Consider the following 57,671-nt stretch of genomic DNA (forward strand, 5'->3'; position numbering starts at 1 on the left):
CAGTTTCCAATGACCTTCCACGGTTGAGCCGTGGGCTTTCACATCAGACTTAAGGAACCGCCTGCGCTCGCTTTACGCCCAATAAATCCGGACAACGCTTGCCACCTACGTATTACCGCGGCTGCTGGCACGTAGTTAGCCGTGGCTTTCTGGTCAGATACCGTCAAGGCTGGAGCAGTTACTCTCCAACTTGTTCTTCTCTGACAACAGAGTTTTACGATCCGAAAACCTTCTTCACTCACGCGGCGTTGCTCCGTCAGACTTTCGTCCATTGCGGAAGATTCCCTACTGCTGCCTCCCGTAGGAGTTTGGGCCGTGTCTCAGTCCCAATGTGGCCGATCACCCTCTCAGGTCGGCTACGTATCATCGTCTTGGTGAGCCATTACCTCACCAACTAACTAATACGCCGCGGGTCCATCCATAAGCGACAGCACAAAGGCCGTCTTTCCTTTCTCGATCATGCGATCAAAAAAACTATGCGGTATTAGCACCCGTTTCCGGATGTTATCCCCCTCTTATGGGCAGGTTACCCACGTGTTACTCACCCGTTCGCCACTATCTTCTCAGTGGAAGCAAGCTTCCATAGAGAAAACCGTTCGACTTGCATGTATTAGGCACGCCGCCAGCGTTCGTCCTGAGCCAGGATCAAACTCTCATGTAATGTGGGCTCTTGTACAGAAACCCTCATGAAAAGCTGAAAAGCTCTTAATTTCTTGCTGACTTTATGTTTGCGATACTACGTATCGCCTTCGTTTGCCTCGACCGAAGTCTAAGCTCCCTGCACATTTGGTTCGTTCATTCTTTGTTCAGTTTTCAAAGGCCAATCGCGCATCACTTGTTACGTGACAGCTTATTCATAATATCGCAACTTTCCGATTTCGTCAAGAACTTTTTTGAATTATTTATTCTTATTATTCTTGGTTCGAAATATCCCGAGCAGCAACTTTTATATAATATCATTCCGAAGTCAGCCTGTCAATATCTTTCTTGCATTTAATTGCTCGGCACTTCAGACAACTCATTTATACTATCACTCTTCTCCTGTCATTGTCAATTATTTTTTTTGAACTTTTTGGGACACCAGCTAACTCTGCAAATAAACCAGACTGTCCCGTTTCGGCTCAGTCCGGTTTTTCTTCATCCTTATTATCCAGAAAAAGATGCATCGCAGCCAGGATCTTCACCCCGGCAATTTCCTCAAAGTCATATACAAAAGGATGCCGGATGTCGTTGCAGACAGGATATCCGCTATCGGTTCCGAGTAATAGATTCCCATCACATCAAAATAGTTGGGTAAGATAAGCGCCAACGGAATCAGGATGATCACTTTGCGCAAAAGAGCAATGAAAAGTGATTTTTTCGCCTCCCCCACACCGACAAAAAACATTTGCGCGCTCATCTGCACTCCGAACAGCCACATTCCGCCCATGTAAATCGGCAGAACACGGGTGACTAAAGTCAACAAATCCGAATTTGTCGTAAAGATGCGTGCGAACAGACCCGGCACGAACAGCACCAATAAAAAGTAGGAGACTGTAAGTCCAACCGTTACCTTCATGGAATGGCGCACAGTTTCTCGCACACGCTTGTAATTCCCTGCTCCATAATTATAGCTGATGATTGGTTGAACACCTTGCGTAAAACCTTGTACAGGCACTGTCAGCAATTGCATGATGCTTTGCATGATTGTCATGGAACCAACATAAAGATCGCCGCCGTATTTCAGCAGTCCTGTATTGAAGACAATCACAATCGCACTTTCGGTCGCTTGCATGATGAATGGCGAAATTCCCAAGGAAACAATTCTCTTTATCAGCCCAATCTCTAGCCCCATATTCTTCTTGCGGATCCGGATAATCGAATGCTCGGACGTCAAGAATCGGAGGACGTAGATCGCACTCAGGGTTTGGGAAATGACTGTTGCAATCGCAGCGCCCTGAACTCCCATATCAAAACCGAAAATAAAAATCGGATCCAGGATAATATTGGCAATAGCTCCAATCAGTACTGAAAACATAGCGTTTTTTGTTTTTCCTTGACTGGTTATAAATAGATTCAGGCCTAATGCATATTGTACAAAAATTGTGCCCATTATATAGATGGAAGTATAGTCATTCGCATAATTGAAAGTAACATCACTGGCACCGAATAAATATAATAATGGCTCTTTGATCAAGGTAAAGACAATAGTCAAAACGACTGCCATGAGCGTGAGCATGGAAAAAGCATTTCCGAGGATTTTTTCGGCCTCATTTTTGTCGTTCTTGCCTAACGCAATGGCCGCCAAAGGAGCCCCGCCACCTCCGGCAAAACTGCTGAACGCAGAAATGATCAGCACAAGCGGTGCGCTGATTCCCAACCCAGTCAATGCAACAGCCCCTACATCGGGTATATGTCCGATGTACATCCTATCCACAATGTTGTAAAGAATATTGATGACTTGGGCAATAATGCTCGGTATGGCCAGTTCCATCATCAGTTTAGGGATTTTCTCCGTCCCCATGCGTGATCCTTTTAATTCTTGCACGATTACTCCTCCTTCTTCCGTTCCACATTCGCTACCATTTTTTCAAGCGTCGCTTCAAACTGCGTGAACTGTTCTTGATTGATTCCTTCTGTCATCGACGCGATAAACTGTTTCCGGATATTCCGTAATCGGTCCGCTATCGGCTTTGCCCGATCAGTCAATACAAGATGAATATAGCGACGGTCTCCCTCATCAACGTTTGTCTCCAAGTACCCTTTTGCGACAAGCGAATCGACCGATCTGGCAATCAAAGACTTTGATAGTCCCAGGAAATCTGCTATTTCTTTGGATGTGTCCATTTCGTTATTTGACAAAAAGGTGATCAGATCCAACTCGTTCGGAGAAAAATCCGAAGCGGACATCTCTACCTTCACTTCTGCCCGATACACTTTCGACAGCTTGGACAAGCTGATCAGCAGATTTTTCTTTTCTCTCATAAATCTTACGCCCCCATGTATTCAAACTAAAACTATTTTACCGCTAAATAGTTCACTTGTATACCATCCGTTTATGAGCTGCTTTTCATGGCAGAACAACCTTCCCATCAAAAAAAACACACGCAACAATACGAACTCGCAAAGAGCCCTATTGCTGTATGTGTTTTATTGATAGCTGACAGAGTTTCCGCAGATGATTCCGTCTCCTCTTTACAATCCGCAAGGTACAATTCCACTATTTCGGTCCTTTGCTGAAATCATGGTTTCTCCAAAGCGGATATCACTTCTTCAACGCTCAAAAGATACCCTTGCATTCCCAAAGCTTGCGCGATTTTCATGGCTTGGGGTTGATCCAGATAGGCTTGCTGCAGAAGGTCTTTTTTGCTGAAGACTTCCCTTGCACCGCCTTCGAGCAGCAATTGCCCTTGGCTGAAGACGACGACGCGTTCAAAAACTGCAGCCGCAAAATCCATGTCATGCAGAATGCACAGTACGGCTTTCCCTTCTGCCTGCAGGTTTTCGATCACTTTTTTGATGATTGCTTTCCCAGTAGCGTCCTGCCCCATCGTGGGTTCATCGAAAATGACGATGGGCGTGTCCATCGCTAAAATCGAAGCCAACGCCACCATCTTTCTTTGCGCCAGATTGAGGTCGTATGGATTCACTTTCTCGACATCCACCAATTCTACTTGAGCCAATGCCGCGCGTGAACTGGCTCTTGCCTCATCCAAAGAAAGTCCGATGTTCAACGGACCGACCATCACTTCATCCAAAACCGTATTCTTGAAAATCTGGTCATCGGGGTTCTGAAAAACCAGACCAATCTTCTTGGATATCTGGGCAACCGTCAAAGTTTTTAAGTCGATCCCGTCCAGCAGGATCCTGCCGGAATCGGGACGCAAAAGTCCCTTCAGCAGTTTTACGAAGGTGGTTTTTCCCGAGCCGTTCTGTCCGATGATGGCGGTTTTGCGGTCGTCCAGCACCAGATTAATGTCTTTTATGACGGGGGTTGTTTTGTCGTATGCAAAATGCAGCTTCTCTATTTCCAGTTTATTCATGAGGGACACCTTCTTCCGCAAGCAAGCCTTTCAGCTCATCCAATTCCACAGGATAATGCCCATTAGCCTTCCGCTTGTTCAAATGGCGGGCGATCGCGGTCACGGCGGGCGGCTGTACGCCCAGAGACGCCAAGTCCTCGCGCGAAAAAATAGCTTCGGGCGTATCATACGCGATCAACTTGGCATCGTCCAAAAGCAGGACCCTGTCTGCGTACTGCGCAATTTTTTCCATCTTTTGCTCGGCCATGATGATGGTGATGCCTTCTTTCGTAAGGTTTTCCACAACTTTGAAGACCTCATCCGACCCTTGCGGATCCAGTTGGGAAGTGGGTTCATCCAATATCAGCACTTTCGGCTTCATCGCGACCACACCGGCGATCGCAACCCGCTGCATTTGCCCGCCGGAAAGATCGAACGGGTTCTTGTCCTTCACTTTGCGGATATCCAGCAAGTCCAAACTTTCTTCGATCCGCTTGATGATTTCGTCGCGCGGCAGTCCCATGTTTTCCAGCCCGAATGCGATTTCTTCATATACTGTAAAACGCGAGCCGGTGATCTGGGAAAACGGGTTTTCGAACACCAATCCGGCTGCTGCAGTGACTTCGCTCACATCCGTCGTGCGCACATCCAAACCGGCTATCATCACCGATCCGCCGTAGGCCCCTTTGAAGAAGTGCGGCACCAAGCCGCTCAGCGCATAGCACAAAGTCGATTTGCCGGCGGTGTTTCTTCCGATCAGGCCGATGAATTCACCCTCCTCGACCGAAAAGCTGATGCCGTCCAACGCCAATTTGGTCGTATCGGGATAACGATATTTCAGATCCTTCACTTCTATGATACTCATCCCATCACCCTCCAAACGATCAAACCGGCCAGAATCACCAACAGCAAAATATTCAAAAAAGTACTGTAACGATAGGACTTCGCTTCATTCAGATAGGTTTTCGGAGTGTCCCTGTCGAAGCCGCGGACATCGAGCGCAATCGCTCTCTCCCTAGTATCGTTCAGGGCGTTCAGGATGACCGGTCCCAACAATGGGAAGAATGCCTTTACCCGAACAAACAGGCTGCCCTCAGTCTCCATCCCGCGCGACCGTTGTGCATCCTGAATTTTGCCGTAAGTGGCCCGAAGCTGCGGGATAATCTGCAGAACCGAAAGGATGACGTAGCCGATTTTCGGGGACATGCCTTTCTGCTGCAGCCGTTCAACCAGTTCCGTCGGTGAAGTCGTCAGCACCAACACTCCAAAGGCGCTGACCATATTGATGACGCGCATGGTCAGACGAAAGGCTATAATCAGGCCCTCTTTGTAGAATTTTATCGGGCCCAATTCATAAAGTAACGTTTCGTTGGCAGGATTGAAAAAACCTTGCACAATGACGATCGACAGAATCAATAAAAAACTGAGTGCAATCACCGGCAAAATATTACGGAATACCTTCCCTACCAACAAGATACCAAAACTGGTCAGCATGACTGCCGCAACTTGCCACAGATCATCCAATAAATAGGCCGCAGCGATGCTCACGACGACATAAAGCATCTTCGTCAACGGATCCAAATGATGGATCGGCGAGTTGCGCGGTACATACAAAGTCATTGCATCCATTCAAATCAGCCCCTATAATTCTTCTATCGCGCCATCCTTCAGGAAAGTGTTCGTGAGTTTCTTCGGCAAGCCCCTGAAGATAAAGTAACTGATGAGAACCGTCACTAGTTTATCCGGCACATCCACAACGATGCTGTCCAGGAAAGAAGCCAGCCATTGCGGTTGCCCATTCGAAATCAGCAACGCGTAGAGGGCATCTCCCCAGACATTACCGGTCTGTCCGCCCCAAAAGAGGATGTTCAAAGGCGTCGAGACTGTGGCGGCCACCAAGCCGATGATTAAACCTGCCAACAGCACGGTCTTGATGTCCTTGAACCAGCCTTTAGCGGCAAACAGACCCGCCATCAAACCGATGACTGCACTGGTGACTGCATACACTGTCGAAATCGGATCGGCCGTCACGCCGTAGATGACGTTATTGATGATCCCGGAAGCGGCACCGATTACCGGTCCCGCCAACATACCGGACAATACCGTTCCGATCGAGTCCAACCAAAGCGGCAGACGCAATACGCCCGCGATGTATTTGCCGAGATAATTGATCCCAATCGCGATCGGGATCAAAACGATGGAAGCCGTTGACAACTTGTAGCTCAGTTTGTTTTTTGTTTCTGGATTCATTTTATTCTCCTCCTTTTGCCTGATGCCATGCATGGAAAGCGGATAATGCCAGTTGGATTTGATTCTGTTCCCCTTGCTTGGTCGCCGCTTCTCCTGAAACGAATTGACGGACGCCTTCCGCCATCCCTTCTTCCGGACCGACAACGACATTCAGCAGCGATGCGGTCTTCAATCCCCTCAGCGCCCCAACAACAAACAACGTGGCTGTTTCCATATCCGACCCGATGATGCCGTTGCCGCTCCAATAAGCAGTAAGTTGCGCTTCACGGGCGGTGTAGAAACTGTCGTGGCTGCGGACAATCCCCAAACGATGAGGGATCCGCTCCGTTTCCGCAATTGCCCGCAGATCCATCAACAAATCCAGATCGGCAACGGCGGGATATGCGGAATCGACATAGGCCTTGCTGGCGCCATCATCCCTGACCGCTGCCGTCGCGATGATCACATCGCCCAGATGCACTGCTGGATGCAAAGACCCGCAGCTGCCGATGCGGATGATGCCTTCTATTCCGATCCTTGCCAACTCTTCGATGGCTATCGCTGTGGATGGTCCACCGATCCCGGAGGAAATGACCAATACCTTCATTCCTTGATAAGTCCCCAGAACACTCTTGTACTCACGGTTGAACGCCAAATCGACAGCGTCCTCCAACAGTAATTTCGCTCTTTCAACGCGGGCTGGATCACCCGGCAACAGCGCATATTTCACATCCAAATCGGCTGATAATTGGATATGTGCCTGCAGTGTTTGTTCCATTTCTCCACCGTCCTTTTCGCAACGTTCGACTCCGGAATAGCCCGACAAAACTTCAAGATACTGATACCCATTATGAGTTCAGTATAGCATAGAGCCCAACGTCTGGCACCGGATAACCCTTGATGGAAAGACGGTCTTCCCGGCGCACAAAAAGAAGCAGTCTCTTAGATTAACAGAGGCTGCTTCTTATGTTTTACCTTAGTTGTTGCCCTTACTGGACGAACAGCGCCGCAAGCGGGATCAACCCCACCATCACGACGCCCGATACGACCATCGCTAGGCTGCTCATGGCACCCTGCAGTTCGCTTGCTTTCAACGATTCAGCTGTCCCCATGGCGTGGGAAGCCGCACCCAAAGCCAACCCTTTCGCGATCGGTTCTTCGATTCTGAAGATTCTGAAAATCAGCCCGGAAACCACCGTTCCGAAAATGCCCGCGAAGATGACCCCTGCCACTATGATCCCTGCGACACCGCCGATCAGTTCGGTCGTATCCAACGCGATGGCCATCGTGATCGAGCGCGCCAAGGTGGACAGTGTCGTGATTTCGCTCATCATAAGAATCAGAGCCAAGCCGATGATCGTGACCAGACCGCTGATCATCCCCGCCAAACAACTGATCAAGACAACCCAGCTGTTCTCGCGCAAAATCTTGTACTGCCGATAGACCGGAACAGCCAGGCAAATCGTGGCCGGTGTCAGGAGATCGGACAACACTTGCGCACTTTTTTGAAAAACAGCAACTTCGACGTCCAGGACAAGAATCAAGCCCATCACCAGGATCGTCCCGATCAGCAAAGGATTCATGAAGGCATAGGGATATTTTTTATTCAGCTTCAAGCCGATCATGAAGGCCCCCAAGCTGATGAACAAGCCGAGATATTTTGTCGTCTCCAGCAGATGATCAATCATTTCCGTCAGCCTCCTTCGCTTTCTTCCTTCTTATCATCCCCTGAGCCAATAGGCCGGTCGTCGCCAAAATCATGATGGTGGAACCGATGTTGACGGCTACCCAGCTGAGGAAGTTTTCAGCGATCTGTCCGTAGGAAGTGATGAGCCCAGCACCGCTCACAACGAACAGCGCAGGCATGATGCCCAACAGCAGATTGGCGGCACTTTCAACTTGCTTGAGCTTCAACACTCCTGTCATCAGCAACAAGAACAGCAGCGACATGCCGTAGATGCTGGCCGGAATGGGCAGCGGAATGAAAATGGCCAGCAATTCGCTTATAGCTGAAATAGCGATGATAACGGCAAATTGTTTTAAATAGTGCATAATGATAGGATGGCTCCTTCCTTGTCCGAAGCGATACGGATTTTCTCATTACCCAGTATACCGGCTTCCGGTTCAAAACGATATATCCCGCAACCCAAAATTCTGCTTTCCGGATCGTTATAAACCTGTTACGCGATACATACGCAGACCGAATGATGTATAATAAGCCGTGCAGTAAATGAACAAGGACAGAAAGAAGGCGGAAATATATGAACTTAGAAGAATTGATTGAAAAAATTGAAGCGTTCAAAGCAAGTCATCCCGAAGGTACGTTTGAATTCCTTGTGCAACCGCAAAGGGATTTGGATGATCTGTTTGCCGAGCTACTGATACTGGATGTAGCAACAGATGCAGATGGCAACCCGGAAGCCCGCGCCGAGGAAGCTTTACTCACATTGGAAAACCCGTCAAATGATGAACTAGCTATGCTTGAAAGCATCGCCGAAGCTTTAAAAACATATCTATAATATGTCAAAAAAACTCCCCAAAGTGCCTGCAACAGTGCAGAGCTCTTCAGGGAGTTTTGTTTATTGTTTCAGGTTTCAATCGGAAACCGATCATTTACAGTGCCGATTCCAGCTTCCGCTTTACTGTTGGTTTCGCGCAGTTCATCCAACGGAGCGCTACGGTCTCCATTGTTGCGGCTAGCCGAATCAAACAAGGAGCTTACCGTCGCCAGGTTCGTTTTGTTTCCCAATTTCGCTTTAAAAAATAGCAACGTCAAAAGATACCCGATCAGACATGAAACGATTACCAGATAGAATATGTAGTCGAAATTCTGGAAAGTATCCAGCAACAGGCCTGAACTGCCCACACCCAAAACAGCACCTATTCCGTATGCTGTAAATACAACACCATAATTTTCGCTGTAGTGCTTCGGCCCGTACATGTTATTAGTGGCAGTCGGCGCTATTGCCAACCACCCCCCAACATTGAACCAAAATATGGAAAAAGCGATGAAAAATAAAACGATACTGCCATTTTTTGCCAGCAACATCAAAGATGCTGCCAGTATGATTTGAGCATAGGAAAAGAGCATCGCTTTCTTTGCCGACAGCCTGTCCGTCAGCCATCCGAACACGGGACGCCCGATACCATTGAACACTGCAAACAAAGATATAAACAGCACTACATCCTTTTGCGCCATCCCTATCAATTCAATGCCGATGTTGCTTGTCAACCCTATCATCATCAGTCCAATCATCGTTCCGATAATAAAATTGAAATACAGCCCCTTGAAGTTAGCGGATCTGACCATTTCGGCGCTATCCATATCATTCTCCTTCGACTCTGCCCCGAGGACTTTCTCCTCCCCGACGCAATCCGCTTCAGGATACTTGAATGGCATTGCCAACACGGGCAACAGCACTCCAAAGACGACTCCCAATATGAGGAATGTTTGCGTCACTCCGTATTGTTCGACCAACGCCCTAGCAATCGGCGCTGTAAGCAACGGCGAGAGTCCAAATCCGAGTAGCACCAGCCCAATCACGATACCCTTTTTTTCCGGGAACCATCTAGTCACTACCGTCAGCGGAGCCCCATAAGCAATCCCGACCCCCGCGCCACTGATCACACCATACGCAATAGTCAACGTCTGAATATTCGGGGCGAATGCCGATAAAATCCAGCCGACAGAAACCAAGAGGGTCCCTGTCAGTATGGTCTTGCGCGGACTCCAATCCTTAAAAAACCTCCCGGTCAAAAACATGAACAGCGAGTAAAACAATAGCGCCGTCATGTAGGGTAATCCACTTTGGGCAGTCCCGACATCATACAACACCTCCACCGGCAGACGGAAAACACTCCAGGAATACACCGTCCCAAGTGCCATCATAATCACCAGTCCCAAAATTACATACAGCCACCTTGCCTTTGACATCACTTGCTTTTCTACTCTCATTTTCTGTTGCATCTGCATCCCTGCCTTCTTTCCTTATAATTTCCGGATAAATTCCCTTACTGACATGCCGATCTGCAAAAAAAAACCAATAACAAGCCCCCTGCGGAGTACTTATTATTGGCTTACGCGTCGACTGGCTGTTTGCCTTTCGTTGCATCTTCCGTATTCACTTAATCAATTTTTCTATATCTTGGTCGACAACTATTGCGATGATTTTTTCGCCCGTCTTGGTGCTGACGTCGGAATAGGTACTTACGATATTCACATCAAGCACTGTTTTGATTGTCGTTTCGAGTTCTTTACGCGCATTCTCAAACAATGCGGTTCGAGCATTTTTTATCATCTGGATTCCACCTGGATTCTTGGCCAAGTTTTTCTCAGATATACTCAGGAAACCATTCAGTCTTATCAAGATCAAATCCTGAAAGATAACGGTCCGTATTTTCTCCGGTCCCCTACCCATTTGTTCAATTTCAAACTTACTGATCGCTTCGCTCAATTTCGATTCGATTTGTCCTTTTGTCATTGAACTTCCCGTGTATGCCATGCGCTTCAACCCCTAAATCATCTGAAAGTTGGGAAACGTTTCTTACAGCCAAAACTATAGCACACCGATATATTGTCGTCAACAAGTATCCCTTTGCCCTGAAAAGGGCAGGCACCGCAACTGATGGAGAAGATTTGAAAATCCAACTACAGCAAAAAACTCCCCTGATGGCCTATAGCGGCTACGGGGAGTTTTTTGGTCAATAAGGTTTCAATTGAAAGATAGGGCTATTCGGCTACTACCGCTGCCGGTACTGCGTCAATAGAAGAAAACGTCCCGATCGGCAGATGATCGTTCAAGAGTTCCGATTCAGGACTCAAAGCAACCTTCTGTTTCACGCCGGTTGTCCAGTAAAGTGCCATGGTCGCAACAGTTGCAACCAGACCGACCAAGTAAGTGGCCGTCTGCAGCCCCATCCGGAATCCGATCGGCTCGCTCAGGATATAGACGACACAGGCATAAAGCATGAATGTTGCAGGCAATAAGGTAACCAGGTAATTTTTATTTTTAAGATACAAGTAACGCGTCGACATCAGCAAAGCGATGACGGCTGTGACTTGGTTTGCCCAGTTGAAGTATCTCCAGATCAGGTTGAAATCCACTTTAGTAAGGAAGAACGAGATGACAAACAACGGGATCGTCATCATCAGGATCTTTTTCATTGAATCCTGTTTGATGCTCATGTAGTCAGCCAAGATTGTGCGCAGACTTCTGAAGGCGGAGAGGCCAGAAGAGATTGGCAAGACGATGACGCCGATGATGGCGACCGTACCGAAGACATTACCCAATAACATAGTGGAAACTTGGTTGACGACAGCTGATGGTGTTCCGGCATCGATCATTTGGCTCAATGTTTGACCATCGAACAAGGCCATGGACGCTCCAGCCCAGATCATAGCGATGACGCCCTCTGCGATCATCATGCCGTAGAAAAGGAAGCGGCCTTCCCGCTCGTTCGTCGACGTCCGGGAAACCATCGGCGCTTGGGTCGCATGGAAACCGGAAATGGCGCCACAGGAAATCGTAAAGAAGATTGCCGGGAAAATCGGTGTGCCTTTCGGATGGAAATTCTGCATAGCGCCCATCGTCAATTCAGGAATGTTATGTCCGCCCGTCAGCAAGCTGATGCCGATCGCAATCGTGCTGATGATCAGGACCGCCCCGAACCAAGGGTAAACTTTCCCCATCGCCTTGTCGATCGGCAAGATGGTTGAGATGAGATAGTAAGCGAAAATCAGCACGGTGATGATGCCGATTGTCATCCAATCAGGCGTAATGCTGGCGATCAGATTGGCGGGTGAAGTGACAAACACAGTGGCCACAAGCATCAAGAGCAGCATGGCGAAGATGTTGACGACATGTTTGACCGGTTTGCCCAAGTATTTGCTGGCCAACTCCGGCAAGTGCGCACCGTCGTTCCGCAAGGAAATCATCCCGATCATGTAGTCGTGGACGGCCCCTCCGAAGATACAGCCCACGACGATCCAAATATAGGCGACCGGACCGTAAAGCGCTCCCATAATCGGCCCGAAAATAGGACCCGTTCCAGCAATATTCAACAGTTCAATGATGGCATTTTTTGATTTGGACATCGGGACAAAGTCGTATCCGTCCTTTAGTGCTTCAGCGGGGGTCGTTCTTTCCGGATCGATGGAAAAGTTCTTTTCGATGTAGCGCCCATAAGTAAAGTAACCTAGAACCAGTAAGGCGATTCCTCCAAGTAAAGTAAGCATCTTTTTTCCTCCTTCAAAATAAATGTGCGGCCAACACGTTTTTTCTATGCCCTTACTTTACTGGAGAAAAAGAAACTTTTGGGTCATTTGCGCCCGAAACGACAAAACTGCAGGCTGAATTGCACGCCTGCAGTTTTGAAATTCATCTATTTTTGGATCAGATGCCTACTTTTCCCTTAAAATCCTTCATATAAGAACGGCTGACGGGTATCTTCAAGCCGTTGCTCATCGTCAGTTGGAATGTATGATTGAACCATGGTTGGATTTCCTTTATTTCCTTCAGATTGATTAGAAAGGCCCGGTGAACCCTCAGGAACGACTGTCCGCTGATCTTTTTCTGGAGCGCACTGAGCGGTTCCTGGATGATGTACTCCATATTTTTCGTGTAGATGGTCGTTTCGCCGTTCTCGATTCCGATCGCAATGATTTCCGGGACCTGCAGTATATAGATCCGCTCGTCCATCTGGATAGGCAGCACCTGCAATCCAGTATCCTTCTGCTTCGGTGTTTCCGGCTCTTCGATCTGTTGCTTGTGGTACTGTCCGTAGGCTTTTTTGACCGCTTGCTGGATCCGGTCCAGCTCAAAAGGCTTCAGGACATAATCGGTCGCATTCAACTCAAACGCTTTGACGGCATAGTCGTCATACGCCGTGGCAAAAATGATCATCGGCGGCTTCTTCAATTTGTTGATCTTAGCAGCCAGTGAGAGGCCACTCTCATTCGTCAGGTGAATATCCAAGAAAATCAGGTCCACCGGGTCCTCCAGCATCGTCCCGAGCGCTTCTTCGATCGAATCCGCTTGGGTGATGGCGCTCACGCCTTCGCATTTCCCCAGCAGGTAAGCCAATTCATCCCTTGCCAATGGTTCGTCATCCACAATCAATACCCGCATACTCATCCCTGCCTTTCTTGATAAGGTACCGTGCAATGCACGGTCGTTCCTGTTGGTGAAGATACAAAATGCAATTTGGCCGATTCGCCGAACAGACTAGTCAACCGTTTATTCAGATTATCCAATGCCGATCCTGTGCCTTCCAGCGACGGCACGGCTTCTTTGCCCAGTTTCTCCAAGCGCTTTGTATCGATGCCTTCGCCGTTGTCCCGGACAGAAATGAACACGCCATCGGGACTGCTTCTCACGTCGATCCACACCCGATTGTCGGTTTTCCGGCTGCCGAAAGCATGTTTGAATGCATTTTCCAGCAGAATCTGAATCAGGAACGGCGGCAGCAGCACTTCTTCCATGCCTTCCTCAACGGCAATGTCGACTTGGTAGCGATCAGGAAAACGGGCCTGCTCCAACGAGCGGTAGGCTTCCACTTGCGTCAGTTCCTTCATCAACGGAATCAGGTTGGTGCGGGCGCCTTGCAGATTGGCACGGAAAAAATTGCTGAGTTGGATCAGCAGCCTGCGCGCCTGTTCACTGTCGACCCGTATCAAGGCCGAAACGGTGTTGATGGCGTTGAAAAAGAAATGTGGATTCACTTGCGCCTGCAAGGACTTGATTTCGGCATCCTGCAACAGTTTGCTCTGGAGTTCGATTTCTCCCAATTCGATCTGGCTGGAGAAGATGTTGCCGAGTCCTTCCGCCAACTGCCTTTCGACAAAAGTCAGTTTGGCCGAATCCGTGAAATACAGCTTCAAAGTGCCGATCGTTTTCCCTTGCGCTTTCAGCGGGATGACGAGCGCCGCTTGCAAGGGACAGCCCGGATGGTTGCAGCCGATTTCGTCATGGGAATGGACTTCCCTGATTTCACCTGTCCGCAGCACTTCTTTTGATAATTCGGTCAATATTTCGTTCGAGGCGATGTGGTGATCGCTGGCCGCACCGACATAGGCCAAAATCCGTTCGGTATTCGTGATGCTGACAGCGGATACTTTCATCAATTGTTGGATGATTTTGGCCGCTTCCGTGCAAGAAGCTTCGTTCATGCCGGAGCGGAAATATGGCATCGTTCGGTTCGCCAATTGGAGCACATCATGCGTTTGCACCGCTTTCGTCTGTTCTACTTGGCGCAGCGTGGAGCCGATGATGGAAAGGAAAATACCGGTCCCCATGCTATTGACGAGGACCATCGGACACGCGATGAACGTCACCAGATCCCAGGCCGCCTGAGGATTCCGGCTCAACACCAGGATGCTGAGCATCTGGACGCCTTCCGTTATGGCGCCGATCATAAAACCTTCCTTTATCGTCGGATAGGCATTTTTCCGCATCGTTTTTGCGCCGTACAGACCGGATATGAGCCCGATCAAGATGGAAGAAATCACATAAATATAGGCCTCTTCCCCGCCTTGAAAAAAACGGATGATACCCGAGACGATGCCGACGGATGTGCCGACCAACGACCCGCCGATCAAGCCGGCAACGCCGATCGTGAGTACCCGTGTATTCGCCAGGGATGCCCCTTCGGAAAGCTTCGTCAGCACCTGGTCGGATATGATGCGGTCCTGGCTGATTTCAACGCCTGTGTAGTTCGAGATGACGGCGAAGATGCCGAATACGATAATCAGCGTCAATTTGGTGGTCAAGCGTTGGCGTTCTCCCAACTTGTCCCTGAAATAATGAATGTTCATTAATAGGTACGCCAAAATGATGATCAGTCCGACCCGCTCCAATATCAAAATGAATAAATTAAACATGGCCGCTCCTTTCCCGAAAATGATTATCTTCAGTTTACACCAGAAACATCTAATTTGTGCAGAAAAAAACGATAGCCCAAGCTTTGCACTTCAGGCTATCGTTCCTTTATCAAGCTATCAGAAGTTATCCGTGATCCGCTGGAATTGGTGATGCAGCTCATCCATCACCACGAAGCGGGCTTCGCGGATCATTTCCTTGCCTTCAACGAAAAGCAACAAGGCCGGAACGGTGAAGACGGTGAATTCACCCGCAACTTCCGGGATGTCATCGGCATTCGCCTGGATTGCTTTGATTGCGGGGAATTCCTCCAGCATCTCCTGCACTTGCGGCCGAACCGCATGGCAGACGCCACAGTTCGTCCGGGAAATATAAACGAACGCCAGCTTATTATCATCGATGAAGTGACGGATTTCTTCTATTGATGTTGCTTGTTGAAAATTATTTGGATAAAACACGATTAGACCTTCTTCCTGTTTATTTTTGCGGTAATTATAGCACACCAATCGTAACAAGTCCGTTTTGCGGATTCTGAAGCACTGATGGATGAATGTCCTGTTATTTGAACTTGCTCTATGAAAACGTTATACTGAAAACAAAAAAGGTGGTTTTTCAGATGATGTTCGAACTCAGGATTACGCTTTTGGATGTCGGCATACCGGTTTGGCGGGATATACAATTGGATGACGACACCACTTTCTCCGATCTGCATTTCATTCTCCAAAGTGCATTCAATTAGTCCGATCTCCACCCGCACACTTTCCGGTTTGCCCAGCCGCATAAGGATACATTGGCAGAAGCCGATCGTCTGCGGGACCACATCCAAGGAAAAGACGATAAAATCATTTACACGTACAACATGGAAGAGAACTGGGACCAAGAAATCGTCCTGCAAAAAGCCTTCGAGGCGAAGGATGACGTGCTCTATCCCCGTTGCGTGCGCGCCGAGAATCTGGCGCCTGAGGAAGACCATACCCGCCTGGACATCACGGACGGCACACTCGACCTCGCATACAAAGATTCCGGGGAAATCGCGAAAGCAATCAATGAAGAATTGGCCTATCTGAACGTCAGCGGCCTTGGCGAAGGCCTGCCGGGGCTCGATGAAGATGAATGGGTAGCTCTGGATGATGACGAAGATGAATGGGAAGACGACGGCGGTCATATTTGAAGGCATTGTTGCAAAAGGAAATATCTGCAAGTAATCAAAATCAACCGCGTGACCAGTCTCTATTTGTTGGATAATCCGTAATTATTCGACATAATCCTTCCCGAGGGCTGTCGGGTTGTCCGATAACTCGGAAGAATCCGACATAATCAACACCGGGGACTGCCTAGTTGTCGGATAACCCGGAAGAATCCGACAACTTCTGTGGAACATTCTCACGCAATGTCGGATAACTCCCGGTTATCAGACAAATCATTTCAATAAAAACACCTTCTCGCGTTCGAGAAGGTGTTTTTGTTTATTGAGCTGTTTCTGTGATTGCTTTCGTTGCTGTTTTTTTCTTGTAGACAAGATCCAGGATCAAACCTGCAACCGCAACCACGATAGCGACATAAAAAGCTTTAGTGAAGTCACCGTTGTTCGCAGCAGCGATTCCCGCTGTTACTTTAGGTGCAACAAAAGCGGCTGTCGAGTAACCGATGAACACGATACCGTAGTTGACGCCTTGGAATTTCGGTCCGAAGTTATCCATGACCGATCCGTTCTCGACATCGCCTTCGAATACAGCTTTGCTCAAAGAACCCAACGCCAAAACGACGGAAATGGACCTGCTGGAAAACAAAGTCGACCTCTACTTAGGCATGCTGCCGATCCATAATGAACAGCTTTCCTACACTATGCTTGCGGATGACAAATGGTGCGTCATCGTTCCGGACACGAGCCCGCTGTATCAGCCCGGCTTGAAGGAAATCGAAAAATTCCCTTATCCTTTGAACCTGTTGAAGAACGAAAAGTATGTGCTGACCACTTCCCAATCCGGGATCCGCAAACAGGCAAACGAATTCCTGAAGCATCTGGACATCAAAGCGGATGTCGTCATGGAATCGCAGAACATTTCAACCGCAGCAGCGCTTGCGAGAAAAGGGATGGGACTGACTTTTCTGCCGAAGAGTGCGCTAAATAACAGCGAATTGATGGACAGCTACAATATTTTTTATATCGAAACCAGCATCGTCCGCACCCGTTATTTCATCGCCTACAGCAAAGAAAAGACACTTTCCTCAGTCGACTTGGCCATGATCGATATGGCGAAAGATCTGATGAAAGCCTACAGCGATTCCATTTGAAAATTAGCATCTGCATAAAATAGGGGCTCCGCTTATTCCATTCGGAACCATATCATTTGGCCTTCGGCAGCAGAAGTTGTATCATCAAAGTGAGCAAAGATGCTCCTTAAACTTTGCGTACAAGAACGTACAACTTACCCATAGGAGGGATTATCATGGATAAACTACCAAAAGATAACCACGATTCTATCGATGCCACTTGGTTAATGGAAGAACCCTATCTGGATATCATTCCCGAAGATCCCCCTCAAGAAACCGAAATCCTTTACTGCCAATGCAAGAAGCCCTCGAGTGTTTATCAGGAAAGCAACGATCTTGGCCACTGGCTGAAGTGCGGAGACTGCAACCGCGTCATCGAAGGCTCGTTTGAAGCGGCAAAGCCTTATTAATCCAATCGTAAAAAAAACAAAAAGGAGCAAACAAGTGCACAGTGTCGCACTTTGTTTGTTCCTTTTTGCATCCTAATAAAAAAACACCAGAGTTTAGTCTGGTGTTCCAACGTTTGCTGGTTTCAATCCTTTGATATCCAAAAACTTTTGGCAGAGTTTATCCAATTCCTCTTCCATCACAGCACTCGTCTCAGTTGAATAGCTGAGCATTTTTGCAGGATTGGATACTAGATCCAGAACGGAATCGGGAACCACCTTATCACCTTCGACATGGACAGCAATCTGCGGGTAGTAGTTCGTTGTCCCGCAACAAGCTGAGACCAGATAGGCGATTTCATAATGTTCGTTGCCTTTGTCGCGGATACGGAAATAGCCATCGCCGATGAATTCCTTTTCCGGTCCAAAATTAGCCAATATCAGTTCCAAATCCTTCTTTTCCATTGAAAAAACCCCTTTTCTTCATGAATCAAACAGACGATCATTTGCTTAAAAAACGTGAATACAGGCTCGCACTTCAACACTTGCCCGCACTTTTTCCTTCAAGGATAGTATACCACTCCCGGACAGTTTTGGACATCCACTGAGGGCTTCTGTTAAGTCTATCTCAAATCGCTATGATAAAATATGTGTGTAAGCGCTACCGAAAAAAACAGAAACGGGGTTATCCAGATGACAGAAACAAAATTATCGAAACTGAGGATCACTGGTCAATCGCACAATGGCATCACCACTACGGTAAAAGTCCGCAATCTGCCCGAATTTTTTGTCGATGAATCGGAACGGATGGGCGGCGACAACAAAGGTCCGAATCCGCTGGAGTATCTTTTGGGTTCGCTGGCAGGCTGCACCTCGATCATCGCCTATTATGTTTCCGAACAACAAGGTTTCTCCTACAGAGGCCTGTCGTTCACCGTCGAAGGCACTTTTGACCCGCGCGGTTTTGCCGGAGAAGATGATATACGGACCTACTTCCAGGAAGTCACGCTCGTGAACCATATCGAGACCGATGAAACCGACGAAGCCATCGAGAAGCTGGCGACTGAAGTTGAAAGAAGGTGTCCCGTCTATAATCTCATGCTGGATGCGGGCGTCGACATGTCGACTCAATGGATCCGAACCAACTAAAAGAAATGCAAAAGCTCCCGTCAAAACATCGCTGTATAGCTGCAATGTTTTGACGGGAGCTTTTTAGGCTTGAATCACTTGAATTCCCTCAGCTTGTTTTCGCTCGGAACCATGTGGCTCGTATAATTTTCGATTTTGAATGTCAGCCGATCCATTGCCTGCTGCATGACATCGATCCGTTCCTGCAGTTCATGCTGTTGTTCGACCAAAAGATCCATCCTTGCCGGAACAGTCTCTTCACCGCTGCGGAAGAGTGCGAGATATTCGATCAAAGATTCGATCGATAAGCCCGCATTGCGCATCTGGCGACTGAAGGCGATCCACTTCAGATCTTCTTCATCAAATTCACGGACCCCGTTTTCGTTTCTTTTGATCGGCGGAATCAGACCGATCCGCTCATAGTAGCGGATCGTATCGGCCGATACACCCGTTTCCTCGCTGGCTTTCTTTATGTTTATCATCTTATCCATCCTTTCGGCATCAAAACTTATCCTGACAGTTAGCTTCAATTGTATCCTACACCTTGGAGTGGACTCCAAGTCAAATGGAATCTTCGGGCAACGGGGGACTAACCCTCTTCAATAAACCGCTACCCTTGCAACGCAAGCAACTGCAGGATTGTATGCGACACCGCGTCCTCATCATTCGACCTTCCCGTGGTGAATGCCGCAGTATCCTTGATGATTGGATAAGCGTTCCGCACAGCGAAGCTGTACCTGCCGCTCTTCATCATTTCGACATCATTCATCCCGTCACCGAACACCATCGTTTCTTCCGGGGTGACCTGCAGCAGCTCCTGCAGATGGGCTACCGTACTCCCTTTATGCACGTTCAAGTCGGTGATGTCCAGCCAAGCTTTCTCCGAAGCAACGATATGCGCGCGGTCACGAAAAGCAGCCAATTTTTCAGCAGTCCCGATGCACCGTTCTTGCATATCACGGACCGTGATTTTTATGAAATCATCCTCGATGGCTCCGAAATCCGCTACCGTGATCACTTTCTTGTAGGATCTCCTGACAGCCGCGGATTCTTCGGGCGACAGATCAGTTTTGATCATGGCGGCTTCCTTCGTGCAGGCGATCAGCGTATGCCCAAGCTGCATCTCCTCCAATTCGCGCAGGATGGCCAGGCCTGTCGTATTCTCCAACAACGATTCGTAGACGACTGTGCCGTTGCGTTTGATCCGGGAAGCACTGTCCCCGAGAATCCAAAAATCAGCAGCATCCTCACCGAATATTTCTTCGACACGCTCACTCTGCTTGCCCGTACAAGGCGCGAAAACGACTCCTTTTTCCTCCATCATCTGCTTGACCTGCTTGAAAAGTTCCCTGTTGAAATCCCCTTGGCTGTTCAAAAAAGTACCATCCATATCCGTCAAAATCAACTTGATCATCCGATGTCCTCCATTCCGATAAATTTCTCCCTCCATTATCGCATACTTTCCGGTCCACAACAGTCCGTATGCTGAAGCGCAGAAAATCTTCCGGATGGCGCCGTTTGTGCGATTCCCGTATAATGAAGCTTGAAATCATAATAGAGAAGGTGCAAACACATGATAACGGCCATCGGCATCACGACTGAAAATCAAATCAAAACAGACCTCGATCTGAATACGGCAGATTTCTCCGCCTACAAATGGACCTGGATCGACTTCGAAAATCCAACAACCGAGGAAGTGCAGCATCTCAAGGATACTTTCCACTTCCATCCGTTGGCGATTGAAGACTGCCTCCAGCTGTTGCAGCGTCCGAAGCTGGATTATTACGAAGGCTATACCTTCTACGTCACCCATCATGTCCATACGGAACAGAAAAAAATCGTCAAGGAAGAACTGGACTTTTTTGTCGCGGAAAATTTCATCGTGACTTTCCACTATGCCTCTTCAAAAGAGGTGCAGTACATCCGCGAGCGTCTGATTTCGCAGCAGAATCCTGAAAAGTGGGATCCCCACTACGTGTTCTATCAAGTGCTCGACAAAATCGTGGACAATTATTTCCCTTTGCTGCATGACGTTGAAGACGAACTGATTCGCATCGAGGACAGCACCCAAAACAGGCGCTCACCCGATCAGATGCCGCAGCTGATCGATATCCGCCACCTGTTGTTGAGTCTGATGCAGACCGTCAATCCGATGCGGGATCTGCTTTATCGGATGCTGAATTCTCAGCATCTCGAGGGCGTCCGCAAAAGACGTAGTTATTTTTCGGATATCCACGATGACCTGCTGAAGGTATCCGAGATGATTACCTCGAATCGCGAGGTGACGACGGATATGCGCGATAGCTATCTGTCGCTCAATTCCCATCAGACCAACAATGTAATGAAGATCCTCACCATCATCACCTCGATCTTCTCGCCGCTGACCTTGATCGCCGGAATCTATGGGATGAATTTCGAACACATGCCGGAGTTGACTTGGAGATACGGCTATTTTCTGGCTATCGGCCTGATGCTCCTGATTGGCATCTCTATGTATCGTTGGTTCAAGAAAAACGGCTGGTTCTGATTACCGGCCGTTTCTCTTGTAATAGGTGGCGACAGGATGCTTCAATTCCCCTGTTTCCAGATAAATGCGGAAATCATTCACCGCGAACAGATCGCCTGGCTCCAGCAAAATGAAATAGAGCCGGGTTGGATAACGTTTGCTTTTTGCCAAAATATGATTGTTTCCACCATAGGCATACCACCAAATTTCAAACAGCTCCTCCCTGACGGAAAGCTTATCCTCCAACAGTGTGAACTCATAGCAGCCTTTTCGTTCCAACAGATCAGCGACATCCAACTTTTTTCTCCAGATTCCTTTTTGCATCAACCTCATTTTCCTCACCCTATCCATCAGCCATCATTTTTGATTTACATGATATTTCTGCACCACGACTTGATTGCGTTTGTTCTTCCTACCATAAATTACGATTGCGTTCCCTTCGGTGACCTGATACAGGAAATCCAACGAATGCGCGCGAATCAGGCAATTCTGTTTCTCTTCCTTGTCCACCGTCAGCGTGAAGCGAATCAGTGGCGTCTCTTCCAGTTTGAGAATTTTGATCTTTTCCACTGAGCCTTTCAGGCAAATCCCATTTTCCATATCAGTCACATCCTTTAACACCATAATACGAACATGCGTTCTTTTTGTCAACTGTTTCCTTATCGGAAAAACCGCTCAAAGCATTCTTTTCCTTTTGGGAATAATAAGGGAACATGTTAAGATGTTTTAAACATAAGCGGATGCTAAAAACTGATGGTTCCAACCGGAAAACGCTTGCATCCGACGAAAGGAGGTTTCGCCATGCCCATCAAACTGATCGCCGTCGATATGGACGGAACATTCCTGGACAGCAGGAAAAAGTTCAACAAGGAACGCTTTGATGCCCTCTATAAACGCATGCTCGAAAAGGATATCCGTTTTGTCGTGGCCAGCGGGAACCAATACTACCAACTGCGTTCTTTTTTTCCTGAAATACAGGATAATATTGCTTTTGTAGCGGAAAATGGCGCTTTCGTCGTGGATTGCAACAAAGAACTGGCCATCGGTGAGATGACGCAAGAGACCATCGATAAAGTGCTCCGGACCTTCAAGGAACTGGACGCCTGTTCGCGATTGGTCGTTTGCGGCAAAAATAGTGCCTATGTCGACAGTTCTGTTTCCGAATACTTTTTCCAAAACACGCAACGCTTCTATCATCGCCTGAAGCGGGTGGATTCTTTTTCCGAAATAGATGACACCATCTTCAAATTTGCATCCGGTTTCGCTGAAGAAGAAGTCCCCGCCCTCTTGGAGCACTTCACACGCGAAATAGGCGATGTCGTCTCCCCGGTATCGACCGGCCAAGGCTCCATCGACCTCATCATTCCGGGCATGCATAAAGCTTCCGGTATCCAGTTACTTCAAAAGCTATGGGGCATCTCCGATGAGGAGACCGCCGCATTCGGAGACAGCGGGAATGACATCGAGATGTTGGAGCATGTGGCCTACAGTTTCGCGATGGCGAACGCGGCCGATGACGTCAAAAAGGCCGCCAAATTCTGTACCCTTTCGAACAACGAAGAAGGCGTGTTGGCTGCAATCGAACAACTGCTCGAAATGGAGTAAACGAAAAAGGAAGATGTCCCCGCCTCATATTGAAGCGGGATGCATCTTCCCTTTCTATTCTTATCAGGAAATCAAGCCTGTCAAAAAGGCCAATAATTCATACTTTTTCTCTTCCGGCATTTTTTTGATTTGAGCAGTCAGTTTCTTTTCCACAGGGCTCATTTCCGTATTGAAAAATTCCGCCAAGGTGACCCCAAGTACCTCACAGATATGGTTGAGCGTCTTCAAGGACAATTTAGTCGAATTGTGTTCGATGGCTGAAATGAAGGAAGGCGAAACGTCGATCTGCTCAGCCAACTCTTTCGCCGTTATTTTGTTCAGTTTGCGTAATTCCTGAATACGACTGCCTACTTCCATGCGTATCTGATCCTCTTTCCTTTGATTCAACATTTCTTTTTACATACTAGCACACCCCAGCTTAAAATTTAAAGCTTTTTAACTCTTTTTTAAACGTATCATTCAAAATATACACCTATGAATAAATTTTTATCCCCCTTTATTCTGTTATGTGTTAACATATATTTTTGTGAGCACGTTCAATAATTTTTTAAATCAAAATAGACACTATTTTTTCAAGAAGGAAGGTATTTATGCAACAATACAAGCAAGAATGGTTCGGCAATATCAGAGGGGATATCCTAGCCGGTATCGTCGTCTGTCTGGCGCTTTTCCCAGAAGTCATCGGCTTCATGATCGTCGCAGGGGTGCCACCGATTGTCGGAGTATACGCCACTTTTTTCATCACAGCCATCGCAGCCTTTTTCGGCTCCAGCAAAGGCATGATTTCAGCCGCTGCTGGGTCAGTTGCCTTGGTCCTGGCCCATCTGGTCGCTGAATACGGCATCCAGTACCTTTTTGCTGCTACGATTTTGGCAGGTATCCTGCAGGTCGCGCTTGGCTCATTAAAGGTAGGCACCTTGATGCGCTACATTCCGAAGCCTGTCATGACCGGTTTCGTAAACGGCTTGGGGATCATGATGTTCACTTCGCAATTGGATCATTTCCAAGGCAGCCTGCTTTTGCCGCTCCTGGGTCTGTTGGGAATCGCGATCATTTTCCTGTTTCCTAGAATTACGAAGAAAATCCCTGCGCCTATCGTTGCGATCTTGGTCATCACCGCGATTGTCCTGGGTTTTGGCTTGGATGTGAAAACGTTGGGAGATATGGGTTCCATCTCTACGGATTTGCCGCGCTTCGGCATCCCGGCTGTTCCGATGACAGTGGAAACTTTGCGGATCATTTTCCCAACTGCACTTTCGGTTGCTATCGTCGGATTGGTTGAGTCCTTGTTGACTGCACAATTGGTCGATGAAATCACTGAAGAGAAGAGCGACAAAAATCAGGAAACGTTGAGCCAAGGTCTCGGGAATGTCGTTTCCGGATTCTTCGGCGGTATCGCCGGTTGTGGCATGATCGGTCAAACAATCATCAACCTGAATTACGGCGGCCTTGGCCGTCTTGCGACTTTCCTGTCCGGATTCTTCATGTTGTTGTCCGTTGTTCTTTTAAACGGTTCTGTCGTGCAGATTCCGGTTGTCGCTTTGGCGGCGGTCATGGTCGTTGTCTCTATTGAAACCATCAATTGGGATTCGATCAAACTTTTGCGCACGAACCCTAAAAACGAAAGCTTCGCAATGATCCTGACTGTCGCCATCGTTATCGGAACGCACAACTTGGCTTACGGTGTCGTAGCCGGTACTTTGGTCAGCGCCGTCTTCGCAGCTTTCAAAATGTCCCATCTCCATGTTGCAACAGGGACTGCTGATGATGATCACCACTACAAAGTGGACGGCCACCTTTACTTCGCTTCCGCCGAAAAATTCCTGGACTTTTTCGCTGAAGAGATCGAACATGAGGAAGAAATCGTCATCGACATCAGCGCCATGACTCTATGGGATTCCACTGCTGTCGAAGCAATCGATAAGCTCATCACCCGCAACAACAAACGGGGTGTAAAAACGACGCTTACCGGTGCGAACACGCAAAGTTCCGCTCTTTTCAAACGGATTTCGATCCACACGGAAAAATAAGAAAACTCACAGGCGGCCTCTCGAGGCGGCCTTTTATCATCTTCTTCCTCCGGCGAGCGTGATCTTCGCCGGAGGACGGCTATCATTCCGAGTTGCGTTCTCCGATGAACCAAGCTTAATCGGAGGTGAGGCTGATTGTTACAGGTTGCCTCCGGCGAAGGGGTCACTCACAGGAGCTGCGTATACATTTCGGCGCTCTGTTCCAAAAAAGACAGGCTTTCCCACAAAAATGGGTAGCCTGTCTTTGTCGTATTTTCTGAACTAAAATCTATCTACACTTCCACCAGGTCAAATCGTGTAATGATGCCAAGCAGATTTTCCGTATTTTTGCCGCTGTGCGTCACCAGCAATGCATCGATTTTTTGGTTGTCGAATAGCGCTTCCGCCTCATAAATGCTCGCATCTTTTTTGACGAAGGCAAAATTATCCTTGTTATCGTCCAGTACAAGGATATCGCGTGCCAGCGTTCCGCCGATCGACACGGTTGCCTCATGCGCATGTTGGGACAGCCAGTGCGTGATGCCATTTTCTGTCAACAAGCCCATCACTTTTCCTTTTCCGTCTTTAATCGGGAATTGCGTCAAATCAGTGTTCCTGATCGTTTCGAGGACAGCGGATAGCGGGGTAGTTTCCTTGAAGAATTTCACATCATCCGATTTGATGTCGAAAGCCGTCTTCGGTTTCAACAGTTGTTCATGGATTGCTTTGATCATAGTCAGTGACTCCTCATTGACGAGCACCAGATCGCTTTGGTTTCCGTGGCTCAAGAAATTGCGCAGATCCCCTAGTATCTGGAAGTCATCCCGCTTCCTTTTCACAAAACTGTCGTAGCGCGCGGCGTTCTCCACCAACTCATAAAAGCTATAGTAGGATTTCCCGCGATTGGGCTTGTACGTCTTGTTGAAGAAACTCTCGATATCATTGAAATAACCCATAAATGCTTCGTTATTGCTATTCAATCGCCTTCACCCTCTCTCAAATTGATCTCGTTATGCTTCTATTCTAACAAGTCAAAGCGGGAAATACGAATCCAAAGCCTTTCATCCAAAGACGCTTGCTGCAACCGTTCTTCACATTGGCCTCCGAATTACTCCGAGCGTATAATGATATTATGATCGATAAGAAACGGAGGAAATGATATGACCACAGCGAATATCATGCTTTACGTAGAGGATGTAGAAGCGAATGCCGATTTTTGGAAACACTATCTCAATTTCAAGGAGGTTGAGCGTTATGACTTTGGGGATTCCATCAGCATCGTGCTGGCGGTGAGCTCTACGTGCAATCTGCAGCTTTTCAATATCGATTTCATCAGAAAGAATTCACCGGAAGTGGCCTCCAACAAACCTTCCTTATTGTTCGACATCTCCGATTTCGATGAGCTTTATGCGCGCTTCAAGGAGAACAACGAGACAGTCGGTGAGATCATCGAAATGGGCGGCGCCAGGACTTTCAACTTCCCTGACAGGGACGGGAACTACTTCGCCGTCCGGGAGGCGGCTGAATAAGCAGACCACGCGCTCCGAACAAAGTTTAGTCAAAGAACCACCGAATCCAAAGGCAAAACGCCTTGGATCCGGTGGTTCTTTCGTTCTGCATGACCCTCGTTTCACTCCGAAAGATAATTCAGCCGGATGCCATCCGGACCGATCCGCTCGAATTTATCCAGCCTGAACTTCCGGATACGCTGATCAACACTGTTCCCGAACTCGAATAAAGAAACGGAATCGGAAACGCCTTCGATAAGTGGAGCGATGATGAGGCTGATTTCATCGACCAAGCCTTCGCTCGCGAACGATCCGTTCACAAATCCTCCGCCGACCAGCATGAAAGTGTCGATGCCAAAATGGCTGTGCAGTTTGTCCAAGGCGACTGTCATCGACAATGGTTTGCTCTTCCCTGTAAAGATGTAGGAAACGCCCACTTTCCTGAGATGGGCCAGATACCGATCAGAGACCGCCTCGCTCAAAATCGTAACGATATGGTCGCCTCTTCTTTCCGGATACTCGTCACCGATCACATTCGTTTGCCAGCCGAGTTTCCCTTCCGGATCGACCGCAATCGCGTAAGTGCTGAAGGCAGCCGGATGAATGTAATCTTCCCTTGGGATGGCTTCATCCGAATAAATGGACAGGTCCACTTTGTTCCCGAAGGTAATGTGTTCCTCGAACGTGATCCGCCCGCAGATCCAATTGTCCGAACCGTAAGCTTGTAGCGTATCCTCATAGGCCTTTCCGTACGGCCCGAATTCGACCGCACTTAAATAGTGCCCCGCCGCGCGCCCGTCTATCGACATCGCCATGTGGCAAATCACTCTGTAAGGTCTGTTCATTTCTTTTTCCTCCATTCTGAATCTTAGTTGATGATTCCATCATAAACCCTTGAGGTTAGTTTAAGTCAAGAAGAAACTGTCAGGAAAATATGCTCAGATATCCTCGCGATTGAAGGAAAACTCAAAATCTATCCCCAGCTCCGGCGAGGCCCCGCTCGCCGGAGGACAACGGTAACTATCGGAACCTTCTCCGGGGAGTCCATCCTCACCGGAGAACAACTAAAAATGCAAGCCGAACTCCGGCGAAGCCTCCGTTCACCGGAGCTGAGAGCCGAAAAAACATTACCAAATATTTTATTCGGCTTATAAAAGTTCCCAATAAAAAGAGCCGACTCAACTTGAGGCGGCTCCCATACTTATTTGTGTTTATTCCCCGATCAACGCGATGATTTCCTCCAGCACCGCTTCTCCGTCCAGGATTTCATAATTTTCCTTCGAGATCAGCTTGTAGGGCACTGCCTTGTAAGTCAGGAAATCCTTCAGTCGCGCGATTTCGTATTTGGATTGCGGACCGATCATCAGGGCATCGATCGATTGGCTTTGGATCGCCTGCTCCGCGATGATCGCCGGCGCGGAGTAGACATGGATGTCCAGTCCCCTCTCATCCGCCGCGTTCTGCACATTCTTCACCAGCAAGCCGGTCGTGATGCCTGCCGTACAAATCAATAAGGCTGTCTTTTGTTCGGTCATCTGCTTCAACCCCTTATGCCGCTTTCTTTTTCTTGTTGTAGATATCCAGGACGACGGCCAGCAACAAAATCAAACCTTTGATCGCTTGTTGCCAGTCGACACCGACGCCGAGAATGGACATCCCGTTATTCAAGACACCCATGACCAAACCGCCGACGATCGTTCCCACGATGGTTCCGATCCCGCCTGAAGTGGACGCTCCACCGAAGTAGACGGCTGCCATCGCATCCAATTCCATGGAAGTACCCGCTTGCGGTGTGGCCGCATTCAGTCGCGCTGCCAAGATCAAACCGGCCAAAGCAGCCATCGCACCCATGTTCACGAACACCCAGAAAGTGATTTTTTTCGTTTTGATACCGGACAATTCTGCCGCTTTACGGTTTCCGCCGGTTGCGTAGATTTGGCGTCCCGCAACTGTCTTGTTCGTCAAGAACGCATAGGCTGCTACGATGACTCCCAGGATGACCAGAATGACAGGATAGCCTTGGTAAGATGCGAAGATATAAGTCACACCGATCATTACAACTGCCGTCATGACTGCTTTCAACATGAAAGCGTTCATGGATTCCACTTCGAAAAGATTATTTTTGCGTTTTTCGCGTGTGCGCCATTGTCCGAAAACAAGCGCTGCGGCGATGAGGACGCCCAAGATCATCGTCAATAGATGGATACTGCTATCAGTCAGATCAGGCAGATAGCCTGTAGAGATTTTTTGGAATATTTCCGGGAAAGGCGCCAATGATTGCCCGCCAAGAACGACCTGTGTCAGGCCACGGAACATCAACAGTCCTGCCAACGTCACGATGAAAGCCGGGATGCCGAAGTAGGCTACCCAGTAACCTTGCCAAGCGCCGATGATCGCTCCGATTGCGATGCAGATCGGTACCGCCAACCAAGGGCTGACGTTCCAATTCACCATCAAAATCCCGGAGATGGCACCCACGAAAGCCATAACGGAACCAACCGACAGATCGACATGGCCCAACAGAACCACCAATAGCATACCCGCTGCCAGCACCAGAATATGACTGTTCTGCAGCACGATGTTCGTGATGTTCAACGGCCGCCAGAAAATGCCATCCGTCATCAGTTGGAAGGCGATCAAGAGACCGATCAAAATGATTACCATACTGTATTTGCTGAAAATATCCAGCGCCTTTGTTTTTAGATCCAGTGTTTGCTTTTCTTTTTTTATGCCGTTCGTCGTTTCCATCTATAACACACCTTCTTCTTCCCTAGTCATTAGATTCATCAGCGATTCTTGGTTTGCGTCTTTGCGTAAAACCTCACCTGTGAATTTGCCGTCATTCATTGTGTAGATACGATCGCACATCCCCAAGATCTCAGGCAATTCGGACGAGATGATGCAGACGCATTTGCCGGCAGCCGCCATCTCTTCGATGATTGTGTAGATTTCGTATTTGGCGCCGACGTCGATTCCGCGTGTCGGTTCATCCAGGAACAGGACGTCCGGTTCCGTCATCAGCCATTTGGCCAGGACGACCTTCTGCTGGTTCCCCCCGCTGAGACTGCTGACTTTTTGGTAAATCGAGTTCGTCTTTGTCCGCATTTTTTTGCGGTATTCTTCAGCTATCTGGACTTCTTTCTCTTTGTCCAATACGCCCTGCTTGCTGATTTTCCCTAAGCTTGCGATTGTCGTGTTCTCACGGATATCCATCAAGAGATTCAAGCCCAGCGCTTTCCTGTCCTCGGATACATAAGCAAGCCCGTTTTCGATGGCTGCCGGCACATCCTTGACCGAAATCTCCTGCCCTTCCTTAAATACTTTCCCGGAAATGTTGCTGCCGTAGGAACGACCGAAAACACTCATCGCGAATTCGGTCCGGCCTGCTCCCATCAATCCGGCAATCCCGACGATTTCGCCCTTGCGGATCTTGAAATTGATCTTGTCGTTCATGACGCGGTGGGCATCAATCGGATGGTGGACCGTCCAATCCTTCACTTCAAAATAGACATCGCCGAGGTTCGGATGGCGTTCAGGATAACGGTTGGTCAAGTCTCTTCCGACCATGCCGCGGATGATGCGTTCCTCATTGATGGCTTCTTTTTCCAGCGTTTCGATCGTTTTACCGTCGCGCAGGATGGTGATGCGGTCGGCCACATTGACGATCTCGTTCAACTTATGGGAAATGATGATGGAAGTGATGCCTTGCCTTCTGAATTCCTTGATCAGCTCCAACAGATTAGCACTCTCTTCCTCATTCAGCGCGGCTGTCGGCTCATCCAAAATCAACAAGCGTACCGATTTCGAGAAAGCTTTCGCGATTTCTACCAATTGCTGCTGCCCGACCCCGATCTGGGAAACGAGCGTATTGGGATTCACTCTTAATCCGACTGTCTTCAGCAGATTAGTCGTTTTCTTTTCCGTCAGGTCCCAGTCAATAATGCCGTGCTTTGCCTGTTCATTGCCCAGGAAAATATTTTCACTTACGGACAGATACGGGCTGAGCGCCAACTCCTGATGGATGATGACGATACCTTCATTTTCACTGTCCTTCAGATTCTTGAATTTGCATGTCTCGCCGTTATAGACGATGTCCCCCTCATAGCTCCCATAAGGATACAGCCCACTCAATACATTCATAAGTGTGGATTTACCCGCACCATTTTCGCCGCATAGGGCATGAATTTCCCCGCGTTCGATTTTCAGATTCACATCGCTCAATGCCCGGATGCCAGAAAATTCTTTGACGATATTTCGCATCTCCAATATATAATCCGCCATGATACCCCTCCTCTATGAAAGAGACTTCCTTGGCGTCACAAAGGAAGTCTCCGTTATTCACATTTTTATAAGCCTAAATCTTCTTCAGAATAGTAGTCTGTATCGATCAGCTCTGCCTGGTAATTTTCTTTGTCCACTGAAACAGGATTAGCCAAGTAAGTCGGTACGACTTTCACGCCATTGTCATATGTTTCTGTATCGTTTACAGGCACTTCTTCCTCGTTGAAGATCGCTTCGATCATCTCGATTGTGTTTTGAGCCAAAATACGCGTATCCTTGAAGATCGTTTGTGTCTGTTCGCCAGCAATGATCGATTTTACGCCTGCTTGCGTTCCATCTTGGCCTGTGATGACCGGTAATGGTTTTTCAGCTGAACCGTAACCCACGCCTTTCAGAGAAGAAATGATTCCCAAGCTGATTGGATCATAAGGAGACAATACTGCATCCAAGGTTTTATCCGTGTAATTTGCGCTCAACAGGTTGTCCATCCGTGCTTGGGCAGTCGATCCGTCCCAACGCAAGGTTGCGATCTGGTTGAACTTTGTTTGTTCTGAAGGGATGACCAATTGGCCGCTTTCAATGTATTGTTGGAATACGGACATCACACCGTTGTAATTGATTAAGGCGTTGTTGTCATCAGGAGATCCGCCGAATAATTCGATGTTGTATGGGCCTTCACCTTCGGCCAAATTCAATGCATCTTCGATGTATGAAGCTTGCAGTACTCCCACACCAAAATTATCGAAAGTTGCATAATAATCCACGTGTTCGGAATTCATCAACAAACGGTCGTACGCGATAACTTCGATGCCTTCATCCGCTGCTTTTCCAAGCACGTCCGTCAAGGCGGATCCGTCAATGGAAGCGATCACCAAAACGTCCACACCTTTTGTGATCATATTCTCGATCTGCGCCACCTGGTTCTCGACTTTGTCCTCGCCGTATTGAAGGTCCGTCTTGTAGCCCAGTTTCTCCAACTCAGTGACCATATTGTTGCCGTCCGCAATCCATCTCTCGGCTGACTTAGTCGGCATCGCGATTCCCACATAGCCGGCATCCCCTGTTGATGCTTCGCCATCCCCGCATGCACCTAGCACTACTGCGGATAATAACGTTGCTGCTGTAAGAAAACTTTTCTTCCAATTGAATTTCATCCCGAATTCCTCCACTGCTGTTTTATTTGATATACACATTGTACCCCTATCGGATACCGCTTACATTCACTATCTTTTTCCGTTTCTTGATATTCTTACTCACTTGTATCCGTTCCCATATGGATTTTTTCCGATTTTCTTTGTTTTTTTTCGAAGGGCCGATAAACTGTGCTAAACTATTCGATGGCAGCGTTTTAATTTCGATATATATAGGAAGGAAGTTTCTCGCCATGAAGTACCTATTGCATTTGCTCCTCTTGCTCTTTGTTGTCGGCGGCTGCGCGAACAGCCCTGATGCGGAAGAAGAGCCGGGGAACATCGTCATCGGATTCTCGCAGTCCGGAACGGAAAGCAATTGGCGCAAGCGCCACACAGAATCAATAAGAGAAGAATTGGATAAAGAAGGCTACGAAGTGCTGTACCGGAACGGCTTCATGAACCAAGACCGCCAAATCCAGGACATGCGCACCTTTATTGCTTATAAAGTCGATATGATTGTCTTCACACCGATCGTGGAAGACGGTTGGGATGCTGTTCTCTTGGAAGCAAAAGCTGCAGGTATACCCGTTATCGTTGTCGACCGGCACATCCGCACAACAGAAGAGAATCTGTATTTGACTCATATCGGTTCCAGTTTTAAGTCTGAAGGAAACCGGGCGGGACTCTACATCACCAATCATTTCCAAAACAGCTCCCAGTCCTCCGTGAAGATTTTGGAAATGAAAGGGCTTGCGAATACTTCGCCGACCAATTTCCGCAGCGAAGGGTTCATGGAAGTGATCAGCCGCGATTCGCGGATATCCATCGCAGCCTCCTTGGAAGGTGACTTTATCCGTTCCAAGGCGAAGGATGTCTTCCGGAAATACATTGAGGAAAACGGCTGGGAAGGCATCGATGTCCTCTACAGTCATAATGATGAGATGACGCTGGGCATGTTGGAGATTATGGAAGAAAACGGCATCGTGCCGGGACAGGACATCATCATCGTCACGATCGACGCTCAAGCAGAGATGATCGAAAATCTGCGTGCCGGCAAGGTCAATTGCGTCGTCGAATGCAATCCGAATGCCGGCTGGTATGTCCGCAACACCATCAAGCGCTATTTGAACGGCAATACCATCCCGGATGAAATCTACATGCCCGAAACGGTCTTCTCCGATACTGGGAATCTCGACAGCATTCCGCCAAGGGAATATTAGGGAGGCAACGTGATGGAAAAAATAGCCAGCATCAAAGATATTTTCCAGCAGACCAATCGCCTGCTCTTCAACATCACCCTGATCCCCTTGCTTGTGATCAGCATCTTTTACACGCGCAATATCCTGATCTACCGCAGCGCGTTGGCGAACGTCGAGGAAGCGAATGCCGTTTCGACTACCGTCCAGGAAAATGTTTTGGAGGAACTATGGGATTTGGTCTTCGGCCTTATCCAAGTCACAGATTACGAGTCCGGCAATGAGCTGGAAAAGGTGCGGCTGTCCATCGAAGAAATCCAGGCCAACACCACCACCGCCAAGGAATCCGCCACACTGGATGTCGCTTTGCGGACCTTGGACACGCTCGACAATTACATTTCCGAGATGGAAAAAAATATCTCCAACGGTCGGCCTTTCGATGAAAATGAAGCCATCATGGTCCAAGTCGATGCCGTCACGGTCCTGCTTTATGATATCCTGCAGGACTTCGTGCGCGTCGAAATAGAACTTGCGGGTAAAACCAGCGATGATATGCTTGTGTCGCTCTATTACCTGATGCTCTTTGAGCTCATCATCATCCTCACAATCATCTTCTCTGCAAAAAAAAATAACCGCTTTTTGACGCAGCAGATCCAGGAGCCGTTGAACGATCTGATCGTCCTTTCCGAGGAGCTGTCGCAAGGCCATCTCGATTACCGGGCAAAAGAGCCGGAAGTCGCGGAGCTGCGCGTCGTAACAGAAAGCATGAATGCCATGGCGCGGAATCTGCATGTGCTGATCGAAGAAAACGCCGTGAAGCAATTCGATCTGGCCCAAAGCGAGCTACGTGTCCTACAGGCGCAGATTACGCCCCACTTCATCTACAACACGCTGGATGCCATCCTGTCACTGGCCGAGCAAGGCAACAGCGAGCAGGTGAAAACGATGACCTACGCCCTCTCCGATTTCCTGCGCATTTCCTTAAGCAAAGGCCAGGACTGGATCACAATCGAGAAAGAGATCCGCCATGTCGAAGATTATCTGACGATTCTGCAGATCCGCTACGGGGCCATGCTGACGTTCGCCATCGACATCCCCGAGGAGATCCTACAAACGGAAGTGCTGAAAATGATCCTGCAACCGTTGGTGGAAAATGCGGTCTACCACGGAACCAAGCATGTCCGCCGGGCCGGGAAAGTGACCGTCGCGGCCACCGTTGCGGAAGACACGATCCGGTTCCTCATAACAGATAACGGCATCGGCATGGAGGATGAGCGTCTGCTCGAGATCCAAGCTCGGCTTGCACAAGCTACTGTCGATGACTCCGGTGAAGGCGGCTATGGCCTTTACAATGTCCGCAAGCGGTTGTTGTTGTATTACGGCAATGCCGCTTCCCTCCAGATCGACAGTACCTACAGAAACGGCACGACTATCACAGTGACAGTACCGAAGATTACCTAAAAGGAGCGAACATGCATGTATAAAGTCTTTATAGTCGAGGATGAACACCTGATCCGGGACAGCCTGCGGAACCAACTGTTGTCCCTCGCCGAAACGCATCCACTGATTTTTTCGGGGGAAGCCTCCGACGGGGAAATGGCCTTGGCCTCGATCATGGATGTCAAACCAGATATCCTGCTGACCGATATCCGGATGCCCTTCATGGACGGCCTGAGTTTGGCCAAGGAGGTCCGGAAAATTTTCCCTTGGATCCGCATCATCTTCATCAGCGGATTCGATGACTTCGAATATGCGCGCACCGCCATCCAAGTGCAGGCGGATGCCTATCTTTTGAAGCCGATCAAAGACACCGAGCTGATCCAAACGCTGGAGGCTGTCATCACGGTATTGGAAAAACAAAAAGAGCCCCTCATGGACCGGGATCCGCAAGCGGATAATTTCGTTTTCGAGCTGAAAAAAAATCATTTCCTGAACGGTATCTTCCGCGGAGAATTGTCGGTTCCGGAAGTGCTGCAGGAATCCGCCGCCTTGCAACGTTCGATTGTCGGGAAAAAGACTTGTGTCATATTGGCCACCAATCATTACGACAAGAACTTCGACGATTATTTCCGATTCAGTAATTATCTGCACTTCCTTTTCGGAGCGGACGAAAGCATCATTTTCTCGAGCATCTCATCGCGCTTCATCAAGTTTCTGCTGATGGACAGCGACACGGACAGGTTGTTGGAAAAGAGTTACCAACTGGCTCAGACGCTCGTCCATGAACTGAAGGACGAAGAGGTGGAGGACCTGATCGTTTCTATCGGACCGATTGTTGAACGGCTCAGCGAAATCCCGCAAGCCTACCGCTACACGCAGAATATGCTCCAGACTTACGGGGTGCTGCGGACCGAACGGATCATCAGCTACGAGGACGACATCAAGGACGGCGAAGTTTCCCCGACGAATCCTTTCAAGCTCGATCTGGCCCAAAAAATCGCCCAGACCGAAGCGGATGAACTGGAGGAGCTGGTGCTGGAGCTTCAGGGAACACCCGGGGATACCGAAGAACGCAACCGCCTCTTCCGCTTTTTCGTGCTGACCGAGTTGGGCCATCTTGTCCAAAAAAAGAATCCCGGTTCGGAGCAACCTTTGCTTGAAAAAATGAATGACCTTGACCAGCTGGCGGCAGTGGCTGCCGATGCCGCGGAGTATACCCAAATCATCGAAAAGCTGTTGGCTTTTCTGATGGCGGCCCACATCAACCCCTCCATGATGAAGTATCAGAGCGTCATCCAAAAAGCCTTGGGATTCATCAAGGAGAACTTCACCGATCCGGATATCTCCCTGAATGTCGTGGCCGATGCCGTAAACCTGAGTCCTTCGCACTTCAGCACCATCTTTTCGCAATCTTTGGGGCAGACCTTCATCGACTTCCTGACCGAATGCCGCCTGCAGCATGCCAAGGAGTTGTTGGCCGGGACGGATGATAAGCTGTCCGCCATCGCGATGGACATCGGCTACAACGATCCCAATTATTTCAGCTACCTCTTCAAAAAGAGGGAAGGCCAGACACCCAAAGAATTCCGCCGGAGCCACACGAGAGCGTGATGAATCCCGTTTAGGGGGTTAGGGCGTGAAATTCCCCGCCAAATTGTCTTTGAAGGGAAATATCGTGTTGCCTTCGGACGTTTTACCCCGCCTAATAGGTTTTGGCGGGCTATCTCGTGTTTCCCTTGGACATTTTTGCCCGCCAAATGGTTTTTGGCGGGGTATCTCTGAGCGTAAATTAAATTTCCACATAAAGAGGCTGTATCAAATCCAGAAAATTCTGTTCTGGTTCTGATACAGCCTCTTTTCTTGTTGACGATACTCGCTATACCGTTCGCTCTTCCTTGGCAATTTGCGAAGGCGCAGTCCCGTAGTATTTCTTGAATAGTTTGCTGAAGTGGTACGCGTCCTGGTAACCGACAGCCTGTGCCACTTCTTTGATGGTCCATTCTTCCTGCTTAAGCAGTTCCTTCGCATGCTTCAGGCGCACGTGGATCAGGTAATGGATCGGACTCAATCCGGTAGCTTCCTTGAAGATTTTTGAAAGATGGGCCGGGCTGACGAAGAGTTGCTGCGCCAATTGTTCCAGTGTGATTTCTTCGGAATGGTGGTTTTCCAGATAATAGACAGCATGATTCACCAGATGCTGTTGACGCACGGCCGTCTGCGAAAGTGCCGAAGGGATCGTATTGTCGGATCCGTCCTCCAGACTGCGCAGCAACAACCCCAGCATCTCCAATATCAGCCCTTTGCCCATCAGCTGATATTCGCTCCGCTGCTCGTTGAACTCCTTCGTCACCCGCCAGGCCTTCTCCATGAAGGCATCCGCATAACAGCCAAGATCCAGCAATGCGCGTTTGTTCGGAAAATGATTACGGGGAAGTCCGTTCAGTGAGACGTTTGTCAATCCGATATGCAGTTGATGGGAAAATGTGCCCTCTTTTTGCCGCTCCGCATGTTTCACTCCCGGATTGAACAGCATGACGGTGCCGGTTCCCACGTCCTGCCGTTCCCCATCCACCAAGTAATCTGCTTCCCCTTCGAGCAGGATGCTGATTTCCAAAAAGTTGTGGCTGTGCGTTTTGGAATAGTTTCCGGCTTCGTTCAGCGGATCGAAAGCATAGAGAATTTCGGGATTGAATGTTTGTACGTGTGTGTAGGCCATCGCAAAAGTCCTTTCTGTTGAATACCCTTATATTGTACAGGAATCTGACGAAGAAAAGCCATTCTCATTCCTAAAAAAAACAGTAACCTGTTAACATACACTTTTTTGAGGAGGACTGTCTCATGAATCATTATCAATGGATTTGGCGCTACGCACGGGCATACAAATCCAAAAGCTTACTGGCTTTATTATTTATTTTCCTGAATGCCCTCCTGATCATCATCAATCCGCTCTTGGCGGGGGAACTGATCGACAAAGTCATCGATGGCGGGCAGGATAATTTATTGGTGCCGATTTTGGCATTGATGATCGGCATCACGCTCTTCCGGACGACCATCCGCTACAGCTACCAGATCCTGTTTGAGCGGATCGGCCAAAACACACTCTTTGTGCTGCGCCAGGATATGTACCGGAAACTGCAGGAGTTGGACTTCGACTTCTTCAACCATACCCGGGTCGGGGATATCATGGCCCGGATGACCGGGGATACCGATGCTATCCGTCACTTTGTTTCCTGGGTCACCTACAACATCCTGGAAAGCATCCTCTGGTTCGTGATGGCCGTCGCAGTCATGGGCACAATCCACCTTCCGCTGATGCTGGCTTTGGTGGCCGTCACGCCAATCATCTTCATCCTGACGCAAAAGATGTCCCAGAAAGCCTTCCCGCTGTTTTTCCAGATCAGGGAAAGCTTCTCCCGCCTGAATTCGATGGTGGAAGAAAACATAGGCGGCAACCGCATCGTCAAAGCGTTCGCGAGGGAAGACCATGAAATCGAAAAATTCACGAAGCACAACGAGGACTTCAAGCGCCGCAATCTGGATTCCGCTTCCGTATCCCGCACGTATCTTCCTTGGCTCGACGGCTTTGCCGGGACACTGAACGCGATAGCTTTGGTGCTCGGCGGCTTGTACGTCATCCGCGGGGAAATGTCGATGGGAGATCTGGTCGCCTTCAATGGCTTCCTATGGATGCTGAACATGCCAATGCGCATGAGCGGATGGCTCATCAACGATGTACAACGCTTCTCCGCCGCCTGCGTCAAAATCCGTGACATGTTGGACACAGAGGCGCGGATTCCGGTAACGGCTGTCCAAGAGCACCAGCGGATCAAGGGGACCGTCACATTCGACGATGTCTCTTTCGCCTTCTCCGATGACCCCGGAACGGATATCCTGTCGCACGTCTCCTTTACGGTAGGTCCCGGACAGACGTTGGGGATCTTGGGCGAAACAGGCTCAGGCAAGACAACGCTTGTTAATCTGGTGGGAAGATTCTACGATCCCACTTCGGGAACCGTCCTGATCGATGGCAAAAGTGCCAAAGACTACCCGGTCCGCCAATTGCGGGAGAACATCGCCATGGTCATGCAGGACGTTTTCCTGTTTTCCGATACGATCGAGGACAACATCGCTTTCGGCAATCCGCAGGTGGACCGTTCCTACATCCAACAAATGGCCCGGATCGCAGATGCGGATGGCTTCATCACAAGTATGCCCCAAGGATACGACACGATTGTCGGCGAACGCGGAGTCGGTTTGTCTGGGGGGCAAAAGCAGCGTATTTCTTTGGCACGGGCATTGGCGAAGGATCCGGCCATCCTTATTTTGGATGACACCACTTCCGCGGTCGACATGGAAACCGAATCGAAGATCCAACAGGAGTTGCTTGGATTGACGGAAAACAAAACGACCTTCATCATCGCCCACCGGATTTCGTCGGTGCGGGAGGCAGATCTGATCCTGATGATGGAAAAAGGCCAAGTCGTCGAACAAGGAACCCATGCGGAACTTTTGGCCAATCGAGGCAAATACTATGACGTTTACTGCAAACAACTCGGATTGACTGGAGGGGAAATCAATGGCACGCAATACGTATGATGTCGACGAAAGCTTAGAACAAGAATTCAATTGGGGACATTACCGGCGCTTGGCCGGCTATATCCGCCCCTACAAAAAACCAATTTCAAAAATATTGGCTGTCATCATTGTGGCGAACATCGCCGGCATGGCGGGACCTTATTTCACAAAAATTGCAATCGATGACCTGATACCGTCAGGAAATGTGCCCCAGCTGTTGGGTTTGGGTGGAATCTTCATCCTTTCCCTTGTGCTGATCGGCTGGTGCATGCGCTATCGGATCTATGCCATCACCGAAGTCGGCCAGGACATTCTGAAAGACATGCGCTACGATATTTTTGCACATCTGCAGCGCCTGCCGTTTGCTTACTTCGACAACCGGCCACACGGCAAGATTTTGATCCGCGTAGTCAATTACATCAATACGCTGAGCGACCTGCTGAGCAATGGGCTCATCAATCTGATTTCTGACCTTTTCAATGTAGTGATCACATTGGGCTTCATGCTTCTCATCGATGTGCGCTTGACGCTTTACAGCATGGCTCTTTTGCCGGTTCTCTTCGGACTGGTGCTGTTCATCAAAAAGCGCCAGCGGATAGCCTTTCAGATTTTGAGCAACAAACAGTCCAACCTCAACGCCTATATCCACGAAAGCATTTCGGGAATCAAAATCACCCAATCGTTTGCCCGCGAACAGGTCAATTATGACATCTTCAATGAAGTCAGCGAGGAATACCGGACGTCTTGGATGAAAGCCGTCAAAATCCAATTCCTGATGTGGCCCGGTGTACTGAATATTTCGGTACTGACGACCTGCCTGATCTATTTTGTGGGCATCCGTCAGATCGGTGTGTCCGTTTCGACCGGAACATTGATCGCCTTCATCGGCTACATCAACAATTTCTGGAATCCCGTCATCAATATCGGGAACTTCTATAATTCCTTGATCACTGCCACGGCCTATTTGGAGCGCATCTTCGAAACATTGGACGAGGTGCCTTCCATCCAGGATGCGCCGGACGCCTACGAGTTGCCGCCAGTCAAAGGCGCAGTCGACTTCGAAAATGTAACCTTCCGTTATGAGGAAGGCAAAGATATTTTGCACAAGGTCAACTTCCATATCGAACCGGGACAGAGCATCGCTTTAGTCGGTCCAACAGGTGCGGGCAAAACGACCGTCATCAATCTGCTGAGCCGGTTCTACGACATCAATGAAGGCAGCGTCAAAATCGATGGTCACGACGTCCGCGATGTCACCCTCGGCTCCTTGCGCAGCCAAATGGGCGTCATGCTGCAGGATACCTTCATCTTCTCCGGTACGATTCTGGAAAACATCCGCTACGGCAAGCTCGATGCAACCGAGGAGGAAGTGATCGCAGCCGCGAAAGTTGTACGCGCCCATGATTTCATTCAAAACCTGAAGGACGGCTACCACACCGTTGTTGAAGAGCGCGGCAGTACCCTATCGGCTGGCCAACGACAATTGCTCTCCTTTGCCAGGGCCCTGCTTGCCGATCCGAAGATCCTGATTCTCGACGAAGCTACCGCCAGCATCGATACCAGGACCGAAGAACTGCTGCAGGAAGGCCTCCAGAAACTGCTGAAAGACCGGACTTCCTTCATCATTGCCCACCGGCTGTCGACAATCAAAAACAGCTCCCGGATCTTCTACGTGGCAGGAGGCAATATCGCCGAAGCCGGCACCCATGAAGAGCTGATGGCCAAAAAAGGCCTGTATCACCATCTCTACCAATCCCAATACGACCTGCTGCAGGCCGTGTGAAGCTTTTCGAGCTGATGCAACGCATTATCCGTCGTAATTGTCCGATAATGCAGAAGAATCGGACAAACAGTGTGCGGGCTTGGATCGGATTGTCCGATTAATCCATAGAATCGGACATCCAACTTGCTTTGGCTAATCGCATTGTCCGATAACCCGATCATATCGGACATTCAACTTGTTTCAGCTGATCGCGATGTCCGATAACCCGATCGAATCGGACATCCAACTTGTTTCGGCTGATCGCGTTGTCCGATAACCCAATCATATCGGACATTCAACTTGTTTCAGCTGATCGCGATGTCCGATAATCCGATCATATCGGACAACCTCAGCGCAGCGCGCTCCCACTAGCATAGTTATTGCCGTATCGCTCGGCAACTTCTTCATTTACAAAAAAATACCGGAAAAAGATGCGCTACCGCGCCTAGGAGCAACTGCTCCAAGGCCGGGAACGCATCTTTTTGATTTTTTAACAGTCTTTCTTACGTCAGTCCGCTTTGTTTGCGACCAGCTCTTTGGCTGCTGCGGCAACTTCCAAAGCTTCCCATTTCCATTCCATCACTTCCGCAATGTCCTCGCCGTTCTCGCGGATGAAGCGGTGATGGAAATCAACCGTTTCCGTCATCCGTTGCGAGAAGGTTGCCGCTTCTTCGCCGTAGACGGCGTTTGCCGCATCCTGCGCCAGGTGGAAACGGTCCATCTCGGACAAGACGCGCATGTCGAATGGTGTCGTGATGTCCCCATTCTCGCGGTAGCCATGGATGTGCAGGTTATGGTTGTGGCGATCAAAGAAGATGTCACGGATCAAGCCTTCAAAACCGTGGAAAGCAAAGATGACTGGTTTGTCGGCCGTGAAATAGGCGTCGAAGGCTTCATCGCTCAAGCCGCGCGGATCCACATCCGGATGGCGCAGTTTCAACAGATCCACGATGTTGATGAAACGGATCTTCAATGTCGGGAACTGCTTGTGCAGAATCGTGACGGCCGCAAGTGCCTCCAGGTTCGGTTCCGTTCCCGCTGCTGCGATCACGACATCCGGTTCTTCGTCACCGCAAGTCGAAGCCCAGTCGATCACTTTCAGGCCATCCTTCACCAATACTTCTGCTTCTTCAGCAGAGTAGAATTGCGGACGCGGGTGTTTCGAAGATACGATCAGGTTGATCTGTTCTTCGGAAGCCATCGTTTCCGCCATCACGGCCATCAAGGAGTTCGCATCCGCCGGCAAGTATTCGCGGATGAATTCCGGTTTCTTCTCAGCCAAGTGCGTCAACAAACCCGGATCTTGGTGGGTGTAACCATTGTGGTCTTGTTGGAAAACGGTAGAAGTCGCGATCAAATTCAAGGACGGATAGTGCTTGCGCCATGTCTGTTCTTTGGCTTTGCGCAACCATTTGAAATGTTGGGTGATCATCGAATCGACCACGCGCAGGAAAGCCTCGTAACTTGCGAAGAAACCATGGCGACCGGTCAGGACATAGCCTTCCAGGAAACCTTCGGCCTGGTGTTCGGACAACTGCGAATCGATGACACGGCCGGACGGAGAAAGCCATTCATCATACGCAGGATCGATCGCTTCCATCCAGACGCGGTTCGTCACTTCGAAGACTTTGTTCAGGCGGTTCGATTTGGTTTCATCCGGTCCGAAGATGCGGAAGTTATCCGGATTGTCCACGATCAGATCGCGCGCGAAGTTACCGAATTCGATCATGTCCTGGGCAATGACTGCGCCCGGTACGGTCGTGTCGACGGCATACTGCTTCCAATCCGGAATATTGAGCGGTTTCGGATCGATACCGCCGTTCGTGACCGGATTCATAGCCATCCGTCGGTCGCCTTTCGGTGCCATTTCTTTCAGCTCAGCCACCAATTGGCCGTCGGCAGTGAACAGTTCTTCGGGACGGTAGGACTGCATCCAATCCACCAGCGCATCGATGTGTTGCATATGATGCGCATCTACCGGAATCGGCACTTGGTGAGCGCGGAAGCCGCCTTCAATCGGTTCACCGTCCCATGTTTGCGGACCCGTCCAGCCTTTCGGGGTGCGGAAAATGATGACCGGCCAAACCGGCATCTTCGCTTCGGCTGCGGAGCCTTTACGGGCTTCGGTTTGGATCGCTTTGATTTTTTCGACAGCCGTATCCAACACTTGCGCCATGATCGGATGCACCGCTTCCGGATCGGTCCCTTCCACGAACAACGGCTCCCAGCCCATGCCGTTAAAGTACTGCGTCAATTCTTCGTTCGATTTACGGTCGAGGATCGTCGGATTGGAGATTTTGCCGCCATTCAAATACAGGATCGGCAAGACAGCCCCGTCCGTGACCGGGTTGATGAACACATTGGAGAACCAACCTGCCGCCAACGGGCCGGTTTCGGCTTCCCCATCGCCAACGACAGTCGCTGCGATCACTTCCGGATTGTCGAAGATGGCTCCTGTTGCATGTGAAAGCGAATAGCCGAGTTCGCCGCCTTCATGGATCGATCCGGGTGTTTCCGGTGCCGCATGGGAAGCGACCCCGCCGGGGAAGGAGAATTGTTTGTAGAGTTTCGTCAAGCCTTCCAGATCCTCGGTGATGTCCGGATAGATTTCCGTATAGGAACCGTCCAGATAGGCGTTCGAAACCATGACCTGGCCGCCATGCCCCGGACCTTCGACGTAGAACATGTTCAGGTCATATTTGTTGATGACGCGGTTCAAGTGGGCATAGATGAAGTTCTGTCCGGAAATGGTTCCCCAGTGGCCGATCGGATGCAGCTTCACATCGGTCGCCTCGATCGGGCGTTGCAGCAAGGGATTGTCCTTCAGGTACAGTTGTCCCACGGAGATGAAATTAGCGGCGCGCCAGAAGGCATCCACCTTGTCCAGATACGCTTTTGAATCGAATGCAGTCATTTTTATTACTCCTTTTCATTTTTTATTATCGAAAACGCTTGCGAACACTTTCACAAATGTCCTCCAAAAAATCGGTTTGACGATTTTCTGTCAAACCGATCGAAAAAAACTATTTGATTAAGGCTACTTCAAGACCGACAAGTTTTGCCCAAGCCAGGATCTGATCTGTGCTCAAACTCAATGAAACAACAGTGTGGTGACCGCCGCCAGCTTCGATCCAAGCGCGGATGCCGTCATGGAAATTCGGTTTCACTTCCCAAAGGACGCGTGCGACAGGAAGGTTCGGAGCTGCCTCAGTCGGTTCAAAGGCAAGAACTTCATTCACCAATAACTTGTAGTGCGTTCCGAAGTCAGCCATCGAAACGACAACGCCGTCCCCTGCTTTGCCGTCGAATACAAGGCGGGCAGGCTCTTCACGATTCCCCATCGATAATGGTGCGATCAGAATTTTCGGTTTGTTGACTGCCAGTCCTGGATCGACTTCCAACATATGCGATTGCAGAATCGCTTCTCTGCCTTCAGCCATTTCATACGTGTAGTCTTCCATGAAGCCGGTGTCGATGTTGTGGGACATGATCTTCATCAAGCGGTCGATTGCTGCTGTTTTCCAGTCGCCTTCGCCTGCGAATCCGTAGCCTTCTGCCATCAAACGTTGTACTGCGAGACCTGGTAATTGTTGCAGGCCATGCAGATCTTCAAAGTTTGAGGTAAAGGCAGTATAGCCGCCCGCTTCCAAGAAACGACGGATGCCGATTTCTTGACGCGCCTGCACTTTGACGTGCGCTTCCCATTTGCCTTGCTCATAATCGCCGTAGTCGAAATCATACAAATCTTTGTATTCATTGAACAAAGCATCGACTTCTTCGTCTGCGACCGCATCGACATAGTCCACTAGATCACGGATGCCGTAGTAATCGACTGTCCAGCCGAATTGGATTTGTGCTTCCACTTTGTCGCCTTCGGTCACGGCAACGTTACGCATGTTATCGCCGAAACGCGCCACTTTGATGGAGAAGCTTTCATTGTAGGCTACCGCAACGTCCATCCATTCCGCGATTTGGGTTTGGACATTTTCACGTTCCCAATAGCCGACAACGACTTTGTTGTTCTTTTTCAGGCGCGCATTGATGAAGCCGTACTCGCGGTCGCCATGTGCCGCTTGGTTCAAGTTCATGAAATCCATATCAATTGTTGCCCATGGAATGCTTTCGTTGAATTGAGTTGCCAGATGCAATAACGGTTTTTGCAACAGTTTCGTTCCGCGGATCCACATTTTGGCTGGCGAGAAGGTATGCATCCAAGTGATCACACCTGCCACTTCATCACGGTAATTCACTTCTTTCATGATCTTCGTGATCGTATCGGGCGTTACCGCCAATTCCTGCAACACAAGCGGATAAGGCAGTTTGCCGCTGTTGTTCAGGCTTTCCACGATAACAGCCGCATTGTTTTTAACTGTTTGTAAAGCTTCTTCACCATATAAATGTTGTGAACCGACTACGAACCAAAATTCTTTTTTTCCTACTTCTAACATATCTCCAGCTCCTCTATTTTTTCTGCCCGTAATAGGCGTTTTCTCCGTGTTTTCGCAAATAATGTTTATCCAGAATGCGTTGCGGCAGTTCTTCCGCGAAGGCATTCAATTGACGGGCGAACAGATTGGTTTTGCAGACCTCGTCCAATACGACCGCGTTCAGTACAGCACCCTTCGCATCCTTGGCCCAAGTGAAAGGCCCGTGCCCATGCAGCAATACGCCGGGAACTTCCATCGGTTTGATGCCGCGTTCGCGGAACGTTTCCACAATGGCGTTTCCCGTTTCTTCCTCGTAACCCCGATCGATTTCCGCTTGCGTCAGGAAACGCGCGCAGGGAACCGTGCCGTAGAAGGTATCGGCATGTGTCGTACCCATGGCCGGCACATCCAATCCAGCTTGCGCCCAAATCGTGGCCCAAGTCGAATGTGTGTGCACAACCGCGCCGATTTCCGGGAATTCTTTGTAGAGGACGGCATGCGTCGGCATGTCGGATGACGGGTTCAGATCCCCTTCGATGACGTTGCCGTCAAAGTCGCAGACAACCATATCGCTCGCTTTCATGTCGTCATAGCCGACACCGCTGGGCTTGATGACGAACAAGCCTTTTTCGCGGTCAACCGCACTGACGTTTCCCCAGGTGTATTTGATCAATCCCCGGTCCGGCAATTCCAGATTGGCTTGAAAAACTTCTTCTTTTAATTGTTCCAGCAAGATGTTTCCTTCCCTTCTATCTCAAACTCAAATGCTCGACTGCAGCCTGTTCGATCGCCAGCCCTTCTTGGTAACGTTCGATGAAGGTTCCGAAACCTTCAACGTCGCGCACATCAGGAGCGATCGTGATGCCTTCATCGGCACCGAATACTTTCTTGTCCAAAAATGCATCCAAACTCTCTGACGTTTCCTTGCGGTCCATGTAGGCAGCCAACAATGCGATGCCCCATGCCCCGCCTTCTCCCGCTGTCTCCATGACGGTGACCGGTGCGTCCATGACGGCAGCCAGTACTTTCTGGCCGACCTCAGGGGTTTTGAAGATACCGCCGTGGCCGACGATCTTGTCGATTGCAACATGTTCCTGCTTCAGGATATTCATGCCGATCTTCATCGCTCCGAAAGCGGTGAAGAGATGCACGCGCATGAAGTTGGCCAAGTTGAAGTTGCTTTCCGGTGTGCGGACAAACAACGGCCGACCTTCCGCCAAATGGGTGATGTTCTCGCCCGAGTAGTAACCGTACGAGAGCAATCCGCCGCAATCGGCATCGCCTTCAAGCGCTTTGTTGAATAACGTAGCGAATAATTTGTCCGTATCAATTGTAAAACCGGCAGCTTCGCTGAATTCCCGAAAAAGCTTGACCCAGGCGTTGATATCGGATGAACAGTTATTGGTATGGACCATCGCGACCAGGCTTCCTGCCGGTGTCGTCACGAGATCGATTTCCGGATGCACTTCATTCAAGTCCTGCTCCAATACGATCATCGCAAATGCCGAAGTCCCTGCGGATACATTTCCGGTGCGCTCCGCCACGCTGTTCGTGGCGACCATGCCGGTCCCGGCGTCCCCTTCCGGCGCACATAACGGGATGCCCGCTTCGAGTGTGCCTGTCGGATCAAGCAGTTTGGCCCCCACTTCCGTCAGATTCCCGGCTGCGTCCCCTGCCAACAGTACTTCCGGCAGCAGATCCGCCAATTTCCAAGTCGCGCCTTTTTCTGCGACCAATGCATCGAACTGACCAATCATCCGTTCGTCGTAATTTTTCTTCTCGACATCGATCGGGAACATCCCGGATGCGTCGCCGATTCCCAAAACTTTCTTGCCTGTCAGTTGCCAATGGATGTAGCCTGCCAAAGTCGTAAAGAAAGCGACTTCATTTGTATGTTCTTCCTTATTCAAAACCGCTTGATACAGGTGAGCAATGCTCCAGCGTTGCGGGATATTGTATTTGAACAGTGCGGTCAATTCCTTTTCGGCATCAGCCGTAGTGGCGTTGCGCCAAGTCCGGAACGGCACCAATAACTCATTTTCCTGATTGAACGCCATGTAGCCGTGCATCATCGCGCTGAAACCGATCGATCCGACTGCGGTCAAGGTCACGCCGTATTTCTCTTTAACCTCGCGCGTCAGTTCTGCATAGCTTGTCTGAAGGCCCTTCCAAATCTGGTCCAATGAATACGTCCAAATGCCTTCCACCAATTGGTTTTCCCATTCGTAACTGCCGGATGCGATCGGAGCGAAGCGGGAGTCAATCAGCACCGCCTTGATGCGGGTGGAGCCGAATTCGATTCCGATGCTCGTCTGCCGCGATTCGATATCAGTGACTATCGCTTGTAACTTCTCAGTCAAAATATTTCCTCCTTTTTGCGGTACACCCTTTTGCGGATGCTGTCCGTTCTTCTTGGATTCATTATATTCTATATGTCCGTACATGTAAAGGAGTAATTTGAATATTTGTCCGAACACAAAAAAAGAAGCCATCCCGGTTTTTGGGACAGCTTCATTCTTCAGTTATCAGATCCGTTTGACCGAATCGCGGATGATCAGCTCCGGCTCGAATATTTTGTTGCCTGTCACTTCTTGCTGTACGGCCAGCATGATCCATTCAGCAGCTGCCGCTCCCAATTCTTCTTTCGGATGGGAAAGCGTCGTCAGCTTGACGCTGCCTGCCGTGCTCAGGAACGAATCGTCGTTGCCGACCACTGAATAATCTTCCGGAACCCGTTTGCCCATGTCAGCAAGCGCTTGGATCAAGCCCTGCGCCACTTCATCGTTGTAGCAGACGATTCCGGTGACTTCCTGATCGCTCGCCAGTTTCTCCCGAATCGTTTGGAAAACTTGCGCCTTCGTCTCTGTTGTGTACGTGTAGACATTTTTCGGATCGAAATTTGTACGCATCTCTTCGTGGGCTTTGATGAAGCCTTTCATGCGGTACTTCCCTTGCAGGTCATCAATTTTCGTGATCAGCGCCAAATGCTGATGGCCTTGCTCGAACAGATGTTTCGTAGCGAGATAGCCCGCTTTCGTGTCATTGACGCAAATGAACGGGACCGACAGTTCCTCATAGTTGGCATTGATCATGACGACCGGTATGCCGCGTTCCTTGAAGGATAGATAATAAGCCAAATTTGGATTGTATTGGTTACTTTTTGTCGGTTCCACGATCAGCCCCGAGACGCCTTGGCTGAGCATCTGTTCCAGACACTCCCGCTCCTGATCGACATCGTTGTTCGTGCTCGCCAACAGCAAGGAGTAGCCATTTTCCCGCAGCTTCTGCTCGATGCCGCGGATGATCGACGGGAAAATATAATCCGACAGATACGTCGTGATAACGCCGATCGTTTTGCTCGAAGACACTCCGTCACCACGTCTCTGATACGTATCGTCGACGTAAGTCCCGGAACCTTTCTCCTTGCGCAAAAAGCCTTCATTCACCAACAAGGCGATCGCTTCCCGGACGGTATGGCGGCTGACTCCATAGTCCTTCTGTAATTGCAGTTCGGGCGGAATGACTTTACCTACCACGAATTCGTTCGAAAGTATTTTTGAGCGTATCTCATCGGCAATCACCTGGTATTTTGTTTTCATCGTATGTTCTCCCTCTATATATGTCCGTACAAATAGTATAGTAAACTGTGCAGAAAAATACAAGTGCCCATTGATGGATACTATGCAAAAAACGGAATCCCTGCTTGATATAGCAGGGATTCCGGTAACTTTCACAACAAAGTTTCGATTGGGGTGTAGACTGCACCGACCGATTCGGCGACATCTTTATTCGTCAACTTGCCGTTGTGCACGTTGAATCCGGTCAGGATGGTCGGATTGTTTCTTGCCGCTTGGACTGCTCCCTGATCAGCAATCTCCAAAGCATAAGGCAAGGTCACATTTGTCAACGCAATCGTGGCAGTGCGTGCGACGGCACCAGGCATGTTCGGCACCGCATAATGCAGGACGCCGTATTTTTCATAGACTGGATTGTCGTGGGTGGTCGTGCGATCTTCGGTTTCGAAAATACCGCCCTGATCCACGGCGATGTCGACGATCACGGAACCTGGCTGCATGCTTTTCACCATTTCTTCGGTCACTAACGTAGGCGCTTTCCGGCCTGGGATCAGGACAGCCCCGATGACGACATCAGCATCCTTGATGGCATGGGCAATGTTCCACTCGTTCGACAGCAACGTAATGACCGCGTTTCCGTACAAATTTTCGATTTCCGTCAATATTTCCGGTCTGACGTCCAGGATCGTGCAATGGGCACCTAAACCCAACGCAATCTGCAGAGCATTGCGTCCGGCCACACCGCCACCGATGATGACGACTTTCCCATTCGCAACACCCGGAACGCCGCTCAACAGAATACCTTTACCGCCGTATGGTTTTTCCAGGAACTGCGCACCGATCTGGACGGAAAGACGGCCCGCTATGACGCTCATCGGCGTCAGCAACGGCAAGTCCCCTTTCTTGCCGACCATCGTTTCGTAGCCGATTGCGGTCAGGCCCCCTTGCAGCATCGCCTCCGTCAATTTCGGTGCGGCCGCCAAGTGCAGGTATGTGAACAGAATCAGGTCTTCGCGGAAGTATTTGTACTCCGATTCCAACGGTTCCTTCACTTTGATGACCATTTCCGCGGCCCAGACTTGGCCTGCGTCTGCCAACACTTTCGCTCCCGCTTTTTCGTATTGTCCGTCTTCGAATCCCGATCCGACACCGCATCCGGATTGGACCATTACCTGGTGGCCGTTCTGTACCAGCATCTGCACACCTGCCGGCACTACTCCCACGCGGTTTTCGTTATTTTTGATTTCCTTCGGCACTCCAATGATCATTCTTTTTCTTCCTTTCCGATGAATGTATCCACTGCCAAAATGGCGGCGACGACTTGCTCAGCCGTTATGTTTTTGTTTAGATTTTTCATGGTGTTGCTCGGCGCCACTGCAAGCTTTCCGATTTCAAGGAGCTCTTCACGCGTGGCTCCGGTCAGATGCATCTCGGCCAAAGTCGTCGGCATCCCGATTGCGGCCAGGAAACGGCTGTACCTTTTGAATTCTTCTTGTGGGCGCTCTTCAAGTATGAGTTGGACCAACAGGCAAAAGCCGACTATTTCCCCATGCGTCAAGCGATGGACCTCGCCTTTGATGGCCGTGAATCCGTTGTGGATGGCATGGGCGGCGGCCAAGCCACCATTTTCAAAACCCAGTCCCGACAGCAGCGTGTTCGCCTCGACGATCGCCTCGACAGCCGGCGTCACCAAGCCTTTTTGGACAGCAGCGAATGCGCTGAGTCCTTCACGGAATAAGGTTTCTTCGCACGCTTCCGCAATAGCGGTGCCGGCAATCGTTGGCAAACCGCCGGCCAAAGCATTCTCCCCCGAGGCTTTCGTTGCCAGCGCTTCTGCACAGGTAGCCAAGGCATCCGCCATACCGCTTGCGAAGAATCGAATCGGCGCTTGAATAACGATCTGCGTATCCACGAGCACCAAATCAGGGTTCTTCGCATAGAACCGGTAATGATCGAACAACCCGTCCTCGGTATAGAGAACAGAGATGGCGCTGGTCGGTGCATCCGTGGAAACGGTGGTCGGGACAATCACGACCGGCAAATCACAAGCCGCTGCGATGCCTTTCGCGACATCGATGATTTTGCCGCCGCCGAGACCGATGACCACATCCGCAGTGACATCGGCGACCGCGTCAGCCAAACGGACCATTTCATCAATCGAGGCTTCGCCAGTGAAGGCTTCATAATGGTAAGGAAAACCCTCCAGCGCCCGTTCCACTTTTTCCTGGAGCAAGCCCCAAACGAAATCGTCCGTAAGCAGGAATGCCCTTTTCCCGTAGACTGCCGTTTCCTTCCCTAATATGTCTATAGCGCCTACTCCTTGAATATACCGGCTAGGCGACCGAAAAACACGATAAGCCATATGCGCGCCCCTTTTCCAATTGTGATTTAATTATCATATAATGATTTTACCACAATTACGCCCCGTTTTTTTCTGGTCAAAAAAAAAATCCTTCGGAGCTTTTGGGCTTCCGAAGGATTGTGATTTTAACATATAGGAATTTATAAATTTTTTTCAACTCAGAAGTGCATCACCGTACGTGTTTCACAAGTTTGGAAAATGTTTCATGCATCTAAAATGATGTCCAGCTTCACGGGTTAGCCCTTCGGAAATTAGATAAATCTGTCCTATTGCGCTCTTCGATGCTCAGTTGCATGGGACTCTTAGGGATTCATCCCTTAGAGCCCCAGTACAAGGTGACCGTAGGGAACGTTGCGTGGACAGATTTCCTAAATTGTCATGACTCTTGCGATTTCAATCGCTTAGAGGCATGATACACTTGACCGATTAGGTCACAGTGTTTCCTTAATCAGGGCTGAACGAACCCGTTCAGCTTTTCTTGTGAATATTCTGACTGTTAGGCCTTGGCTGTATGCCTACTTTTAAGAAACTGCTACTCCCGATTCCGGTTCTTTGCCGGCTGCCGCTGGACTGATCGCCTTATCAGCTGAAATGTCTGCAGACAAGGTGTCATTGAGCGCGCCCAGTTTGCTGCCGATATTTTTATTTCCGATGAAAGACTCGATCAAAGCAGTCACATCCATCCCGGTCGTTTCTTTGAGGCCTTCCTGGGTAGCAGTGAGGACTTGACTGGCATAGTTGGCCACTTTTGCAGCCCCTTGACTGCCGTTGCCGCCATCGATTACCGTGATTCTGTCAATATTGGAGATCGGTTCCGCAGCAGCACGCACGATATCCGGATATTTTTCGATCAGCATCGTCAAGATGGCTGCTTCCCCGTATTGTTTCAACGCGTTCGCTAAAGCTTCCTTCGCTTTCGCTTCGGCTTCCCCGATCGCAAGGATGCTGGCAGATTCCGCCAAACCGTTCAGTTCCTTCTCTTTGGCCCTTGCTTCGGATTCCCAGATTGCTTTTTGTTTGTCGGCAGCCGCTTTGGTTTCGATGGCATACCGCTCTGCATCAGCTTTCTTACGCACTTCTGCGTCATATTGTTTTTCTCTCCGGATGATTTCTTTCTCTTCCAGTTCGATTTGTTTCACACGTTCCGTTATGTCAACGTTCATTTCTTTTTCTTTCAACAAGATGTCCAGCTGCGCTTTTTCCAGCGCATAAGCATTATCGGCTTTTGCTTTGGCTACGTCCTGCTCTTGACGGAATGCCGCCAGCTTCAATTCCTTCTGTTTATTCGATTCCGCAATCTGGGTCTCTCTCAAAATTTCGGCTTCCTTCGATTCTTGCTCCGCTTGGGCACGCTTGATGCGCGTCTCCTTATCGGCTTCAGCCTGAGCGATATGCGCATCCCGTTTGACCTGGGCGATCCGCGGTTGTCCCAGAGCATCCAGATAACCATTTTCATCCGTCACTTCCTTCACGGTGAAAGAGACGATGACCAAGCCCATCTTAGCCAAATCAACACTGGCGACTGCCTGGACTTCTTGCGAAAACTTATCTCGGTTCTTGTAGATTTCTTCGACCGTCATGGAACCCAGAATGGAGCGCAGATGGCCTTCCAAAACCTCGCGGGCTTCATTCTCCAGATCCTCTGTCGGCTTGCTTAAATACTGTTCGGCTGCTGTGGCTATTTCTTCCACTGTGGAACCGACCTTAATGATAACTGTTCCGTCAGCTGAGACAGGAACCCCTTCCTCCGTGTAGACAGCCGGCGTACTGACTTCCAATTTGCTCGACAAGAGCGATAGCTCCTTGGCTGTCTGAAATACCGGGATGACAAACGTACCACCGCCGCGCACCACTTTCATCGTGTTGCCGGTCGCTTTGTCGATGTGCGTATTCTTGCTGCCAAGAAAACTCCCGCTGACGATCAGCGCCTTATCCGGCGAAGCCGTTTTGTAGCGCCCGATGAAAATGATCAAAGCAACCACCAATAAAACCACTAAAATACCGATACCCATAAACTGATCCAAAAAATTCGTCATTTATTTTCCACCTTTATATTTTTTTTGATTCCATTCAGTCGTTTTATCCACAGGGCTGTGGATAGCATTTCTGTAGGGCGTGACATAGGCGATGTTATCCCAGACTTCAATGATCAGTACCGTTTCTCCGCTGGCGATGTTCAGAATATCCGCGGTGTCGGAACAGGCATAGATGAGCGCCATTCTGTTCATTTTACCGAATCCGGTCGATACGATGATTTCACCGATCGTTTTCTGCCCGATCGGCACGGTCACCGTCGCTTCTTTGCCTTCCAAATCTTTTGAGCTGGTGATGGTGCTGTTTTCCGCGCGCTTCAATAAGGGCAGGACAAAGAAAATCTTGAAGGCGATGATGAAAGCTGAAACAACCAGAAAAGCCACTGCGAACGAGGCATTTGACCAACTATCCGATTTTTGCAGCGCATTGACGAGCAGACTCGCCGTCAAAATGCCCAGAAAAAAATCAGTGATATCGTAGAAGCCCAGAGACAAAATATCATTGAGCGGGAATGTCAAGACAGTGCCGGCCACACCAATGATGAACAGCAATTCCAACGGCTCAATCGTTCGGAAAAGTGTAATCATATTTCGTCATCCTCCTTTCGATAAATTTTTTGTAACAAAAATGAGCCGTATTCATATTCATTATCGAACAAATGGAGTCTGAAGTAAAGCCAGAACCCTTCCGGGCTATTCAAATCCGGCCTTGTTGGCAATCAACAAAAGAGGCCCCGATACAGCGATCCGGCCTCTTTGCATTTCCGTTCAAGGGAAACATGGCTTCCCCATTTGGATGAACTACTCTTCTGTTTTCTTGCCTGACTTGTTGAAGTAAATCCCCGAAACATTAGCGATGGCCATAACTCCGATAGCAAGTCCGCCGTACAATAAAGTCGATTGGCTGACGGATGTTTCGGCGACGAGCGCATCAGGATTAACTGCGGCCCCTTCATCGTACAGCGCTTTGATTTCATCCGCCGGGAGGACGATGCCGTCCTGGATGTACAATTCATCGATCAGACCTTTGAACGGCTGATCCCAGTAGTTGACGGCCAAGCCGAATGATGCAGCTGAACCTTCAAAGATGTTCGGGAACGCCTCACCCGCGAACCGTTCCTCGCCATTTATATAGACGGCAACCTTTCCATCCGAAACGGTAAAGGCCACGTGGCTCCACGTATCAGCCGGGATAGTGGAACCGATCGGCGCATCATACCATTGCTGACCAGACCAGAGCATCGTCTGGTTGGCTGGACCTACAGGCGTCAGGCTGATCCAACTTTGCTCAGTGGCAGCCCCGAAGAAGGCCGTCGTGAACTGATTCAACTCAGCTGGATTGATCCAAAAAGCTACGGTATAGGCATTCTGGGTGATCAAGCCCTTTCCAAGCGACAGTCCGGATTTACCATCGAACGAAGCAGCCTGCCCTTTGATACCCTCAACGAACGGCACAGCTCCGCCTGTGTTGTTGATCCGGTCCCCGGTCACTTGCGCATCGGTTTGATCGCCTGCCGCATTCTGATAGGTCTCATCAAAGGAATAATAAGCCGAAAGCTTGCCGGCTTCCTTCGGTTCGACTTGGATTTCGAAGCTGAGTTGCTCCGATTGCAGCTCGTTTTGGATAAATGCCGTCAACGTCACGATCGCTGCCGGTTGGTCCGCTTCGGGACGTGTGACGATGCCTGTTTCCGAAATGACCCCAGGATCTGAGGAAGTCCATTGGATAGTGGTTCCACCCGCAGCGGTAGTCGGCAACTCGATGTCCTTCACGACGGATTCCGGCATGGACGCAGAAAGTTCCGCTTTGATTTTCTCCATCTGCTGCGCGTCCGTTGTCGTACTCGTTTGACTTCCCCAGATGACCTGTCCGCTCTCGGACATGCCGCTGAAGGTCATGACCCACGCTTCTGTCGTCGGATCCCATTGGTTGATGAACACCCCATCATAAGTGCCGTCAGCCAGTTTCAGCTCAACCCGATAATCATCATACAGCCGCCATGTGCCTGCCTGTGCCCCCGCAACCGTACCGTCAGCCTGCAACTGAATCAGTGTGGATTCCGTCAATTGGCCGGTGATCTGGTTGCCGTGGTTGACGAATTTGTAAGTGCCGGTGACTTCTTCTTGGGTCACTTCCGTTATCGTCTCGCCGGCATAGCGATACGGTGTCGGAACCGGCCAGTCGTTGCTGTTCTTGAACGTCTGATGGACACGCACTTCATGCGTCTCGCCTTTGTTCGGGAAGCGGGTATGGAACACGAGAAATTCCTTATCGGCTTTGGCATCGATGTAATAGGAATTGTGTCCCGCCGACAGATAGCCGACGCCGTCCCCGGTTCCGTCCTCACCCAATTCGCGGGTGAACAGGAAGTTCCCGATCAGTTTGTTGCCGATAGCCTGATGGTCATTGACCCCGGGAAAATTGCCTACACCTTTGTCGAAGGTTTCGGGATAGACGGCTTCGCTTCCTGCTGCATCCACGTAAGGTCCTGTGATCGACTTCGAACGGAATTGTCGCATCTGGTAGCCGCCGTCAGACGCCAATCCACCATATGTCAAATAAAGATAATAATAGCCCGCTTTTTTATCGTAGACGGCATAAGTCCCTTCAGAAGAACGCCCATACCCGGCGGCGATCTTGGTTCCGAAATAACGGTCGATCATTCGGCCGTCCTTAGTCACGCCGTCTACGCCCGGGTAAAGCGGAATGCCCGTCTTTTTGTCCAATTCAAGAATGAAGGTCCCGCCCGACCACGAACCATACGTCATCCACAGTTTCCCTTGCTTGTCGTACAGGACATTGGCATCGATGGCGTTCGTGTATTCCGCATTGTTGTAGACACCATTTTCCGTGAACCACTCTGGATTAGGCTCTTCCAGTACGCCCTCTTCGATCAGCTCATCGATATTTGTGCTCTCCCATTGCTTGTTGACGTCACTGTTCGCATCATACGTTTCTTCCTCCGTGAATCCGGAATAGATGATCGTATCGACATATGTGTAGGGTCCTTCGATATTCTTGGACACAGCCAAGCCGATAGCCGAACGAATGTAAGTAGATGAAACGCTGTAGTACAGCATGTAGGCGCCTTTGCTGCCGTCCGCATTTCTGTACTGCTTGTTCCAGATGACATCCGGCGCCCAGACCGCATAGCCGCCTTTGCTGTCAGCATCATCTTCCCCGGCCCAAGCGAAGGATTCGGAAAGGTTTCCGCTCAGGTCACCGTAAATCGTGTTGTCCGTACTGGTGTAGCCGTTGGTGAAATTCTGCCAATTGATCAGATCCGGCGATTTCGCGGCTGCGATATGCGAACCGAATACGTAATACATCCCGGATTTCTGATCTTGGATGATGGAAGGATCGTGGACCGATGCATTCGAGAAAGTGATGGGCTCATCTGATTCTGCCGCGTGCACCTGTGACTTGGACTGGACCGTTGCAGCCATGCTGATGGCCATACCGCAAAGCAATAACTTGGATATTCTTGACCTGGTAATGATGAAAAAACGCCTCCTTTATAATTGAAACCGCTAACATTTGATTCCGCACAAAATAGATGTACTTACAAATTAAGATATCATATTTAATTTGTTCGTACAACTATTATGGTGGTCGGAGGTTACTTTTTTATTTTGAGCAGGGTGGCGGGTTATTTTTCTTTCGTTTTGGCTGAAATAACCCGCCAACGGGCTTTTGGTCGTTTATTTTGCCTTATATTCGCCGAGATAAGCGGCCAACTGGTTTTTGGCGGGGTACTCCACTCACCTTTCGATACTAAAAACCCGCCAAAAAGGGTTTGGCGGGTTTTTAGTATTCTTGCAGCCTTATACTCTTCCGGCTAATGACTCAATCACAGACTATTCCTCCGTTATTACTTTCAGATATTGGTCTCCCCAGTCGCAAATGGATTGGACGACCGGTGCCAATTCCTTGCCGATGTCGGTCAGGTGATACTCGACTTTTGGGGGAACAACAGGATAGACCGTCCTGGCGATGATCAGGTCGCGCTCCAACTCCCGCAGCTGCCGGATCAGCATCCGTTGGTTGATGTCAGGAAGGATCTTGTTGAACTCGCTCAGCCGCAGCGTTCCGTTGTGCAGCAAGGACCAGATGATGGCAATTTTCCATCTCCCCCCCACAACAGATAACGCTAAATCTTTAGTGTTGTAAAATTCTTTCTCTTGGTATTGGATCATCAGGCAGCCTCTTTTCATAAAATTAACCATAGTGACAATTATGTCAGTATTCACACAACAGTCATTATATAGTATTCTTTAACAGAACGAAATACCATTTTTTAGAAAGAAGGAAATTAAATTATGAAAAGCAGAGCAGCTGTCGCTTTTGGACCAGGCAAACCGTTG

The 57,671-nt window shown here is 49.4% G+C and carries 53 protein-coding genes, 1 rRNA gene and 2 pseudogenes (1 of these 56 running past the window's edge); 15 read left to right on the plus strand and 41 right to left on the minus strand.

Annotated features, from left to right (window positions below):
• The 10 genes from TES5_RS08780 to TES5_RS08825 all read right to left on the minus strand — a co-directional run.
• A 16S ribosomal RNA gene (locus TES5_RS08780) occupies positions 1–661 on the minus strand; the annotation flags it as partial.
• 519 nt (positions 662–1,180) lie between these two features.
• The gene (locus TES5_RS08785; protein ID WP_232309340.1) at positions 1,181–2,527 is read right to left on the minus strand and encodes an MATE family efflux transporter; all 1,347 of its coding nucleotides are present in this window, start codon (positions 2,525–2,527) and stop codon (positions 1,181–1,183) included.
• 2 nt (positions 2,528–2,529) lie between these two features.
• Positions 2,530–2,964, minus strand: coding sequence for a MarR family winged helix-turn-helix transcriptional regulator (locus TES5_RS08790; RefSeq protein ID WP_068561500.1), 435 nt, complete (start codon positions 2,962–2,964; stop codon positions 2,530–2,532).
• A gap of 257 nt (positions 2,965–3,221) precedes the next feature.
• Positions 3,222–4,022: an energy-coupling factor ABC transporter ATP-binding protein gene (locus TES5_RS08795; protein ID WP_068561501.1), complete on the minus strand. Its 801-nt coding sequence runs from the start codon at positions 4,020–4,022 to the stop codon at positions 3,222–3,224.
• Positions 4,015–4,866 (minus strand): energy-coupling factor ABC transporter ATP-binding protein, encoded by an 852-nt coding sequence (locus TES5_RS08800; protein ID WP_068561502.1) that lies wholly within the window; start codon positions 4,864–4,866, stop codon positions 4,015–4,017. Before TES5_RS08800 ends, TES5_RS08795 begins: the two co-directional genes overlap by 8 nt.
• Positions 4,863–5,630 carry an energy-coupling factor transporter transmembrane component T family protein gene (locus TES5_RS08805; RefSeq protein ID WP_068561503.1) on the minus strand — a complete coding sequence of 256 codons (768 nt, stop codon included), beginning with the start codon at positions 5,628–5,630 and terminating at the stop codon, positions 4,863–4,865. Before TES5_RS08805 ends, TES5_RS08800 begins: the two co-directional genes overlap by 4 nt.
• A gap of 12 nt (positions 5,631–5,642) precedes the next feature.
• Positions 5,643–6,251, minus strand: coding sequence for an ECF transporter S component (locus TES5_RS08810; protein WP_068561504.1), 609 nt, complete (start codon positions 6,249–6,251; stop codon positions 5,643–5,645).
• 1 nt (position 6,252) lies between these two features.
• Positions 6,253–7,008, minus strand: coding sequence for a nucleoside phosphorylase (locus TES5_RS08815; protein WP_068561505.1), 756 nt, complete (start codon positions 7,006–7,008; stop codon positions 6,253–6,255).
• 211 nt (positions 7,009–7,219) lie between these two features.
• Positions 7,220–7,918, minus strand: a complete 699-nt coding sequence (locus TES5_RS08820) for an LrgB family protein (RefSeq protein WP_068561506.1) — start codon at positions 7,916–7,918, stop codon at positions 7,220–7,222.
• Positions 7,911–8,282, minus strand: coding sequence for a CidA/LrgA family protein (locus TES5_RS08825; protein WP_068561507.1), 372 nt, complete (start codon positions 8,280–8,282; stop codon positions 7,911–7,913). The genes TES5_RS08820 and TES5_RS08825 overlap by 8 nt, the downstream gene beginning before the upstream one ends.
• Positions 8,283–8,491: 209 nt before the next feature.
• Here TES5_RS08825 and TES5_RS08830 point away from each other — a divergent pair, with 209 nt between their 5' ends.
• On the plus strand, positions 8,492–8,749 hold the full coding sequence (locus TES5_RS08830) for a hypothetical protein (protein ID WP_068561508.1): 258 nt from the start codon (positions 8,492–8,494) through the stop codon (positions 8,747–8,749).
• 68 nt (positions 8,750–8,817) lie between these two features.
• Here TES5_RS08830 and TES5_RS08835 read toward each other — a convergent pair whose 3' ends face one another.
• The 6 genes from TES5_RS08835 to TES5_RS08860 form a co-directional block, all read right to left on the minus strand.
• The gene (locus tag TES5_RS08835) at positions 8,818–10,197 is read right to left on the minus strand and encodes an L-lactate MFS transporter (RefSeq protein WP_198143326.1); all 1,380 of its coding nucleotides are present in this window, start codon (positions 10,195–10,197) and stop codon (positions 8,818–8,820) included.
• A gap of 154 nt (positions 10,198–10,351) precedes the next feature.
• Complete coding sequence (locus TES5_RS08840) at positions 10,352–10,732, minus strand: Na-translocating system protein MpsC family protein (protein ID WP_198143327.1); 381 nt, start codon at positions 10,730–10,732, stop codon at positions 10,352–10,354.
• Between the two features lie 227 nt (positions 10,733–10,959).
• Positions 10,960–12,465: a carbon starvation CstA family protein gene (locus tag TES5_RS08845; protein WP_068561510.1), complete on the minus strand. Its 1,506-nt coding sequence runs from the start codon at positions 12,463–12,465 to the stop codon at positions 10,960–10,962.
• A 157-nt stretch (positions 12,466–12,622) separates the two neighbouring features.
• On the minus strand, positions 12,623–13,357 hold the full coding sequence (locus tag TES5_RS08850) for a LytTR family transcriptional regulator DNA-binding domain-containing protein (protein WP_068561588.1): 735 nt from the start codon (positions 13,355–13,357) through the stop codon (positions 12,623–12,625).
• 2 nt (positions 13,358–13,359) lie between these two features.
• Positions 13,360–15,108, minus strand: coding sequence for a sensor histidine kinase (locus tag TES5_RS08855; protein WP_068561511.1), 1,749 nt, complete (start codon positions 15,106–15,108; stop codon positions 13,360–13,362).
• A gap of 117 nt (positions 15,109–15,225) precedes the next feature.
• Positions 15,226–15,564 (minus strand): thioredoxin family protein, encoded by a 339-nt coding sequence (locus tag TES5_RS08860; RefSeq protein WP_068561512.1) that lies wholly within the window; start codon positions 15,562–15,564, stop codon positions 15,226–15,228.
• A gap of 161 nt (positions 15,565–15,725) precedes the next feature.
• Here TES5_RS08860 and TES5_RS08865 point away from each other — a divergent pair.
• Positions 15,726–16,277, plus strand: a pseudogene (locus TES5_RS08865) (plasmid pRiA4b ORF-3 family protein).
• A 295-nt stretch (positions 16,278–16,572) separates the two neighbouring features.
• Here TES5_RS08865 and TES5_RS08870 read toward each other — a convergent pair.
• A pseudogene (locus TES5_RS08870) lies at positions 16,573–16,809 on the minus strand (MFS transporter); the annotation flags it as partial.
• Positions 16,810–16,876: 67 nt separating this feature from the next.
• On the opposite strand from TES5_RS08870, the gene TES5_RS08875 reads away from it, so the two are divergent.
• The gene (locus TES5_RS08875) at positions 16,877–17,401 is read left to right on the plus strand and encodes a LysR family transcriptional regulator substrate-binding protein (RefSeq protein WP_072763809.1); all 525 of its coding nucleotides are present in this window, start codon (positions 16,877–16,879) and stop codon (positions 17,399–17,401) included.
• 155 nt (positions 17,402–17,556) lie between these two features.
• Positions 17,557–17,790, plus strand: coding sequence for a hypothetical protein (locus TES5_RS08880; protein ID WP_068561516.1), 234 nt, complete (start codon positions 17,557–17,559; stop codon positions 17,788–17,790).
• A 93-nt stretch (positions 17,791–17,883) separates the two neighbouring features.
• Here the strand turns inward: TES5_RS08880 and TES5_RS08885 are convergent, their stop codons facing one another.
• A complete protein-coding gene (locus tag TES5_RS08885) occupies positions 17,884–18,231 on the minus strand; it encodes a hypothetical protein (RefSeq protein WP_068561517.1) in 348 nt (115 codons plus the stop codon).
• A gap of 228 nt (positions 18,232–18,459) precedes the next feature.
• Between TES5_RS08885 and TES5_RS08890 the strand changes: the two genes are divergently transcribed.
• Positions 18,460–18,915, plus strand: coding sequence for an OsmC family protein (locus TES5_RS08890; protein ID WP_068561518.1), 456 nt, complete (start codon positions 18,460–18,462; stop codon positions 18,913–18,915).
• 74 nt (positions 18,916–18,989) lie between these two features.
• Here TES5_RS08890 and TES5_RS08895 read toward each other — a convergent pair whose 3' ends face one another.
• Complete coding sequence (locus TES5_RS08895; RefSeq protein ID WP_068561589.1) at positions 18,990–19,373, minus strand: MerR family transcriptional regulator; 384 nt, start codon at positions 19,371–19,373, stop codon at positions 18,990–18,992.
• Positions 19,374–19,504: 131 nt separating this feature from the next.
• Complete coding sequence (locus tag TES5_RS08900; RefSeq protein WP_068561519.1) at positions 19,505–20,308, minus strand: HAD-IIB family hydrolase; 804 nt, start codon at positions 20,306–20,308, stop codon at positions 19,505–19,507.
• A 159-nt stretch (positions 20,309–20,467) separates the two neighbouring features.
• On the opposite strand from TES5_RS08900, the gene corA reads away from it, so the two are divergent.
• Entirely contained in the window at positions 20,468–21,421 is a 954-nt protein-coding gene (gene corA, locus TES5_RS08905) for a magnesium/cobalt transporter CorA (RefSeq protein WP_068561520.1), read from the plus strand.
• Here the strand turns inward: corA and TES5_RS08910 are convergent, their stop codons facing one another.
• Positions 21,422–21,733: a hypothetical protein gene (locus TES5_RS08910; RefSeq protein ID WP_143148242.1), complete on the minus strand. Its 312-nt coding sequence runs from the start codon at positions 21,731–21,733 to the stop codon at positions 21,422–21,424.
• Between the two features lie 24 nt (positions 21,734–21,757).
• Positions 21,758–22,000, minus strand: coding sequence for a hypothetical protein (locus TES5_RS08915; RefSeq protein ID WP_068561522.1), 243 nt, complete (start codon positions 21,998–22,000; stop codon positions 21,758–21,760).
• A 201-nt stretch (positions 22,001–22,201) separates the two neighbouring features.
• Between TES5_RS08915 and TES5_RS08920 the strand changes: the two genes are divergently transcribed.
• Entirely contained in the window at positions 22,202–23,005 is an 804-nt protein-coding gene (locus TES5_RS08920) for a Cof-type HAD-IIB family hydrolase (RefSeq protein WP_068561523.1), read from the plus strand.
• Between the two features lie 63 nt (positions 23,006–23,068).
• Here the strand turns inward: TES5_RS08920 and TES5_RS08925 are convergent, their stop codons facing one another.
• Positions 23,069–23,362 (minus strand): helix-turn-helix domain-containing protein, encoded by a 294-nt coding sequence (locus TES5_RS08925; RefSeq protein WP_068561524.1) that lies wholly within the window; start codon positions 23,360–23,362, stop codon positions 23,069–23,071.
• Between the two features lie 233 nt (positions 23,363–23,595).
• On the opposite strand from TES5_RS08925, the gene TES5_RS08930 reads away from it, so the two are divergent.
• Entirely contained in the window at positions 23,596–25,035 is a 1,440-nt protein-coding gene (locus TES5_RS08930; RefSeq protein ID WP_068561525.1) for a SulP family inorganic anion transporter, read from the plus strand.
• Positions 25,036–25,307: 272 nt separating this feature from the next.
• Here the strand turns inward: TES5_RS08930 and TES5_RS08935 are convergent, their stop codons facing one another.
• Complete coding sequence (locus TES5_RS08935) at positions 25,308–25,994, minus strand: CBS domain-containing protein (protein ID WP_072763807.1); 687 nt, start codon at positions 25,992–25,994, stop codon at positions 25,308–25,310.
• Between the two features lie 180 nt (positions 25,995–26,174).
• Here TES5_RS08935 and TES5_RS08940 point away from each other — a divergent pair, with 180 nt between their 5' ends.
• Positions 26,175–26,543 (plus strand): VOC family protein, encoded by a 369-nt coding sequence (locus TES5_RS08940; RefSeq protein WP_068561527.1) that lies wholly within the window; start codon positions 26,175–26,177, stop codon positions 26,541–26,543.
• 101 nt (positions 26,544–26,644) lie between these two features.
• On the opposite strand, the gene TES5_RS08945 is transcribed toward TES5_RS08940, so the two are convergent.
• The 5 genes from TES5_RS08945 to chvE form a co-directional block, all read right to left on the minus strand.
• Entirely contained in the window at positions 26,645–27,367 is a 723-nt protein-coding gene (locus TES5_RS08945) for a RibD family protein (protein ID WP_068561528.1), read from the minus strand.
• Between the two features lie 366 nt (positions 27,368–27,733).
• A complete protein-coding gene (locus TES5_RS08950; protein ID WP_068561529.1) occupies positions 27,734–28,057 on the minus strand; it encodes a PTS sugar transporter subunit IIB in 324 nt (107 codons plus the stop codon).
• Between the two features lie 13 nt (positions 28,058–28,070).
• Positions 28,071–29,270 carry a multiple monosaccharide ABC transporter permease gene (gene mmsB, locus TES5_RS08955; protein ID WP_068561530.1) on the minus strand — a complete coding sequence of 400 codons (1,200 nt, stop codon included), beginning with the start codon at positions 29,268–29,270 and terminating at the stop codon, positions 28,071–28,073.
• The gene (gene mmsA, locus TES5_RS08960; RefSeq protein ID WP_068561531.1) at positions 29,271–30,803 is read right to left on the minus strand and encodes a multiple monosaccharide ABC transporter ATP-binding protein; all 1,533 of its coding nucleotides are present in this window, start codon (positions 30,801–30,803) and stop codon (positions 29,271–29,273) included.
• A 65-nt stretch (positions 30,804–30,868) separates the two neighbouring features.
• The gene (gene chvE, locus TES5_RS08965) at positions 30,869–31,957 is read right to left on the minus strand and encodes a multiple monosaccharide ABC transporter substrate-binding protein (RefSeq protein WP_068561532.1); all 1,089 of its coding nucleotides are present in this window, start codon (positions 31,955–31,957) and stop codon (positions 30,869–30,871) included.
• 230 nt (positions 31,958–32,187) lie between these two features.
• Between chvE and TES5_RS08975 the strand changes: the two genes are divergently transcribed.
• The 3 genes from TES5_RS08975 to TES5_RS08985 are packed head-to-tail and all read left to right on the plus strand — an operon-like array spanning position 32,188 to position 36,183.
• The gene (locus tag TES5_RS08975) at positions 32,188–33,156 is read left to right on the plus strand and encodes an ABC transporter substrate-binding protein (RefSeq protein WP_068561534.1); all 969 of its coding nucleotides are present in this window, start codon (positions 32,188–32,190) and stop codon (positions 33,154–33,156) included.
• Between the two features lie 12 nt (positions 33,157–33,168).
• The gene (locus tag TES5_RS08980) at positions 33,169–34,593 is read left to right on the plus strand and encodes a sensor histidine kinase (protein WP_068561535.1); all 1,425 of its coding nucleotides are present in this window, start codon (positions 33,169–33,171) and stop codon (positions 34,591–34,593) included.
• A 15-nt stretch (positions 34,594–34,608) separates the two neighbouring features.
• Positions 34,609–36,183 (plus strand): response regulator transcription factor, encoded by a 1,575-nt coding sequence (locus TES5_RS08985; protein WP_068561536.1) that lies wholly within the window; start codon positions 34,609–34,611, stop codon positions 36,181–36,183.
• A gap of 265 nt (positions 36,184–36,448) precedes the next feature.
• On the opposite strand, the gene TES5_RS08995 is transcribed toward TES5_RS08985, so the two are convergent.
• Positions 36,449–37,288: an AraC family transcriptional regulator gene (locus TES5_RS08995; RefSeq protein WP_068561538.1), complete on the minus strand. Its 840-nt coding sequence runs from the start codon at positions 37,286–37,288 to the stop codon at positions 36,449–36,451.
• A gap of 122 nt (positions 37,289–37,410) precedes the next feature.
• On the opposite strand from TES5_RS08995, the gene TES5_RS09000 reads away from it, so the two are divergent.
• On the plus strand, positions 37,411–39,168 hold the full coding sequence (locus TES5_RS09000) for an ABC transporter ATP-binding protein (RefSeq protein ID WP_068561539.1): 1,758 nt from the start codon (positions 37,411–37,413) through the stop codon (positions 39,166–39,168).
• Positions 39,149–40,930 (plus strand): ABC transporter ATP-binding protein, encoded by a 1,782-nt coding sequence (locus TES5_RS09005; RefSeq protein WP_068561540.1) that lies wholly within the window; start codon positions 39,149–39,151, stop codon positions 40,928–40,930. Before TES5_RS09000 ends, TES5_RS09005 begins: the two co-directional genes overlap by 20 nt.
• Before the next feature lie 487 nt (positions 40,931–41,417).
• On the opposite strand, the gene TES5_RS09010 is transcribed toward TES5_RS09005, so the two are convergent.
• From TES5_RS09010 to TES5_RS09060, 11 genes are all read right to left on the minus strand, one after another.
• Entirely contained in the window at positions 41,418–43,823 is a 2,406-nt protein-coding gene (locus tag TES5_RS09010) for a phosphoketolase family protein (RefSeq protein WP_068561541.1), read from the minus strand.
• Positions 43,824–43,932: 109 nt separating this feature from the next.
• On the minus strand, positions 43,933–45,357 hold the full coding sequence (gene araA / locus TES5_RS09015) for an L-arabinose isomerase (protein ID WP_068561542.1): 1,425 nt from the start codon (positions 45,355–45,357) through the stop codon (positions 43,933–43,935).
• A 13-nt stretch (positions 45,358–45,370) separates the two neighbouring features.
• Positions 45,371–46,069, minus strand: a complete 699-nt coding sequence (locus TES5_RS09020; RefSeq protein ID WP_068561543.1) for an L-ribulose-5-phosphate 4-epimerase — start codon at positions 46,067–46,069, stop codon at positions 45,371–45,373.
• 16 nt (positions 46,070–46,085) lie between these two features.
• A complete protein-coding gene (locus tag TES5_RS09025; protein ID WP_068561590.1) occupies positions 46,086–47,696 on the minus strand; it encodes a xylulokinase in 1,611 nt (536 codons plus the stop codon).
• 165 nt (positions 47,697–47,861) lie between these two features.
• Entirely contained in the window at positions 47,862–48,935 is a 1,074-nt protein-coding gene (locus tag TES5_RS09030; protein WP_068561544.1) for a GntR family transcriptional regulator, read from the minus strand.
• A 131-nt stretch (positions 48,936–49,066) separates the two neighbouring features.
• The gene (gene ald, locus TES5_RS09035) at positions 49,067–50,179 is read right to left on the minus strand and encodes an alanine dehydrogenase (RefSeq protein ID WP_068561545.1); all 1,113 of its coding nucleotides are present in this window, start codon (positions 50,177–50,179) and stop codon (positions 49,067–49,069) included.
• The gene (locus tag TES5_RS09040; RefSeq protein ID WP_068561546.1) at positions 50,176–51,273 is read right to left on the minus strand and encodes a glycerol dehydrogenase; all 1,098 of its coding nucleotides are present in this window, start codon (positions 51,271–51,273) and stop codon (positions 50,176–50,178) included. The genes ald and TES5_RS09040 overlap by 4 nt, the downstream gene beginning before the upstream one ends.
• A gap of 521 nt (positions 51,274–51,794) precedes the next feature.
• Positions 51,795–53,297 carry a flotillin family protein gene (locus TES5_RS09045; protein ID WP_369813490.1) on the minus strand — a complete coding sequence of 501 codons (1,503 nt, stop codon included), beginning with the start codon at positions 53,295–53,297 and terminating at the stop codon, positions 51,795–51,797.
• A 12-nt stretch (positions 53,298–53,309) separates the two neighbouring features.
• Positions 53,310–53,894: a hypothetical protein gene (locus TES5_RS09050; RefSeq protein ID WP_068561548.1), complete on the minus strand. Its 585-nt coding sequence runs from the start codon at positions 53,892–53,894 to the stop codon at positions 53,310–53,312.
• Between the two features lie 213 nt (positions 53,895–54,107).
• A complete protein-coding gene (locus TES5_RS09055) occupies positions 54,108–56,753 on the minus strand; it encodes a lipocalin-like domain-containing protein (protein WP_198143328.1) in 2,646 nt (881 codons plus the stop codon).
• 411 nt (positions 56,754–57,164) lie between these two features.
• A complete protein-coding gene (locus TES5_RS09060; RefSeq protein ID WP_083546523.1) occupies positions 57,165–57,503 on the minus strand; it encodes a winged helix-turn-helix transcriptional regulator in 339 nt (112 codons plus the stop codon).
• 123 nt (positions 57,504–57,626) lie between these two features.
• Between TES5_RS09060 and TES5_RS09065 the strand changes: the two genes are divergently transcribed.
• Positions 57,627–57,671, plus strand: the 5' end (the start) of a protein-coding gene (locus tag TES5_RS09065) for an S-(hydroxymethyl)glutathione dehydrogenase/class III alcohol dehydrogenase (protein ID WP_068561550.1). Its footprint extends 1,071 nt past the window's final position; 45 of the gene's 1,116 nt are visible here — the first part of the coding sequence; the start codon lies at positions 57,627–57,629; its stop codon lies off the right edge, out of view.

The organism is Trichococcus sp. ES5 (assembly GCF_900067165.1).
GTDB classification, from domain to species: Bacteria; Bacillota; Bacilli; order Lactobacillales; family Aerococcaceae; genus Trichococcus; species Trichococcus flocculiformis.

Bases quoted from the DNA above. Each gene is read 5' to 3' on its own strand.
- TES5_RS08810 (WP_068561504.1), bottom strand. From the start codon at position 6,251: ATGAATCCAGAAACAAAAAACAAACTGAGCTACAAGTTGTCAACGGCT.
- TES5_RS08855 (WP_068561511.1), bottom strand. From the start codon at position 15,108: ATGTTTAATTTATTCATTTTGATATTGGAGCGGGTCGGACTGATCATC.
- TES5_RS08930 (WP_068561525.1), top strand. From the start codon at position 23,596: ATGCAACAATACAAGCAAGAATGGTTCGGCAATATCAGAGGGGATATC.
- TES5_RS08800 (WP_068561502.1), bottom strand. From the start codon at position 4,866: ATGAGTATCATAGAAGTGAAGGATCTGAAATATCGTTATCCCGATACG.
- TES5_RS08880 (WP_068561516.1), top strand. From the start codon at position 17,557: ATGGATAAACTACCAAAAGATAACCACGATTCTATCGATGCCACTTGG.
- TES5_RS08925 (WP_068561524.1), bottom strand. From the start codon at position 23,362: ATGGAAGTAGGCAGTCGTATTCAGGAATTACGCAAACTGAACAAAATA.
- TES5_RS08950 (WP_068561529.1), bottom strand. From the start codon at position 28,057: ATGACCGAACAAAAGACAGCCTTATTGATTTGTACGGCAGGCATCACG.
- TES5_RS08910 (WP_143148242.1), bottom strand. From the start codon at position 21,733: ATGAGGTTGATGCAAAAAGGAATCTGGAGAAAAAAGTTGGATGTCGCT.
- TES5_RS08985 (WP_068561536.1), top strand. From the start codon at position 34,609: ATGTATAAAGTCTTTATAGTCGAGGATGAACACCTGATCCGGGACAGC.
- TES5_RS08995 (WP_068561538.1), bottom strand. From the start codon at position 37,288: ATGGCCTACACACACGTACAAACATTCAATCCCGAAATTCTCTATGCT.
- TES5_RS08840 (WP_198143327.1), bottom strand. From the start codon at position 10,732: ATGGCATACACGGGAAGTTCAATGACAAAAGGACAAATCGAATCGAAA.
- TES5_RS08945 (WP_068561528.1), bottom strand. From the start codon at position 27,367: ATGAACAGACCTTACAGAGTGATTTGCCACATGGCGATGTCGATAGAC.
- TES5_RS08890 (WP_068561518.1), top strand. From the start codon at position 18,460: ATGACAGAAACAAAATTATCGAAACTGAGGATCACTGGTCAATCGCAC.
- TES5_RS08900 (WP_068561519.1), bottom strand. From the start codon at position 20,308: ATGATCAAGTTGATTTTGACGGATATGGATGGTACTTTTTTGAACAGC.
- TES5_RS09040 (WP_068561546.1), bottom strand. From the start codon at position 51,273: ATGGCTTATCGTGTTTTTCGGTCGCCTAGCCGGTATATTCAAGGAGTA.
- TES5_RS08825 (WP_068561507.1), bottom strand. From the start codon at position 8,282: ATGCACTATTTAAAACAATTTGCCGTTATCATCGCTATTTCAGCTATA.
- corA (WP_068561520.1), top strand. From the start codon at position 20,468: ATGATAACGGCCATCGGCATCACGACTGAAAATCAAATCAAAACAGAC.
- TES5_RS08845 (WP_068561510.1), bottom strand. From the start codon at position 12,465: ATGCTTACTTTACTTGGAGGAATCGCCTTACTGGTTCTAGGTTACTTT.
- ald (WP_068561545.1), bottom strand. From the start codon at position 50,179: ATGATCATTGGAGTGCCGAAGGAAATCAAAAATAACGAAAACCGCGTG.
- TES5_RS08940 (WP_068561527.1), top strand. From the start codon at position 26,175: ATGACCACAGCGAATATCATGCTTTACGTAGAGGATGTAGAAGCGAAT.
- TES5_RS08835 (WP_198143326.1), bottom strand. From the start codon at position 10,197: ATGCAACAGAAAATGAGAGTAGAAAAGCAAGTGATGTCAAAGGCAAGG.
- TES5_RS09055 (WP_198143328.1), bottom strand. From the start codon at position 56,753: ATGGCTGCAACGGTCCAGTCCAAGTCACAGGTGCACGCGGCAGAATCA.
- TES5_RS08815 (WP_068561505.1), bottom strand. From the start codon at position 7,008: ATGGAACAAACACTGCAGGCACATATCCAATTATCAGCCGATTTGGAT.
- TES5_RS08805 (WP_068561503.1), bottom strand. From the start codon at position 5,630: ATGGATGCAATGACTTTGTATGTACCGCGCAACTCGCCGATCCATCAT.
- TES5_RS08920 (WP_068561523.1), top strand. From the start codon at position 22,202: ATGCCCATCAAACTGATCGCCGTCGATATGGACGGAACATTCCTGGAC.
- TES5_RS08830 (WP_068561508.1), top strand. From the start codon at position 8,492: ATGAACTTAGAAGAATTGATTGAAAAAATTGAAGCGTTCAAAGCAAGT.
- TES5_RS08875 (WP_072763809.1), top strand. From the start codon at position 16,877: ATGGACCTGCTGGAAAACAAAGTCGACCTCTACTTAGGCATGCTGCCG.
- TES5_RS09010 (WP_068561541.1), bottom strand. From the start codon at position 43,823: ATGACTGCATTCGATTCAAAAGCGTATCTGGACAAGGTGGATGCCTTC.
- TES5_RS08915 (WP_068561522.1), bottom strand. From the start codon at position 22,000: ATGGAAAATGGGATTTGCCTGAAAGGCTCAGTGGAAAAGATCAAAATT.
- TES5_RS09000 (WP_068561539.1), top strand. From the start codon at position 37,411: ATGAATCATTATCAATGGATTTGGCGCTACGCACGGGCATACAAATCC.
- araA (WP_068561542.1), bottom strand. From the start codon at position 45,357: ATGTTAGAAGTAGGAAAAAAAGAATTTTGGTTCGTAGTCGGTTCACAA.
- mmsA (WP_068561531.1), bottom strand. From the start codon at position 30,803: ATGGCGGATTATATATTGGAGATGCGAAATATCGTCAAAGAATTTTCT.
- TES5_RS08795 (WP_068561501.1), bottom strand. From the start codon at position 4,022: ATGAATAAACTGGAAATAGAGAAGCTGCATTTTGCATACGACAAAACA.
- TES5_RS08885 (WP_068561517.1), bottom strand. From the start codon at position 18,231: ATGGAAAAGAAGGATTTGGAACTGATATTGGCTAATTTTGGACCGGAA.
- TES5_RS09005 (WP_068561540.1), top strand. From the start codon at position 39,149: ATGGCACGCAATACGTATGATGTCGACGAAAGCTTAGAACAAGAATTC.
- TES5_RS09050 (WP_068561548.1), bottom strand. From the start codon at position 53,894: ATGATTACACTTTTCCGAACGATTGAGCCGTTGGAATTGCTGTTCATC.
- TES5_RS08820 (WP_068561506.1), bottom strand. From the start codon at position 7,918: ATGATTGATCATCTGCTGGAGACGACAAAATATCTCGGCTTGTTCATC.
- TES5_RS08980 (WP_068561535.1), top strand. From the start codon at position 33,169: ATGGAAAAAATAGCCAGCATCAAAGATATTTTCCAGCAGACCAATCGC.
- TES5_RS09030 (WP_068561544.1), bottom strand. From the start codon at position 48,935: ATGAAAACAAAATACCAGGTGATTGCCGATGAGATACGCTCAAAAATA.
- TES5_RS08850 (WP_068561588.1), bottom strand. From the start codon at position 13,357: ATGCGGGTATTGATTGTGGATGACGAACCATTGGCAAGGGATGAATTG.
- chvE (WP_068561532.1), bottom strand. From the start codon at position 31,957: ATGAAATTCAATTGGAAGAAAAGTTTTCTTACAGCAGCAACGTTATTA.
- TES5_RS08790 (WP_068561500.1), bottom strand. From the start codon at position 2,964: ATGAGAGAAAAGAAAAATCTGCTGATCAGCTTGTCCAAGCTGTCGAAA.
- TES5_RS08975 (WP_068561534.1), top strand. From the start codon at position 32,188: ATGAAGTACCTATTGCATTTGCTCCTCTTGCTCTTTGTTGTCGGCGGC.
- TES5_RS09060 (WP_083546523.1), bottom strand. From the start codon at position 57,503: ATGATCCAATACCAAGAGAAAGAATTTTACAACACTAAAGATTTAGCG.
- mmsB (WP_068561530.1), bottom strand. From the start codon at position 29,270: ATGGAAACGACGAACGGCATAAAAAAAGAAAAGCAAACACTGGATCTA.